The organism is Sphingobium sp. SJ10-10, assembly GCF_036038995.2.
Taxonomy (GTDB): Bacteria; Pseudomonadota; Alphaproteobacteria; order Sphingomonadales; family Sphingomonadaceae; genus Sphingobium.
In genome coordinates this window covers 1,076,785-1,133,071 of record NZ_CP158132.1, presented here as the reverse complement: position 1 = coordinate 1,133,071, position 56,287 = coordinate 1,076,785, and the positions used below count along the sequence as shown (strand labels likewise).

54 protein-coding genes, 2 tRNA genes and 1 other RNA gene (2 of these 57 running past the window's edge) are annotated in these 56,287 nt (G+C 63.3%); 30 read left to right on the top strand and 27 right to left on the bottom strand.

The features are described from left to right. Positions 1–304 carry the end of a glycogen debranching protein GlgX gene (gene glgX, locus VVT58_RS05420; RefSeq protein ID WP_327754622.1) on the top strand. Its footprint begins 1,577 nt before the window's first position, so the window shows 304 of its 1,881 coding nt (coding positions 1,578–1,881); the start codon falls outside the window, past its left edge; the stop codon is at positions 302–304. Here the strand turns inward: glgX and VVT58_RS05415 are convergent. From VVT58_RS05415 to VVT58_RS05405, 3 genes are read right to left on the bottom strand one after another with little or no spacing between them, the layout of a single operon-like run. Beyond that, a complete protein-coding gene (locus tag VVT58_RS05415; protein WP_327754623.1) occupies positions 272–1,459 on the bottom strand; it encodes a thiolase family protein in 1,188 nt (395 codons plus the stop codon). The genes glgX and VVT58_RS05415 overlap by 33 nt on opposite strands. Before the next feature lie 2 nt (positions 1,460–1,461). Further along, positions 1,462–1,890 carry a Zn-ribbon domain-containing OB-fold protein gene (locus tag VVT58_RS05410; protein ID WP_327754624.1) on the bottom strand — a complete coding sequence of 143 codons (429 nt, stop codon included), beginning with the start codon at positions 1,888–1,890 and terminating at the stop codon, positions 1,462–1,464. Positions 1,891–1,896: 6 nt separating this feature from the next. Beyond that, positions 1,897–2,667 carry an enoyl-CoA hydratase/isomerase family protein gene (locus VVT58_RS05405; RefSeq protein ID WP_327754625.1) on the bottom strand — a complete coding sequence of 257 codons (771 nt, stop codon included), beginning with the start codon at positions 2,665–2,667 and terminating at the stop codon, positions 1,897–1,899. Between the two features lie 174 nt (positions 2,668–2,841). On the opposite strand from VVT58_RS05405, the gene VVT58_RS05400 reads away from it, so the two are divergent. The 8 genes from VVT58_RS05400 to VVT58_RS05365 all read left to right on the top strand — a co-directional run bounded on the left by VVT58_RS05400 (position 2,842) and on the right by VVT58_RS05365 (position 12,551). After that, complete coding sequence (locus VVT58_RS05400; RefSeq protein WP_327754626.1) at positions 2,842–4,890, top strand: PQQ-dependent dehydrogenase, methanol/ethanol family; 2,049 nt, start codon at positions 2,842–2,844, stop codon at positions 4,888–4,890. A 138-nt stretch (positions 4,891–5,028) separates the two neighbouring features. Further along, positions 5,029–5,763 carry a TetR/AcrR family transcriptional regulator gene (locus VVT58_RS05395; protein ID WP_327754627.1) on the top strand — a complete coding sequence of 245 codons (735 nt, stop codon included), beginning with the start codon at positions 5,029–5,031 and terminating at the stop codon, positions 5,761–5,763. A 99-nt stretch (positions 5,764–5,862) separates the two neighbouring features. Further along, the gene (locus VVT58_RS05390) at positions 5,863–6,672 is read left to right on the top strand and encodes an enoyl-CoA hydratase/isomerase family protein (RefSeq protein WP_327754628.1); all 810 of its coding nucleotides are present in this window, start codon (positions 5,863–5,865) and stop codon (positions 6,670–6,672) included. 15 nt (positions 6,673–6,687) lie between these two features. Beyond that, positions 6,688–7,341, top strand: a complete 654-nt coding sequence (locus VVT58_RS05385) for a flavin reductase family protein (protein WP_327754629.1) — start codon at positions 6,688–6,690, stop codon at positions 7,339–7,341. A 150-nt stretch (positions 7,342–7,491) separates the two neighbouring features. Beyond that, positions 7,492–9,888: a CoA transferase gene (locus VVT58_RS05380; RefSeq protein ID WP_327754630.1), complete on the top strand. Its 2,397-nt coding sequence runs from the start codon at positions 7,492–7,494 to the stop codon at positions 9,886–9,888. 27 nt (positions 9,889–9,915) lie between these two features. After that, positions 9,916–10,923 carry an LLM class flavin-dependent oxidoreductase gene (locus VVT58_RS05375; protein ID WP_066557376.1) on the top strand — a complete coding sequence of 336 codons (1,008 nt, stop codon included), beginning with the start codon at positions 9,916–9,918 and terminating at the stop codon, positions 10,921–10,923. Positions 10,924–10,925: 2 nt separating this feature from the next. After that, positions 10,926–11,567 (top strand): nuclear transport factor 2 family protein, encoded by a 642-nt coding sequence (locus VVT58_RS05370; protein WP_327754631.1) that lies wholly within the window; start codon positions 10,926–10,928, stop codon positions 11,565–11,567. A 3-nt stretch (positions 11,568–11,570) separates the two neighbouring features. Next, positions 11,571–12,551, top strand: a complete 981-nt coding sequence (locus VVT58_RS05365) for an NADPH:quinone oxidoreductase family protein (RefSeq protein ID WP_327754632.1) — start codon at positions 11,571–11,573, stop codon at positions 12,549–12,551. Here the strand turns inward: VVT58_RS05365 and VVT58_RS05360 are convergent. The 10 genes from VVT58_RS05360 to VVT58_RS05315 are packed head-to-tail and all read right to left on the bottom strand — an operon-like array spanning position 12,502 to position 25,255. After that, positions 12,502–13,584 (bottom strand): SMP-30/gluconolactonase/LRE family protein, encoded by a 1,083-nt coding sequence (locus VVT58_RS05360; RefSeq protein ID WP_327754633.1) that lies wholly within the window; start codon positions 13,582–13,584, stop codon positions 12,502–12,504. The two genes, VVT58_RS05365 and VVT58_RS05360, sit on opposite strands and share 50 nt — an antisense overlap. 10 nt (positions 13,585–13,594) lie before the next feature. Next, positions 13,595–14,011 carry an OB-fold domain-containing protein gene (locus VVT58_RS05355; RefSeq protein WP_327754634.1) on the bottom strand — a complete coding sequence of 139 codons (417 nt, stop codon included), beginning with the start codon at positions 14,009–14,011 and terminating at the stop codon, positions 13,595–13,597. A gap of 3 nt (positions 14,012–14,014) precedes the next feature. Continuing rightward, positions 14,015–15,181 (bottom strand): thiolase family protein, encoded by a 1,167-nt coding sequence (locus tag VVT58_RS05350; RefSeq protein WP_327754635.1) that lies wholly within the window; start codon positions 15,179–15,181, stop codon positions 14,015–14,017. Then, the gene (locus VVT58_RS05345) at positions 15,178–17,253 is read right to left on the bottom strand and encodes a 3-hydroxyacyl-CoA dehydrogenase NAD-binding domain-containing protein (RefSeq protein ID WP_327754636.1); all 2,076 of its coding nucleotides are present in this window, start codon (positions 17,251–17,253) and stop codon (positions 15,178–15,180) included. Before VVT58_RS05345 ends, VVT58_RS05350 begins: the two co-directional genes overlap by 4 nt. Next, positions 17,240–19,318 (bottom strand): PQQ-dependent dehydrogenase, methanol/ethanol family, encoded by a 2,079-nt coding sequence (locus VVT58_RS05340; RefSeq protein ID WP_327754637.1) that lies wholly within the window; start codon positions 19,316–19,318, stop codon positions 17,240–17,242. The genes VVT58_RS05345 and VVT58_RS05340 overlap by 14 nt, the downstream gene beginning before the upstream one ends. A gap of 5 nt (positions 19,319–19,323) precedes the next feature. Then, a complete protein-coding gene (locus VVT58_RS05335) occupies positions 19,324–20,859 on the bottom strand; it encodes an AMP-binding protein (RefSeq protein ID WP_327754638.1) in 1,536 nt (511 codons plus the stop codon). Then, positions 20,859–22,193 carry an MFS transporter gene (locus VVT58_RS05330; protein WP_327754640.1) on the bottom strand — a complete coding sequence of 445 codons (1,335 nt, stop codon included), beginning with the start codon at positions 22,191–22,193 and terminating at the stop codon, positions 20,859–20,861. The genes VVT58_RS05335 and VVT58_RS05330 overlap by 1 nt, the downstream gene beginning before the upstream one ends. Positions 22,194–22,223: 30 nt before the next feature. Beyond that, positions 22,224–23,450 (bottom strand): acyl-CoA dehydrogenase family protein, encoded by a 1,227-nt coding sequence (locus VVT58_RS05325; RefSeq protein WP_327754641.1) that lies wholly within the window; start codon positions 23,448–23,450, stop codon positions 22,224–22,226. Between the two features lie 23 nt (positions 23,451–23,473). Further along, a complete protein-coding gene (locus VVT58_RS05320) occupies positions 23,474–24,214 on the bottom strand; it encodes an SDR family NAD(P)-dependent oxidoreductase (RefSeq protein WP_327754642.1) in 741 nt (246 codons plus the stop codon). 18 nt (positions 24,215–24,232) lie between these two features. Further along, a complete protein-coding gene (locus VVT58_RS05315; protein WP_327754643.1) occupies positions 24,233–25,255 on the bottom strand; it encodes a phosphotransferase family protein in 1,023 nt (340 codons plus the stop codon). A 97-nt stretch (positions 25,256–25,352) separates the two neighbouring features. Between VVT58_RS05315 and VVT58_RS05310 the strand changes: the two genes are divergently transcribed. From VVT58_RS05310 to VVT58_RS05290, 5 genes are read left to right on the top strand one after another with little or no spacing between them, the layout of a single operon-like run. Continuing rightward, complete coding sequence (locus VVT58_RS05310; protein WP_352000029.1) at positions 25,353–26,072, top strand: helix-turn-helix domain-containing protein; 720 nt, start codon at positions 25,353–25,355, stop codon at positions 26,070–26,072. Between the two features lie 33 nt (positions 26,073–26,105). Next, on the top strand, positions 26,106–28,499 hold the full coding sequence (gene cofH, locus VVT58_RS05305; RefSeq protein ID WP_327754697.1) for a 5-amino-6-(D-ribitylamino)uracil--L-tyrosine 4-hydroxyphenyl transferase CofH: 2,394 nt from the start codon (positions 26,106–26,108) through the stop codon (positions 28,497–28,499). Next, positions 28,489–29,154, top strand: coding sequence for an NADPH-dependent F420 reductase (gene npdG, locus VVT58_RS05300; RefSeq protein ID WP_327754645.1), 666 nt, complete (start codon positions 28,489–28,491; stop codon positions 29,152–29,154). Before cofH ends, npdG begins: the two co-directional genes overlap by 11 nt. A gap of 14 nt (positions 29,155–29,168) precedes the next feature. Next, a complete protein-coding gene (locus VVT58_RS05295; RefSeq protein WP_327754646.1) occupies positions 29,169–30,341 on the top strand; it encodes an acetyl-CoA C-acetyltransferase in 1,173 nt (390 codons plus the stop codon). Positions 30,342–30,393: 52 nt separating this feature from the next. After that, positions 30,394–30,849, top strand: a complete 456-nt coding sequence (locus VVT58_RS05290; RefSeq protein ID WP_327754647.1) for a carboxymuconolactone decarboxylase family protein — start codon at positions 30,394–30,396, stop codon at positions 30,847–30,849. A 247-nt stretch (positions 30,850–31,096) separates the two neighbouring features. Here the strand turns inward: VVT58_RS05290 and VVT58_RS05285 are convergent. Continuing rightward, positions 31,097–31,172: transfer RNA gene (locus tag VVT58_RS05285), tRNA-Lys, on the bottom strand. 45 nt (positions 31,173–31,217) lie between these two features. Further along, positions 31,218–31,718 (bottom strand): 2-amino-4-hydroxy-6-hydroxymethyldihydropteridine diphosphokinase, encoded by a 501-nt coding sequence (folK, locus tag VVT58_RS05280; protein ID WP_327754648.1) that lies wholly within the window; start codon positions 31,716–31,718, stop codon positions 31,218–31,220. A gap of 23 nt (positions 31,719–31,741) precedes the next feature. On the opposite strand from folK, the gene VVT58_RS05275 reads away from it, so the two are divergent. Next, a complete protein-coding gene (locus tag VVT58_RS05275) occupies positions 31,742–32,398 on the top strand; it encodes a uracil-DNA glycosylase (protein ID WP_327754698.1) in 657 nt (218 codons plus the stop codon). A gap of 36 nt (positions 32,399–32,434) precedes the next feature. On the opposite strand, the gene aguB is transcribed toward VVT58_RS05275, so the two are convergent. The 4 genes from aguB to VVT58_RS05255 form a co-directional block, all read right to left on the bottom strand. After that, positions 32,435–33,283 (bottom strand): N-carbamoylputrescine amidase, encoded by an 849-nt coding sequence (gene aguB, locus VVT58_RS05270; protein WP_327754650.1) that lies wholly within the window; start codon positions 33,281–33,283, stop codon positions 32,435–32,437. 10 nt (positions 33,284–33,293) lie between these two features. Beyond that, positions 33,294–33,647 carry a DUF3147 family protein gene (locus tag VVT58_RS05265; protein ID WP_327754651.1) on the bottom strand — a complete coding sequence of 118 codons (354 nt, stop codon included), beginning with the start codon at positions 33,645–33,647 and terminating at the stop codon, positions 33,294–33,296. Further along, the gene (locus VVT58_RS05260; RefSeq protein WP_327754652.1) at positions 33,648–34,628 is read right to left on the bottom strand and encodes an agmatine deiminase family protein; all 981 of its coding nucleotides are present in this window, start codon (positions 34,626–34,628) and stop codon (positions 33,648–33,650) included. It abuts the gene before it with no gap. 255 nt (positions 34,629–34,883) lie between these two features. Then, entirely contained in the window at positions 34,884–36,539 is a 1,656-nt protein-coding gene (locus tag VVT58_RS05255; RefSeq protein ID WP_327754653.1) for a M28 family peptidase, read from the bottom strand. A gap of 168 nt (positions 36,540–36,707) precedes the next feature. On the opposite strand from VVT58_RS05255, the gene VVT58_RS05250 reads away from it, so the two are divergent. Next, positions 36,708–38,648 (top strand): S9 family peptidase, encoded by a 1,941-nt coding sequence (locus VVT58_RS05250; protein WP_352000027.1) that lies wholly within the window; start codon positions 36,708–36,710, stop codon positions 38,646–38,648. Between the two features lie 62 nt (positions 38,649–38,710). On the opposite strand, the gene rpsD is transcribed toward VVT58_RS05250, so the two are convergent. Then, positions 38,711–39,325 carry a 30S ribosomal protein S4 gene (gene rpsD / locus VVT58_RS05245; protein WP_066557445.1) on the bottom strand — a complete coding sequence of 205 codons (615 nt, stop codon included), beginning with the start codon at positions 39,323–39,325 and terminating at the stop codon, positions 38,711–38,713. A 191-nt stretch (positions 39,326–39,516) separates the two neighbouring features. Here rpsD and VVT58_RS05240 point away from each other — a divergent pair, with 191 nt between their 5' ends. Beyond that, entirely contained in the window at positions 39,517–39,816 is a 300-nt protein-coding gene (locus VVT58_RS05240) for a chorismate mutase (RefSeq protein WP_327754699.1), read from the top strand. A 35-nt stretch (positions 39,817–39,851) separates the two neighbouring features. Here VVT58_RS05240 and VVT58_RS05235 read toward each other — a convergent pair whose 3' ends face one another. The 4 genes from VVT58_RS05235 to rpiB form a co-directional block, all read right to left on the bottom strand. Then, positions 39,852–40,940: a TrmJ/YjtD family RNA methyltransferase gene (locus VVT58_RS05235; protein ID WP_327754655.1), complete on the bottom strand. Its 1,089-nt coding sequence runs from the start codon at positions 40,938–40,940 to the stop codon at positions 39,852–39,854. Between the two features lie 67 nt (positions 40,941–41,007). Then, positions 41,008–41,469 carry a transcriptional regulator NrdR gene (nrdR, locus tag VVT58_RS05230; protein ID WP_176590970.1) on the bottom strand — a complete coding sequence of 154 codons (462 nt, stop codon included), beginning with the start codon at positions 41,467–41,469 and terminating at the stop codon, positions 41,008–41,010. Between the two features lie 6 nt (positions 41,470–41,475). Continuing rightward, complete coding sequence (glyA, locus tag VVT58_RS05225) at positions 41,476–42,795, bottom strand: serine hydroxymethyltransferase (protein ID WP_327754657.1); 1,320 nt, start codon at positions 42,793–42,795, stop codon at positions 41,476–41,478. A 12-nt stretch (positions 42,796–42,807) separates the two neighbouring features. Continuing rightward, positions 42,808–43,245 (bottom strand): ribose 5-phosphate isomerase B, encoded by a 438-nt coding sequence (gene rpiB, locus VVT58_RS05220; protein ID WP_066557453.1) that lies wholly within the window; start codon positions 43,243–43,245, stop codon positions 42,808–42,810. Between the two features lie 102 nt (positions 43,246–43,347). Here rpiB and VVT58_RS05215 point away from each other — a divergent pair, with 102 nt between their 5' ends. Further along, positions 43,348–43,545, top strand: a complete 198-nt coding sequence (locus VVT58_RS05215; protein WP_327754658.1) for a hypothetical protein — start codon at positions 43,348–43,350, stop codon at positions 43,543–43,545. Here VVT58_RS05215 and VVT58_RS05210 read toward each other — a convergent pair. Together VVT58_RS05210 and VVT58_RS05205 are read right to left on the bottom strand one after the other, a co-directional pair. After that, positions 43,542–44,627: an HPP family protein gene (locus tag VVT58_RS05210; RefSeq protein WP_327754659.1), complete on the bottom strand. Its 1,086-nt coding sequence runs from the start codon at positions 44,625–44,627 to the stop codon at positions 43,542–43,544. The two genes, VVT58_RS05215 and VVT58_RS05210, sit on opposite strands and share 4 nt — an antisense overlap. 184 nt (positions 44,628–44,811) lie before the next feature. Further along, complete coding sequence (locus tag VVT58_RS05205) at positions 44,812–45,468, bottom strand: alpha/beta hydrolase (RefSeq protein WP_046762752.1); 657 nt, start codon at positions 45,466–45,468, stop codon at positions 44,812–44,814. 131 nt (positions 45,469–45,599) lie between these two features. Between VVT58_RS05205 and VVT58_RS05200 the strand changes: the two genes are divergently transcribed. From VVT58_RS05200 to VVT58_RS05145, 12 genes are all read left to right on the top strand, one after another. Beyond that, positions 45,600–46,646, top strand: a complete 1,047-nt coding sequence (locus VVT58_RS05200) for an aminotransferase class V-fold PLP-dependent enzyme (RefSeq protein ID WP_327754660.1) — start codon at positions 45,600–45,602, stop codon at positions 46,644–46,646. Next, the gene (locus VVT58_RS05195) at positions 46,643–47,731 is read left to right on the top strand and encodes a cysteine desulfurase family protein (RefSeq protein WP_327754661.1); all 1,089 of its coding nucleotides are present in this window, start codon (positions 46,643–46,645) and stop codon (positions 47,729–47,731) included. The genes VVT58_RS05200 and VVT58_RS05195 overlap by 4 nt, the downstream gene beginning before the upstream one ends. 23 nt (positions 47,732–47,754) lie before the next feature. Next, on the top strand, positions 47,755–48,090 hold the full coding sequence (locus tag VVT58_RS05190) for a 2Fe-2S iron-sulfur cluster-binding protein (RefSeq protein WP_066561729.1): 336 nt from the start codon (positions 47,755–47,757) through the stop codon (positions 48,088–48,090). 2 nt (positions 48,091–48,092) lie between these two features. Next, positions 48,093–49,022 carry an SGM family class A beta-lactamase gene (blaSGM, locus tag VVT58_RS05185; RefSeq protein ID WP_405053723.1) on the top strand — a complete coding sequence of 310 codons (930 nt, stop codon included), beginning with the start codon at positions 48,093–48,095 and terminating at the stop codon, positions 49,020–49,022. 101 nt (positions 49,023–49,123) lie between these two features. Then, positions 49,124–49,221: signal recognition particle sRNA small type (gene ffs, locus VVT58_RS05180), an RNA gene on the top strand. Positions 49,222–49,324: 103 nt separating this feature from the next. Beyond that, a complete protein-coding gene (locus VVT58_RS05175; protein ID WP_327754662.1) occupies positions 49,325–50,935 on the top strand; it encodes a DNA polymerase III subunit gamma/tau in 1,611 nt (536 codons plus the stop codon). After that, entirely contained in the window at positions 50,932–51,255 is a 324-nt protein-coding gene (locus VVT58_RS05170; RefSeq protein WP_066561731.1) for a YbaB/EbfC family nucleoid-associated protein, read from the top strand. The genes VVT58_RS05175 and VVT58_RS05170 overlap by 4 nt, the downstream gene beginning before the upstream one ends. A 130-nt stretch (positions 51,256–51,385) precedes the next feature. Then, positions 51,386–53,782: an endopeptidase La gene (lon, locus tag VVT58_RS05165; RefSeq protein ID WP_327754663.1), complete on the top strand. Its 2,397-nt coding sequence runs from the start codon at positions 51,386–51,388 to the stop codon at positions 53,780–53,782. Between the two features lie 177 nt (positions 53,783–53,959). Next, positions 53,960–54,232 (top strand): HU family DNA-binding protein, encoded by a 273-nt coding sequence (locus VVT58_RS05160; RefSeq protein WP_313801949.1) that lies wholly within the window; start codon positions 53,960–53,962, stop codon positions 54,230–54,232. A 290-nt stretch (positions 54,233–54,522) separates the two neighbouring features. Further along, positions 54,523–54,599, top strand: a tRNA-His gene (locus VVT58_RS05155). Between the two features lie 65 nt (positions 54,600–54,664). Continuing rightward, positions 54,665–55,048, top strand: a complete 384-nt coding sequence (gene hisI / locus VVT58_RS05150) for a phosphoribosyl-AMP cyclohydrolase (protein WP_327754701.1) — start codon at positions 54,665–54,667, stop codon at positions 55,046–55,048. Next, a complete protein-coding gene (locus VVT58_RS05145; protein ID WP_327754664.1) occupies positions 55,035–55,568 on the top strand; it encodes a hypothetical protein in 534 nt (177 codons plus the stop codon). Before hisI ends, VVT58_RS05145 begins: the two co-directional genes overlap by 14 nt. Positions 55,569–55,596: 28 nt before the next feature. Here VVT58_RS05145 and VVT58_RS05140 read toward each other — a convergent pair whose 3' ends face one another. Then, positions 55,597–56,287, bottom strand: partial view of an MFS transporter gene (locus tag VVT58_RS05140; RefSeq protein ID WP_327754665.1) — the 3' portion only. It continues 506 nt past the right edge of the window; the window shows 691 of its 1,197 coding nt (coding positions 507–1,197); the start codon falls outside the window, past its right edge; the stop codon is at positions 55,597–55,599.

Here is a 56,287-nt window from a genome sequence, read left to right as displayed (position 1 = left end):
GTCGGGGCGTGATCGGGAGATCGAGGCGCATGCCTTTGCCCTTGCCAGACTGCGGTCATCACAGCCGGACTTCAACGCCACCAACTGGCTGTCCGAAGCGGATGTCGAGTGGCTTGATGAGCAGGGCCAGCCCCTGACCGTCGCGCAATGGGAAGATCCCGACCGGCGCTGCCTGGCGATGCGGTTCCGGCAGTCGGGGTTCACCATATTCATCAACGGCGACGATCAAGTCCGTCACTTCGGCACGGTTCAGGTGCCCGCCAGAACGATCCTACCCATCCCTGCTGAACAGGAAGGCGGTTGATTTCGCCAGTCCGTTGGAGATCGTCGCCAATGACCGCACCGCGCCCGGCACCTGCCGCTCGCCTGCACGGTCCGTCACTTGCGCCACCGCTTCGGCAAGCTGCGTCATGCCATGCAGCCGCCCTTCGCCCAGCGCTCCGCCGCCAGTGTTGATCGGCAGCCTGCCCCCCAGATCGCCATGCCCTTCGCGCAGGAACGCCAGTCCCTCGCCGTCCCGGCAAAAGCCCATGCCCTCCAGCCAGGTCAGCACGAGCACGCTGAAGCCGTCATATAGCTGCGCATTGTCCACATCCATCGGGGACAGGCCGGTTGTGTCCCACAGCCGCCGCGCAACATCTTTCGCGCCGTCCCGCATATCCTCAAGATTCATCGGCGTGCCTCCTGCGCCCTGATGGGCGGAGGCCGCAAAGCCGGTGAGCAAAGCAGGCGGCTGGCGCAGATGGCGCGCCCGTTCCGTAGACGTCAGGATCAGCGCGCAACAACCATCGACGGGAATGTCGCAATCGAGGATGGACATGGGATCGGCAATCATGCGGGCGCCGAGATAATCCTCAGCCGTGATGATCTTGCCCCGCCAATAGGCATGGGGGTTAAGCTGCGCATTGGCGCGGTTGTTGGCGATATAATGGGCAAAATCCGCCCGGCTATAACCATAAAGCTCGAAATAGCGGCGCAGCACCACCGCTGCCCAAGCGGGTGGCATGCTGAATCCATAGGGTGCCAGATATTGGTCGATCCCCACCGCCTGCTTCGACTCGAAATTGACGTAGCGGCCGTCGGGCACATGCAGCGCGCGATAGACCAGCACATGGTCGCAAAGTCCGCCGATGATCGCCAGCGCCCCGTCGATCAGGCTCTGCGTCACCATGCCGTTGGTCGATCCGATCCACTGGACGCCCGAAGTCACGCCCAACAGGCCCGCCAGATACCAGGGCGTCACGACGTCGATCCCTTCATCCACGCCCTTCTTGCCGCCATAGCGCGGCATGGACGGCGAAGTCGCGATGCCGTCAAGATCGCTTCGTTGCAGCCCGGCATCGGTCAGCGCTGCGTCACAGGCCTCCAGCGTCAGCGCCGCCAGGGTCCGGTCCGACCGCCGCTCCAGCTTGCTGTAGCCGAGCCCGGCGACCGCTACCTTGTCCCGATAATCCCACATGGTCAGCGCCTCGCCGGGCCGAACTGCACCAGCGTGCAGTCGTTCGTCACATCCTCGAACCGCGCTTCAAGGGGCAGGCCGATGCGCAGATCGTCGGGCGCGATGCCGATGAGGTTGCTGCTCATCAGCAGGCGCGTCTGCTCATCCAGTTCCACCACCGCCAGGATCACCGGCAGCCGGTCGCGAAAGCCGGGAGAGGGTGGATCGTGCAGCACCGTCCAGCTATGCAATGTTGCGTGCCCGGAAACCGGCGTGAAATGCAACTCGCCCCCGCCACAGGCCCGACAGGCGATTTCGGCCGGATAGGCCAGCCGACCGCAGGCGTCGCATCTCTGCATATGCAATTCATGGCGCCGCGCTGCCGCCCAAAAGGGTTCCGACAGCAGATCGGGCAGGGGCAACGGGCGTTGCGGGGAAGTTGTTTCCGGCATCGCAGTTCACAATCCCTGGAAATGGGGCGGGCGCTTTTCCCGCGCGGCGGATATGCCTTCCAGATGGTCCTGGGTCGTGGCCAGCAGCGGCTGCATGGCGAATTCCAGTTCCAGATACTGGTCCAGCGGAAGGGCTTGCGCAGCCTCGAACTGTCGTTTGGCCATGCCGATCGCCAATGTCGGCCCCTGCGCCAGCGATCCCGCCAATTCCAGCGCCCGTGCCATCAGCGCGTCACTCTCGACCAGTTCCAGCACCAGCCCCAGCCGCAGGGCTTCCTGCGCGTCGATCATGCGGGCGGAATAGACGATTTCCTTCGCCCGCATCGGCCCGACCAGCCGGCTGAGCTGCCACACCGCTCCCGCATCGGGCACATAGCCGATCCGCCCGAAGCTCTGGCAGAAGCGGGCTCGCGGGGTGGCGATGGCGATGTCGCAGGCCAGTGCCAGGCTCCAGCCCGCGCCGACGCAGGCGCCATCGATCGCCGCGATCACCGGCTTGCGGATGCCGCCGACCGCTTTCACCATCCGGTGCAGCCAGCGCATCCGGCGCAGGAAAGCCGCCGTGCTCTGATGGCCCATGTCGCCGGTATCCGCGCCCGAGCAGAATTGCCCGTTCGCGCCCGTCAGGATGATGGCGCGAACCGCGTCGTCTTCCGCCAATTCTTCGAAAATGCGCCAGATTTCCTCGCGCATTGCCATGGTGAAGGCATTGGCTCGCCCCGGCTGATCGAGCGTGACGATGCCGACGCGTCCCTGGCTTTCGACCCGGACGGTCATATTGTGGCCCTGCGCTTCACGGCCCTGCTCCCAAAATTTATCTTCGGTGCAATATTAAATCCGCAAAGCGTTGCGCTGTCAATTGAGGAGACGCGTTGACAAGTGCATAATATTGCACGATGGTGCAATAAAAGGCTGCGTCGCGACGCGCCCCGAAGAAAGAGGATGCGATCCATGAAGGCAAGATTTTCGGCGCTCGCGGCGGGGGCCGCGGTTCTGGCGCTCTCCACCGCCGTCATCTCCCGTTCGGCGGAAAGCGCGGGCCCGGCTGCGACGAACTGGTCCAGCTTTGGCGGCGACGACAAGGAACAGCATTACAGCCCGCTCGCGCAAGTCACCGAAGCGAATGTCGGAAAGCTCGGGCTTGCCTGGTCCTATGATGTCGATAGCTATGACAGCTATACTCAGCCATTGGCGGTCAATGGCGTCATTTATTTCGCTGTGGGGCTGAGCGTCGTCCATGCGGTCGATGCGCGCACCGGCAAGCTTCTGTGGCAATATGATCCCGATGTGGCGAGCCAGCCCGAGGCCAAATGGCGGATGCGCGCCGGTTGGGGCACGCGGGGCATCGCGTACAAGGACGGCACCATCTTCACCGCCACGCGCGAAGGCCGCCTGATCGCCGTCGACGCGAAGACCGGCAAGCCGCGCTGGTCGGTCAAGACACTCGACGAGGCCGAGGGCGCCTATATCACCGGCCCGCCATGGGTCGCTGGCGACAAGGTGGTGATCGGCTTTGGCGGCGCGGATTACAGCCCGACGCGCGGCTATGTCACCGCCTATGATATCAAGACGGGCAAGAAGGCCTGGCGCTGGTATGTCGTGCCCGGCGATCCGGCCAAGGGCTTCGAGAACAAGGCGATGGAGGCCGCAGCCAAGACCTGGAACGGCGAATGGTGGAAATGGGGCGGCGGCGGATCGGTATGGCACGCCATGGCCTATGACACCAAATATGACCGGATCTACATCGGCACCGGCAACGGCTTTCCGTGGAACATCAAGATCCGCAGCCCCGGTGGCGGCGACAATCTCTATCTCTCCTCCATCGTCGCGCTGGACGTGAAGACCGGCGAATATGTCTGGCACTATCAGGTGAACCCTGAAAACAGCCATGACTGGAACGACGCGATGGATATCGAGCTGGCCGACATCATGATCGGCGGCAAGATGCGGTCGGTGCTGATGCATGCCCCGAAGAACGGCTTTTTCTACGCGATCGACCGGGAGACCGGCAAATTCATCCAGGCGGGCGAGTTCGGCAAGCAGAATTGGGCGAAGCGGATCGATCCGGTGACGGGACGGCCGGACATTAATCCGGACGCGCAATATCCCGACGGCAAGCCGTTCATGATGTATCCCTTCCCCAATGGCGCGCACGGCATTCAGGCCATGTCGTTCAGCCCGAAGACCGGCTACAGCTACATCCCGGTGATGGAAGGGGGCCGCGTCTTCGTCGATCCGGCAAATATCAAGGACTGGAAATATAAGCCCGGCATGATGGTGAATACGGGCCTGGGCGCGCCGCCGGCCAATATGGTTCCCCCGGTCGCGACCAGCAAGCTCGTCGCCTACGACGTCGCCAACAACAAGATCGCCTGGTCCGTGCCCCAGCCCGGCGTGTTCAATGGCGGCACTTTGGCGACGGCGGGCAATCTGGTGTTCCAGGGCACCAATGACGGCACGTTCAACGCCTTTTCCGCGAAGACGGGGCGCAAGCTCTGGTCCTATCCGGCGCAGAACGGCATTCTTTCCGCGCCGATCAGCTATTCGGTCGGCGGCAAGCAATATGTCTCGGTCATCACCGGGTTCCGCAGCAGTTTCCCCAATAAGCCGAACTGGGATTATCGCCAGCAGCAGCGTCGGCTGCTGACCTTCACCATCGGCGGCGTGAAAAAGCTGCCGAAGGTCGATTCGGTGGACGAACCGATCCAGGATGATCCGGCCTTTGTGGTGGATGCCGACAAGGCGAAGATCGGCGCGGGCATCTATAATAGTAGCTGCGTCATCTGCCATGGCTCGGGCATGATGGCGGGCGGCGCTGCGCCGGATTTGCGCAAATCGGGCGTGCCGCTGGACGCCGAAACCTTCAAGTCGGTGGTGCATGACGGCGCGCTGATGGCGCGGGGCATGGGCTCCTTCGGCCAGTTGACCGACGCGGAGCTGGAAGGGCTGCGTCACTATATCCGCCAGCGCGCGCGGGAAACCGCGCCCAAGGGCAAGTGATGGAAGATCCGCGGCCCGCTATCCTCCCGGTGGGTGGAACGGGGCTTTCTGCGTCAAGGGAAGGATAAATTGGCACGTTCATGCAATCCCGCTATGATCCCGACATATGGGATGAGAGTGAAATGAAGGCGATTGACTTTGGCGAGTAAAGCGAACGAAGAATTGAAGGAGAGCGGCGAGCGGCCCCAGACTTATTCCAGTCCGGCCATCATCGAGCGCCGCCGCCGAATATTGGAGGAAACCCGCAAGGTTATCGCTGAACAGGGTATCGCCGCGCTCAGCATGAACGAGATCGGCCAGCGCGCAGGCGTGGCCAAGCGCACGCTCTATAATGCGTTCCAGACGCGGGAGCGGATGATCGCTTCGGCCATTCAGGAATATTTCGACGAATATGTGAGCCGCATCGCCTATTCCAGCGAGCCCGGCACGATGCAGCATAATCTGGAGCGCATGATCTCCGTCGTGCAGCGCAACCGCAAGATTCGCAACTATATCAAGGCGATCATGGCGCTCTATTTCAGCTCCGACGTCGATCATGACATCTGGGCAGCGATGCACTCGCCTGCGGTTCACCATAACCGCCAGTGGATCGAGGTGCTGGTGGCGAAGAAGCAGCTCCAGCCCTGGGTCGAGGTCGACAAGCTGGTCGAGGATCTGGTGCGCTTCGAATATGCCACGATCAACGACTGGGCGCAGGGGCGCATTCCGGACGACGAAGTCATCGTGCGGCTGGTGAGCAGCTACCTGACCAGCCTGCTCGGCGCGTTGAAGGGCGCGGCGCGCAAGGAAGTGGAGGGGCTGATCAAGGACATTGCCGAACGCGGCATGGACGCCTTGCCCGCTACCCAACGTCCCAAGGCAGTTGAGGTGTGAATTTGCACATGGATGCAAATTTACTTGAAGAGGGACGCCCGGTCGGCTAGTTCAGTTCCCGCACTTGAAGCGAAGGTGCGGGAATGGAGAGCGAGAGAGATGAACGCGGTAAGCGAAGCCCCCGAATTGCTGTTCGATCTGAACGACCGGGGGATCGCGCATATCATCCTCAACCGGCCCCACGCAAAGAACACCGTGTCCTTCGCGATGTGGGAGCAATTTTCCGCCGCGCTCGATGTGCTGGAAAATGGGCCTCCTGCCCGGCTGCTGATCATCAGCGGAGCGGAGGGCTATTTCTCCAATGGCGGCGATGTGAAGCTGCCTCCTGCAAGGGGAGAGGGCGCGCTCGCGCTGGCGGCGCGCCTCGAAATGGGGCAGCGGATCATCAGCCGGGTTCGCGCCTTGCCGATTCCCACGGTTGCGGCGGTGGAGGGAGGCGCCTTTGGCGTGTCGTGGAGCCTCACCATGGCGTGCGACATGATTTTCGCGGCGGACAATGCGCGTTTCGGGGCGCCATTTCTGGAGTTCGGTCTGGTGCCCGATGGCGGCGCGGCCTGGTTCCTGACGAAGCAACTGGGCCGGGCGCGGGCAGCCGAAATCATTTTTTCAGGCCGGACGCTGGATGCCGCGGAGGCGCTGTCGCTCGGCCTTGTAAGCCGGGTGGTGACGCCGGGCACGGCGGTGGATGAGGCCATGGCGCTGGGAGAGGCGATCGGTGACGGCAACCGTCACGCGGTTGAACTGACCAAGCGGCTGCTCCAGCAGGCGGAGAGCGGCGATCTGGCGACGACCCATGCGCTGGAGCTGGTCTATTGCCACACATGCCAGGCGGGTGAGGAAGTGCCCCGCGCACGCGAACGCTTCAAGGCCCGTGCCGCTGCGAAAGCAGCCGCCAAGGCAGCGCAATAAGGGGAGGTCCGGCCCATGCAGTTCGACATGCGCGAGCTTCCGATGGTCACGCGGTACAAGATCGTCAATTCGACGATCACGCCACGCCCCATTGCCTGGATCACCAGCCAGTCGGCGGACGGCATCCTCAACGCCGCGCCCTACAGCTTCTTCAACTGCGTCGGCACGGAACCGCCGCTGGTGGTGCTGGGCCTGCTCAAGGAACCGGCCTCGCGTGGCCTGAAGAACACCGCCTCCAACATCATCGCGACCGGCGAGTTCGTCGTGAACCTCGTCTGCGAGGCGGATGCCGAAAAGATGAACCTGTGCAGCGTCGATGCGCCCGCCGATGTCAGCGAGATAGACTATGCAGGCATCGAAACGGCGCCTTCGGTGGTCGTCGCGCCCCCCCGCATCGCCTCCAGCCCGGTCAGCTTCGAATGTCGCAAGGTCGCCGCGATGGATATCGGCGCGCTCCAGACCGTGGTGATCGGCGAAATATTGATGGCCCATATCCGCGACGAATTCATCAGCGATAGGGAACGGGTCTATTTCGACACGCCCGCCATGAAGCTGATCGGCCGCACCCACGGCAGCGGCTGGTATGTCCGCAACAGCGACAGTTTCCAGATGGAGCGGCCCCGCTACGATCCCTCGCGCCTGACGGGCAAGGACAAGGCGGCTGAATGAATTTGAACCTATGGTGCAAAATTACTTGCACTTGGGGTCAAACTGGTGTTCTTTACACCGAAGAGCATTTTTCGGTCCGCCGAAAGAAGCGGCGCCACAACGATAATTCCCGAAAAGGAAGCGGGCCTCGCCCGTCATAGGAGTGATGAGATGCCCGGTCCCCTGGATCATCTGACCGTCATTGAACTGGCGGATCAAATGCCTGTCGCCATTGCCGCCATGCTGCTTGCCGACCATGGCGCCGACGTGCTGAAGGTGGAGCCCAAGGGCGGCGCCTTCTTCGCCCATGATCTGAGCCGCAAGGCCTGGGACCGCTCGAAGCGCAGCGTCGAACTCGATGTGCGCGAGGCGGAGGGGCTGCAATCGCTGCGAGACCTGCTGGAAGGGGCGGACATCTTCATCCACGCGCTTGAGGAAAAGGACGCCGCAGCGCTTGGCCTGGATGGCGAGAGCCTTGCCCGGGATTTCCCCGAACTGGTCGTCTGCGCGCTGACTGCCTATGGCGCGGACACGCCTTTTGCCGGTCGGCCGCATGGGGAATCGCTGGCCGCCGCGCTGCTGGGGACGATGATCGATCGGTCCAGTAGCTTCCGTCCCGGACCGGTCTATCTCGGCCATCCGGCGCTGCATTATGGGCAGGCCTTTCTGGGCGTGATCGGCGCTCTTTCGGCTGTGCGTGCCCGCCGCCATATCGGCCACGGGCAGCGGGTCGAGGCGTCGCTGCTGGATGCCATGATCGCCCAATCCCCGATGAACAATTGGTGGCAGGAAGAGGGCATCAGCTACATCAAGGCTGGCGATTCCGGCGCTGTGGATCGCTTCGGGAAAACCCGTCTTGCCACTGGCATGTTCGAATGCGGCGACGGCCTTTTCCTTCAGATGCACACCGGCGGGCAGGGCGGCTTCAAAGCAGCGATGGATGTGCTGGGCTTTGGCGACCGCATCCAGACCGTAACCGCGCCGGAGATGTCGGTGCCGCTTACCGACGACGAATATCAAATCGCCCGCGTCGAGATTTTCGACGCCTTTAAGACCAAGCCGCGCGCCGAATGGATTTCGCTCTTCCAGGCGGCGGACGTGGCGGCGTTGCCGGTGCTGGAACCGGCAGAAGTGCTGCTCGACGATCAGGTGGAATTTGTCGGCCAGCGCATTTCGATGCCGGACAAGGATTTCGGCACCATCTATCAGGCCGCGCCTGCCGTGCGCATGACCAATGCCCCTTGCGCCGCACCCCGGCCCGCGCCGGAAGTGGGGGCAGACAATGCCGCGTTGGCTGACCTGATCGCTCGCCGCCGCGCTGCGCTCGCCGCCGATGGAAAGCCGCTCGGCCGACCGCTCGAAGGTATTAAGGTGGTGGACTTCTCCTCCTTCTTCGCGGTCGGTTATGGCGGCCGTCTTTTGTCCGATCTGGGCGCGGACGTCATCAAGGTGGAAACTCCCGGCGGCGACCAGATGCGCCCGCTGCCCGACTGTTTCGACGCGGCGCAGCGCGGCAAGCGCGATATCGTCCTCAATCTTAAAGACCCCGAAGCGCTGGAGGCGGCGCTGAAACTGGTGGCGACGGCGGATGTTGTCACACACAACCTGCGCCCCGGCAAGGCCGACAAGCTCGGCATCGGCTATGAGGCGCTGTCGAAGCTCAACCCGCGCCTCATTTATGTCTATCTGCCCGGCTATGGCTCCAAGGGGCCGAAGTCGCTGCTCAAGAGCTTCGCGCCCTTGGTGTCGGGCTGGACCGGCCTGCTCTATGAAGGCGGCGGCGCAGGCAATCCGCCGACCCGCGCGGTCTTCGGCAATGAGGATTATAATAATGGCTTCCTCGGCGCGGCGGGCATTTTGATGGGCCTCGAACATCGCTCCGTCTCCGGCAAGGGCGACTATATGGAGATTCCGCAGCTCCATTCGAGCCTGTGGACGACCTCCGAACATTTCCTCGATGCCCACAAAAAGGTCGTTTACGGCTTCCGGCTGGACAAGGAACAGGCGGGCTTCAACGCGCTCGACCGGATTTACCGGACCAGCGATGGTTGGCTCTGCATATCCTGCCGGTCGGACGAGCGTTTCGCAGCGCTCGCCAAGGCGGTCGGGCAGGAGCAATGGTTGAGCGATCCCCGCTTCGCCACGGCGCGCGACCGTTCGGCCAACGACGTGGTGCTGCTGGAGGCGCTCAAGCCCTGGTTCGCGGACAAGAGCAGCGCAGATTCCCACGCGCTTCTCGAAGCCGCCGGAGCGCCCAGTGAAATCGCTCGCGAAACGAGCTGGGTGCGCGAGGCGCTGTGGCAGGATTGGGCGACGACAAGCAACCGGGTGATCGAGAATTTCGACTCCATGTACGGCCATGTCCGCCAGTTCGGCAGCTTCATCCATTTCAGCCGCACACCCAGCTTCGCCAAGGGTTCCGCACCGCGCTTGGGCGAGCATACAAGGCAGATATTGGGCGAGATCGGCTATTCGGACAGTGAGATCGACGCCCTGATCGAAAGCCGCAAGGCGATGCAGGCAGCGGACGTCACAGGCCGTATCCAATCCCGCGTTTCGGCCGCCTGACAGAATAGACAAGAGAGGAACGCAAAGGTGCAACTCAACCTTCGCTACGACATGAATCGCCCGGATTTCGGCGCGCCGCATCCCGTGCTGTACCGCACCGCCATCGAGCAGGCGCAATGGGCCGACAGACTGGGCTTCACGCAGGTTTTCCTGGCCGAACATCATGGTGCGGAAGGCGGCTATTGCCCATCCTCCATGATCCAGGCGGCCTCGATTCTGGGCGCGACGGACCGGATCGTCGCGCACCTGTCGGCGCTGGTGGTGACGATGCACGATCCGTTGCGTCTGGCTGAAGACCTGGCTGTCCTCGACAATATCGCGCCGGGCCGCATCTGGCTGACGGCGGGCATGGGCTATCGCCCGCATGAGTTCGAAATGTTCGACCGCGACATCACCAAGCGGCTCGCCATCATGAACGAGGCGATGGCGACGCTCAAAAACGCGTGGACCGGCGAGCCTTTCGAATATCGTGGCCGCACCGTCCGCGTGACGCCCGCGCCAGCAACCCCCGGCGGCCCGAAAATCTACATGGGCGGCTCGACCGACAAATCCGCCATCCGTGCGGCCAAGGGTGGCTATCAATATTTCCCCGGCCATCCCGACCTGTTCACGCTCTACAAGGAAGAGCGCGCAAAGGCCGGTTTCGGGCCACCGGAGGAACTGCGCAAGCCTGCGGCGAGCTTCCTCTATGTCTCGGACGACCCCGACCGCGACTGGCCGCTGGTCGCGCCGCATGTCGCTTATGCGACCAACGCCTATGCCGAATGGGCCAAGGAGCGGGGCACCGGCCAGACCCGCTATCAGCCCGCCGAGACGATCGAAGGCCTCAAGGCCATGCCCAATATCAAGGTGCTGACGCCGGACGAATGTTTCGCTTATCTGAAGGGTTTGGGGCGCGGCACGGCGGTCACGTTCCACGCGCTGCTAGGCGGGCTTGATCCTGAAGTCTCCTGGCGCAGCCTGCGCCTGTTCGAAAAGGAAGTCCTGCCACGCCTCAAGGCTGAGCCGGGCCTACTGGAAATGCCGGGAGAATGAGCATGGAAGAGCAAAATCGTCGCGGAACGCTGGCTGCGATGCTGGCCGTGCCCTTTGGCTTGGCGGCCGTGGGGCAGGCCTCAGCTGCGACCGCGAAAGGGAAGGGTAAGCCGATGAGCATGGCCGATCGTCTGGACGTGATCGAATCCAAGCAGGCGATCACCGAACTGCTCTATGCCTATGCCAGAGCCAATGACCGGGCGGATGAAGCGTTGCTGCGCTCGCTGTTCTGGCCGGAATCGACGCACAAACATGGGAAGTTCGAGGGCAAGTCCTCGGATTTCGTCGGCTTCGCCTTCAAGATCGTTTCTGCCCTCAAATATGCGTGCCATCATATCTCCAATGTCTCGGTCGAGGTGAAGGGCGATAAGGCCTTTTCCGAATGCTATTATTTTGCCCAGCATCGCCGCGACCGGAAAGATGGCAGCGGGGAGGAAGATGTCTTTTTTCAGGGGCGCTATCTTGACGATCTCGAACGACGCAATGGCGAATGGAAGATCATTCGCCGCCGAGGGCTTTCCGACTATACCTCTCCGGCTTTCCCGTCGGAAACCACCTATGGGCAATGGCCTGCAGGCCAGCATAGCGAGAAATATCCGAGCGACGATTATTACAGGATGCGCCAGCAATATTTGGGGAGCTGATCCATGCGCGCGCTGATGTGCGAGCATCATGGGCCGCCCGAGGATCTGGTGTTGCGGGATACGCCCTCACCCGAACCGGGACCGGGCGAGGTGCGACTGCGGGTGAAGGCGGCGAGCGTCAACTTCCCGGACGGCCTCATCATCCAGAATCTCTACCAGACCAAGCCGCCCTTGCCCTTCAGCCCCGGCAGCGAGGCGGCGGGCGTGGTGGATGCGGTGGGTGAGGGCGTGACAGGGCTGCGCGTGGGCGATCGGGTTGCGGCGATGACGACCTGGGGCGCCTTTGCGGAAGAGGTGGTGGTTCCGGCGGCGCGCTGTTTCGCCATACCCGATGCCATGCCGTTCGATGTCGCTTCTGGCTTTACGATGGTTTACGGGACATCGCTTCATGCGCTCAGGCAGCGGGGGAGTTTGCAGGCGGGCGAGACATTGCTGGTGTTGGGCGCAGCGGGTGGCGTTGGCCTAGTGGCCGTGGAAATCGGCAAGCAGATGGGCGCGCGGGTGATCGCCGCCGCTTCCTCCGAGGAAAAGCTGGCCTTGGCGCGGGCGCATGGGGCGGACGAGACGGTCAACTATGCGACCGCCGATCTGAAAGCGGCGGTCAAGGAACTGACCGGCGGCAAGGGCGCGGACGTCATTTATGATCCGGTCGGCGGAGCGCTGGCTGACCCGGCTTTTCGCACCATCGCCTGGGATGGGCGCTATCTGGTGATCGGCTTTGCGGCGGGTGATATTCCGGCCATTCCGCTCAACCTGCCGCTGGTGAAGGGAGCGGCGATCGTCGGCGTGTTCTGGGGCGCCTTTCTTGCCAGGGACAAAGAGGTCAACGCCGCCAATATCGAGCAGCTTTATCAATGGTATGAGGCGGGTGCACTACGACCGGAGATCAGCCGCCATTTCGCCTTCGAGCAGGGCGCCGAGGCGATCCGCTGGATCATGGATCGCAAGGCGCTGGGCAAGGTCGTGATCGAGATGCCGAACTGACCGGCCAGTTGGCTAGCGGAAGGGCGGCAACATCCGTGTGCGCTTTCACCACCATCCCACTGGCCCGCGACACGACATAGAGGTCGCGTAGGTCAGCGCCACCCCAGCAGAGATTGGTGGGGCTGGAGAGCATCTTCCCTTCAGGATCGTGGATGATGTCGACCTTCCGCCCGTCGGGCGTGATCGCGACGATCCGGTTGGCGAAGGGCAGCGTCACCCAGAGATTGCCCGCCTGATCGAAAGCGATGCCGTCGCAATAGCCAAGCTCTGCGCGATCCGAAGCGGGCATGGCGCGAATGTCCTTCGCTTGATGGTCGGGGACCACGACTCCCAAGAGCGGACCATAATCCTGCGGATCGGTAAGCGACCCATCCGCCTGCCGCCGCCAGCGCCTTATGCGCCCTTCGGCGGTCAGCGAGGCATAAACGAAGCGCTCCTCGCGGTCGAGGCAGAGGCCGTTCGCTCCACGAAGATCGCGGGCGACGATCGATGCCTTGCCGTCCGGCGCGACCCTGTAGATGAAACCTGAAGGCGTGGTCGTGCCGATATTGCCAAGCGGTCCCCATGTGCTGTGCGTGCAATAAATGTCGCCATTGCGCGCCGTCGCCGGGCCGTTGGAGGCGACCAGTTGCCGCCCCTCCAGTTCCGACACCAGAGTCTCGACCGTGCCCGTCGCGACATCGATCCGCTGCAACGGCCCCGGCCCCTTGTTGAGCAGGCCCATATTGGCGACGATGACGCGACCTTCCCGGTCGACCGCCACACCATTGGGCGCCAGCGCCTTGCCGATCTGGCGCAGAGTGCCGCCGGGCTCCAGCACGCCGATGGCACCGCCGCCATTGGAGATGAACAGGCGGCCATCGGGACTGCTCGCTATGCCTTCGGGCGCGTCCAGATTGCCCCGAACCAGCGTGAAGTCGGCAAGGCCCAGCGGCTTTGGCGGGTGGGGCTGGCCGATCCCTGCCGATCCCGCGCAACCGGCAAGAGCCATGGCCGCCCCGCCCAACAAGAGTTCGCGGCGGCCCATTTCCATGAGGCGTTCCTCAACCAAGGGGAGCGAAGCCCGCAATCTTGTGATCTCCCGCCTGCACAGCCCGGAAACGCAGCCGCATCCCGCAGCGAGGTTCGATCCCCTCGGCATCAATCAGCAGGCCCGGCACGCGCACGCCGGGCGCATCATCCGGCTCGAACAGGACGACGGTGAAGGGCACTTCCGCCTTATGATCGCCGGGCAGCAGGCTGCGGATGACGGTGGTAAAGGTGTAGGCGCTGCCCTCCGGCGAAACCGGGCGCCATTCCAGCACTGCGTCGGGCTTTCCGGGAATGACCTCGGGCGGATACCATATCCACTCGCCCGTCTCGGCGTCGGCGGTGATGCGCAGCTCGCCCGCTTCCAGCCCGTCATAATAGCCCTGGAACAGCGGATCCTCGATCTTGGGAGGATATATCGGAATGCCCATGGATCAGCTCCGCGCCAATATGGTGGTGGAATGATTATTGCCGCCCAGACCCGCGACGGCGCAGAGCTTCGCATTCGGCACCTGCCGATCGCCTTCCTGCCCGCGCAATTGCCGCACCGCCTCGATCAGCAGGTTCATGCCCGGCACATAGCCGCCCGACATATGCCCGCCGCTGGTGTTGATCGGCATCCGCCCGCCTGGCATCCCATGCCCCGCCGCATAGAAGCGCGGCCCTTCGCCCCGCTCGCACAGACCCAGCATCTCGGTCTGCACCAGTGCGGAGATAGTGAAGCCGTCATAAATCTGCGCGAGGTCCAAATCTTTGGGATCGCAGCCCGCCATGGCATAAGCGAGCTTCGCGGAAACCTCGCCGGGGAAGTCGTAGGTGCAGGGTGTCTGGGTAAACAGCACCCCCTGCGGCCAGTTGTTGAAGCCAAGGCCCAACCCCCGCACGCTCACCACCGGGTGCGGCATGTCCCGCGCTTCCTCGATGGCGCTCACCACATAGGCGCCGCCGCCATCGGTGGTGAGGCAGCAGTCCGCTGCCCTGAGCGGCGTCGAGATCATGGGCGACTGGCGATAGGCGGCGAGGTCCATCGGATCGCGCCGCTGCGCGCTCGGCGTCAGCACCGCCCAAGCCCGATAGGTCATCGGGATGGCGGCCTGCTCCTCCTCCGTCATGCCATATTCATGGGCATAGCGGTTGGCCATGGTCGCGAAATAAGTGGGCTGGCCGAAGAAGCCGACCGGCATCTCGATCCCCGCCTTTTGCGGCTCGCGCGCATGGAAGCCATAGACGCCGCCCGGCTTGGTCGACTGGATCGCATAGGGCACCAGCACATGGCGCGCCAAACCCGCCTCGATCGCCATCTGCGCCAGTTGCAGCGCCTGCCCCGATGTCGCCGTGCCGCCGACGCTGTCGGTCGTGGCGCAAAAGCGCTTCTCCCCCGCGCCGATGGCAAAGGCGACTTCGTCCGACCCATGGCCCGCATATTTGTTGGAGATATAGCCGTCGATGTCCTTCGGCGTCAGGCCCGCATCGGCAATCGCCGCGAGGCTAGCGCGGGTCATCATCTTCATGACCCCTTCCTCGCCTTTACGCAGGAAGGGGGTTTCACCGACCCCTGTGATGGCGATGCGATTGCCCCCAATTCTAGTCTGAAGCGTCATGCGTCCTTGAACCCCTTGCCTTGCGCCACCAGCCGTTCGATCAGCGGGGAGGGCTTGAATGCCTCGCCATGGGCGGCTTCCAGCGCCTTCAGCTTCTCCAGCACCACGGGAAGTCCCTGCAAATCCGCCCAGAACATCGGCCCGCCGCGATATTTCGGCCAGCCGTAACCGGTGATCCAGACGATATCGACGTCCGACGCCCGCGAGGCGATGCCTTCGTCGAGGATGCGCGCACCCTCATTCACCATGGCAAAGAGGATGCGGTCGTGGATTTCCCCTTCACTCACTTCGCGCCGGGCGATGCCCTGCTTCGCGGCGAAATCCTCGATGACCTGCATGGCGATGGGGGAGGGCGTCTGCTTGCGGTTCTCGTCATAGTCATAATAGCCGCCCTTCGTCTTCTGCCCATGGCGGCCCATTTCATTGAGGATTTCCCGCACATTGGCGGAACTGGTCGCGTCCCGGTTCCAGCCGACGTCAAGACCGACCAGATCGCGCATCTGGAAATGCCCCATGGCAAAGCCGAAGTCGTACAGCACCTTGTCCACCGCCCAGGGCGTTGCGCCCTCCAGCACCAAGCGATCCGCCTGACCGTTGCGGGCGTTGAGGATGCGGTTGCCGACAAAGCCGAAACCATTGCCGACCAGCACGCCGATCTTGCCGATGGTCTTGGCGAGTTTCATGGCGGTGACAGTGATTTCGGGCTTGGTGTCCTTGGTGCGAACGACCTCCAGCAGCTTCATCACATTGGCGGGCGAGAAGAAGTGCAGGCCGACGACGCTCTCCGGCCGCTGGGTGGCGGCGGCGATATCGTCAATGTCGAGATAGCTGGTGTTGGTGGCCAGGATCGCGCCGGGCTTGGCGATCTTGTCGAGCTTGGCGAACACCTCGCGCTTAACGTCGAGATTTTCGAACACTGCCTCAATGATCAGGTCGCAGTCGGCCAGATCCTCCATCACTACCGATCCGGTCAGCAGTCCCATGCGGCTGTCGACATCCTCGGGCTTCATCTTGCCCTTCTTCGCGGTGGTTTCATAATTGCCGCGAATGATGCGCAGACCCCGGAACAGCGCTTCTTCGTTCGTCTCCACGAGGGTCACGGGAATGCCGGCATTGGCGAAGTTCATCGCAATGCCGCCGCCCATGGTGCCCGCGCCGATCACACCGACCTTCTGGATTGGCAGGATGGGCGTGTCGGCGGGAATGCCGTCGATCTTGGCCGCCTGCCGTTCTGCGAAGAAGACATGGCGTTGAGCGGCGGACTGGCTGTCCTCCTGAAGCTCATTGAACAGTTCGCGCTCATAGACCATGCCCTCGTCGAAGGGCTTTTCCAGCGCACCCTCGATGCAGCGGATGATATGTTCGGGCGCCTTGAAGCCACGGAATTTCCTGGCATTGGCCTTGCGGAAGTCAGCGAAGATTTCCGGCTTGCCGCGCGCTTCGTCCAGCTTTTCGGTGCGGTCGCGGACCTTGAGCAGCGGGCGCTTCTCGTCCTGCACCCGACTCGCAAAGGCGATGGCGTCGGCGCGCAGATTGCCCTCCGTCGCCAGTTCATCGACGAGGCCCATCTCCATCGCAGCCTTGGCACCTATCGGGGCGCCGGAGGTGATGAGATCCAAAGCCTTCTCCACCCCGACGATGCGAGGCAGACGCTGCGTACCGCCAGCGCCGGGCAGCAGGCCCAGATTGACTTCGGGCAGCCCGCATTTGGCCGAAGGCACGGCAATGCGATAATGCGCCACCAACGCCAGTTCTAGACCGCCGCCCAGCGCCGTGCCATGGATGGCGGCGATCACCGGCTTGGACGCATTTTCGACAACCAACTGGAGATTGCGCAGGGTCGGCTCGACCGGCGGCTTGCCCAGTTCGCTGATCTCGGCCCCTGCGAAGAAGGTTCTTCCTTCGCAGACAAGTACCATCGCGCCGACCTCGCTATCGCCGATGGCCGTCTGCACCGCGCCCGCGACGCCCTGTCTCACGGCATTGGAAAGCGCGTTCACCGGCGGCGAGTTGACCGTGATGACCGCGATTGGGCCTTCCACCTCATAGGTGACGACGTCATTGACCTTCATTCAAGCCTCTATGTGTCTGGGCGCCCGGCTTGGCAGCGGCTTGCGCTGCCAAAACCTCGCGGGCGCGTTGGCGGAAATAATGTTGCAGACTGTTGATTTCGGCGTCGGTCAGTTCCTCGAAGCGCGGCATGCCTCGTTCGCGCAGGATGCCTTTGTGCAGCACTTCTTCGAAACTGGCCTTGTCGAGCGGTACGCCGGACTGGAGCAGGTCCGGCGCCATGCCGCCCGACACCGCATTGGCGCCATGGCAGATGGAGCAGCGCTGGCCGAAAACGGTCGCGCCGAGGGAGGCCTTGGCAGGATCGACGGCGAAATCGGGCATGTCGATGACCGGCGTTTCGACGGGCTGCACCGATGGCAAAGCAGCCTTGCCATCAAGCGAGAAGGTGAGGACGCGCCATTGCTGGGTGCGGTAGTTCCATTCATGTCCCATGCCGGTGGCGCTGGGGAAACGCGATCCCGCAATCACCGTCACATATTGCTTGCCGCGTGCCCGATAGGTGATCGGCTGCGCCATCACGGCTGTCTGCGCATCGAAGGACCAGAGCGGCTTCCCGCTATTCGCGGCATAGGCGACGAACTTGCCCGCCGCATTTCCCTGAAACAGCAGATTGCCCGCAGTGGTTGCCGTGCCGCCGCCACCGCGAATGCCCTGCATCGGCACGCGCCACGCCTCGCTCTGCGTCACCGGGTTCCAGGCGAGCAGGAAGCTGGTCGCGGGCCGATCCGGCACCACGTTCGGAGGCGGCGCGCCCGTGCCGACACTGATCCGCTGGCCGTTCAGATGCTTCCAGCCCTGCAAGGACTCGGCCGGATCGATATAGACCCGCCCCTGATCCATGGTCGGGATATAGACGAGGCCGGTCCCCGGATTGAACGACATCGCCTCGATATTATGCGCGCCGAAGGGGGAGGGGTAGACGATCGCCGCCTTGCCGCCCGGATAGCGCGCCGCCGGATTCTCGATCGGCCGCCCGCTCTTGATATCGATGCCGCTCGCCCAGTTGACGGGCACGATGTTGCGGGCGGAGATCAGCTTCCCCGTCTCCCGGTCGATTACATAGAAGAAGCCGTTTTTCGGCGCGTGCATCAGCACATCGCGCTCTTTCCCGCCAATGGTGAGCCGGGTCAGCTCGATATCCATCGCGCTGTTGAAGTCCCATGTCTCGCCGGGATTGGTCTGATAATGCCAGACATATTCCCCCGTATCGGCGTCCAGCGCGACGATGGAGCAGAGGAACAGATTATCCCCGCCACCCGGCGACCTGATCTTCTGGTTCCACGGAGAACCATTGCCGATGCCGATATAGATACGATTATATTTGGGGTCATAGGCCATGGCGTTCCACGCCGTCCCGCCGCCGCCATATTTCCACCACTGGCCGGTCCACGTCCGGGCGGCCATCGCCATCGCCTTGTTTTCGAACCCCAGCTTCGGATCGCCCGGCACGGTGTAGAAACGCCAGAGCTGCTTCCCCGTCCGCTGGTCATAGGCGGTCACATAGCCCCGGATCGGTGCGAAGTCCGCTCCGCCATGGCCGATGATGACCTTGCCCTTGAACACCCATGGCGCGCCGGTGACATAGCGCTCGTCATCCTTGCCGATGGTCTGCGCGGTCCAGACGGGATGGCCGGACTTGGCGTTGATCGCGATCAGCCGCCCGTCGATGGTCCCGGTAAAGACCATGCCATTGTCATAGGCGATGCCCCTGATGCCCCATGCGGCGCGCATCTTCTGCCCCGCGACCTTCCAGCTTTGCGGGTCATAGGTCCAGAGTTCCCGCCCGGTCGCGGCATCCAGCGCATGGATGACGCTGTAGCCGGATGCATAATAGACGATGCCATCCACCGCGATGGGCGCGGACAGGCTCGCCCCGCCGCCCGTAATGTCATGATACCAGGCGAGCTTCAGCTTCCCTACATTGCGGTCGTTGATCTGCGTGAGCGGGCTGTAATGGTTCTCATCGATCCCGCCATAGCCCGGCCAGTCGCTCCCATCGCGCTTCGCCACGTCCGAAGGCGCGCAGGCGGCGAGCAACAGCAGCAAGGGCAAGACAAAACGCATGAAGCTCAACCCCCGATGGTGCGATCGGAAGGCCAGAAGCGCTGGCGCAGCGCCTTCTTGTTGACCTTGCCCATGACGGTGCGGCCGATATCATCCACCATCTCGTAACCGCGCGGGCATTTGTAACCGGCGAGGTTGGCGCGGCAGAAGGCGTTGAGTTCCTCAGCCGTCGGCGGATCGCCCGCATCCTTGGGAATGACCAGCGCCCGCGCTTCCTCGCCCATTTCCGCATTGGGCGCGGCAACCACGGCCACATCCGCCACCTTGGGATGGCGCAGCAGCACATGCTCGGACTCGGCGGGATAGATGTTCACCCCGCCGCTTACGATCATGTCGGACACGCGGTCGGTGATGAAGAGATAGCCCTCCTCATCGACATAGCCCATCTCGCCCAGCGTAAAGACGCCCGGCGCGATATGGGCAGCGGCGGTCTTTTCCGGGTCGCCGCGATAGACGATGCCATGGCCGCTGGTGTCGCGGAAATAGACCTGCCCGACCTCATTCGGCCCCAGAACCTTTCCGTCCTCACCGTAAATCTCCGTCTCGAAAGGCGGGAGCGCCTTGCCGACAGACCCCGGCCGCTCCAGCCATTCCTGTGAGGTGATGTAGGTGGTCGATCCCGCCTCGGTCCCGCCATAGGCCTCCACCAGCACCGGCCCGAACCAGTCGATCATCGCCTGCTTCACCGCACGCGGGCAGGCTGCGCCGGTATGGGCGAGCCGCTGGATGCTCGACACATCATATTTGGCGCGCACCTCCTCGGGCAGCGCCAGCATCCGCTGGAAATGGGTCGGCACCATCACGGAGCCTGCGACCTTATATTTTTCGATCAGCGCCAGCGTCTTTTCGGCGTCGAAATGCTCCACCGTGATGAGGCTCATGCCGCCAAAGACATTGCGCGCCATGCCGAGCGGCCCGGTATGATAAAGCGGCCCCACGGCAATGCCGGGCGAAGGCGTGATCTTCGATCGGATCGCTTCGGCCAGAGCCTTCACCGTGGCAGCGCGCGGGAAATATTGCGGCGGCGTCTCGGTGGCCTTGGGTCGTCCCGTGGTGCCGGACGTATAGTGGAGATGCGGCAAAGGTGGCACCTCAGGATCGGGTTCAGCGGTCGAAGCCGCCGCGATCCAGTCCTCCCAATGGATGACATCTTCACGATCAGGGCAGCGCCAGCCGATCACCGTCTTGACGCCAGCCTCAGCGGCTGCGGCAAGCCCGGCCTCCATCGTCTCCGGCCCGACCAGCAGCGCCACCGCGCCGCTGTCCTTCAGGATATAGGCGGCCTCCGAAGGCGTCAGGTGAAAGCTCACCGGCACGCTGGAAATGCCCGCTTCCAGACAGGCGACATAGGCGATCACCGTCTCGGCGCTGTTGGGCGCGAACACCGCCACTCGCCGCTCCGTCAGGTCGAGGCCATTCAGCGCATTGGCTGCCCGGTTGAGCAGCTCATCCAACTGATGCCAGTCATACGTCACCCGCTCATCGGCAAGGGCGAGCTGGTCGCGACGCGCGGGATCAACCCCGCCTAAAGTCAAAGACATCAAACGTCCTTTCGGGAAGCAATGGCGGGCGCCAGATAGCGCAGCGCCATGCGGAAGGAGATCAAGGCGATTACCGAACAGACCGTCACCACCACAGCGAGCGACTGCCCCAGCGCGCCTTCGTCATGGAACACATATTCGGTCAGCGCCGCGACGATCGCCGGCCCCGCACCGAGGCCAAGGATGGTGAAGACGAACAGGAAAAAGGCCAGCATCCGCGCCCGGATCGTCGCGGGCGCGATCAGCCCCATGACCGACGACACATAGACCATGAACGGCACGGTGATGAACTGCGCCACGCAATAGCAGGCCAGGAACACATAGACGTTGGTGGCGAAGAACATATAGCCGACGACCGGCAGGAAACCGACGATCAGCCAGCTATAGAAGCGCAGATGCGCATCCTTCATGCCGCCGGAAAAAAGCCGGTCGACGATCCAGCCGTTCACCACCAGCGACACGGCCGATACGATGTTCATCATGCTGAGCGCGAGGCCATATTGCACCGGCTTCCAGCCGAAATGCCGCTCGATATAGGCGGGCACCCAGTTGGTCATCGAATAGCCGCACATGGCGAGGCAGGAGGTGCCGACAAGCATCAGCGCCAGCAGCTTCCAGTTGCGCGAAACGAAGGTCCGGATTTCCCCCGAAGCCGCCACGGAAGCCGCGCCCGGCAGCTTCCTGCGGCCCGGATCGGGAAAGGTGAACAGCAACAGCGCGAAGATGATCCCCGGCAAGCCCACCATCATCATGACGAGTTGCCAAGGCTGCACGGGGCCATGAAAGGGAATATGAATGCCGGTATGCGCCGTCGCAAAGGCAATCGCGACGCCCCCCAGGGCAAAGGCCGTCGCCGACCCCACCTTGCCCGCCATCTGAAAGGTCGAGGTCGCCCGCGTCAACAGGCGCGGCGGAAAGGCGTCGGCAATCAGCGAATAGGCGGCGGGCAGCAGCGCCGCTTCGCCCACACCCACGAAAATCCGCCCGATCAGCAGCGCCTCATAGGTCTGCGCGAAACCGCAGGCCGTGGTCGCGATCCCCCAGATCACCACGCCGCCAAAGATGATCCAGCGACGGGAAAAACGATCCGAAGCCCAACCGAGTGGCAGCCCGAAAACCGCATAGAAGATGGCGAAGGAGGTCGAAGTGATCATGCTGATCTGCACGTCGGACAGCAGCAGATGCGCCTTGATCGGCGTCACCAGCATCGACACGATCAGCCGGTCGACCCAGCTCAGCACGTACAGCCCGAACAGAACCGCCACCATCCACCAGGCACTGCCGAGGCCGGGGTTGGCCCGGCTGTCGGCTTGGTTCTGCGGGGTCATCAGCATGATCCTTCCTCGCCTTTCCGGTTAAAAAGTTCAGCGCACCGGCAATTGGTTGAGTTCAGCGATCTTGAGCTTGCCAAGCTGCGCCATGTGGACCTCGTCCGGGCCATCCGCGAAGCGCAGATAGCGCGCGTTCATGAAGGCGGCGGCGGGTGGGAAATCGCTCGAAATGCCGATACCGCCGAACACCTGCATGGCGCGATCCGCGACGGTCTGGGTCATGCGCGGTGCGACGATCTTGATGGCGGCGATCAGGTCCTTGGCGATCTTGTTGCCATAGCGGTCCATCGCATCGGCGGCCTTCAGCGTCAGCAACCGCGCCTGCTCGATCTCACAGAAGGAGAGGGCGATGTCCTGCCTGATGCTCCCCTGATCCGCGAGCTTGCGGCCGAAAGCGACCCGGCTTTCCACCCGCCGCGCCATATATTCCAGCGCCCGCTGCGCCTGCCCGATGAGCCGCATGCAGTGATGGATACGGCCCGGCCCAAGCCGTCCCTGCGCGATTTCGAACCCGCGCCCTTCGCCCAGGATGAGGTTGGACTTGGGCACGCGCACATCCTTGAACAGCATCTCGGCATGGCCGCTGGGCGAATGCACCGCGTTCAACACGTCGAGGGGGCGAATGATCTCAATACCCGGCGTACCGGCGGGGATCAGGATCTGCGAATGCTGCTGATGGCGTGGGCTGTCATTGGGGGTCTTCCCCAGCAGGATGAAGATCTTCGTATTGGGATCGAGCGCGCCCGAAATCCACCATTTGCGCCCGTTGATGACGTAATCGTCGCCGTCCGCAATGATGGTGGTGGCGACATTGGTCGCATCCGAAGAGGCGACCTCCGGCTCCGTCATCACATAGCAGGAGCGGATCGTGCCATCGAGAAGGGGTTTCAGCCACTTCTCCTGCTGCTCCGGCGTGCCGTAACGGGCCAGCACTTCCATATTGCCGGTATCGGGCGCGGAGCAGTTGAAATATTCCGACGACCCGATCACGCGCCCCATGATCTCGGCCAGCGGCGCATATTCCAGATTGGTTAGGCCGGGACTCCATTCGCCATATTCATGCGGCAGGAACAGATTCCATAGACCGGCTTCCTTGGCCTTGGCCTTGATCTCCTCCGTGCCCGGCCAGCGCTTCCACAGGTTCGCCGGATTATGATGGAAATGGTCGCGCTCCTTCTCGATCGGATAGACATGGGCGTCCATGAAATCGATGAGTCGCGCTTGCAGCGCCTTCACCTTGTCGGAATATTCGAAGTCCATCGGATGATCCTTTTCGGAGAAAATCAGGTGAGCGTGAGGCCGCCGTCGACGACCAGAGTCTGCCCGCAAATATAACCGGAGAGGGGAGAGGCGAGGAAAAGCGCCACGCCCGCCATCTCCTCGACCGACCCGAAGCGGCCCAGGGGAATTTTCGCCAGCGCTCGGGTCCGCCGCTCGTCATTTTCCATCGTCACCTTGGTCATTTTGGTATCGACCAGGCTCGGCGCGATGCCGTTGACGCGGATGCCTTCGCCCGCCCAGGCAATCGCCAGCGCCCGCACCAGATTGACCGCGCCCGCCTTGGACGCCGCATAGGCGGGGTTGCCGAAGGTCGCCTTGAACGCGCCGATGGAACTGACGACGATGATCGCCCCCTTGGCGGCGGCCAGCGCTTCCCGGCACAGATTGGAAATATGCAGGATGGAGTCGAGATTGACCGCCATCACCTTGTTCCAGCCCTCGGCCTCGAACTCCTGCCGCCGGTAGAGCACGGCCCCCTGCGAATGGATCAGCACGTCGAGCCTGTCGAAAGGCACCGGCGCCGCTGCAATCGCCGCCGCATCGCTGACATCGACTTGGCTGTAGCCGACGCCTTCGAGGTCGGAGCCTTCCTCGCCCGCATAGTCGGCCGCGTTCGGCCGCGTGCCCCAGACATGCACCTGCGCGCCACGCTGGCGAAAGGCCTGCGCCATGCCGTTGCCGATGCCGCTCGATCCACCGACCACCAGCACCGTCTTTCCGGTGAAGTCGAGTTCGTTGGTCAAAGGGAATTCCTCTTCATGTCAGCGGATCAGCGCTTCGGCGCGCTCGAAAAGATGGATGGCGCGGCCGTGAAGCTTGTCGCCGGTCTCGCGCGGCGCCTTGCCAGCGCAGGCGCGGGCGTAGGTGCCCTCCAGCAGGATGCCGAGCTTGTAGCAGGCCAGCACATGATACCAGTCGACCGCTGACAGATCACGGACCGACCCTTCCGCATAGCGCGCCACCAGTTCGCCCGCGGCCGGGAACCCATTCCAGGGCTTCACCGATACGGTGCTTTCCGATCTTCCATCAGGCCAGGTCGCCAGCACCCATCCCAGGTCCAGCAGCGGATCACCGATCGTCGCCAGTTCCCAATCGATGATCGCCGCCAGTTCCGGCCCATCATTGCGATACATCACATTGGCCAGATGATAGTCGCCATGCATGATGCCGGGCATGAAACGGTCGGGCCGATGCCGCTCCAGCCAATCCCCTACCGCGCCGACGGAGGGTAACGCCTTCGGCCCCGTCCACCCGTCAAACTCGCCATAGCCCGCAAGCTGCGACCGCCAGCGATCGACCTGCCGCCCGAGGAAATTTTCCGGCTTCCCGAAATCGGCCAAGCCCAACGCCTGATGATCCTGCGCGCCCAGGGCCGCGATCCCGTCCACCAGAGCCAGCCCCATGGCATGGCGCATCGCCGGCGAACTGGCATGGGGTTCGGGCAATTGTCCCACCGGATTGAAGCCGTCCACCGGCTCCATCAGATAGAAAGCGACGCCCAGCACGCTTTCATCGCCGCAATCGGCAATCAGCCCCGGATGCGGCACGTTCGTCCCGGCCAAAGCGCGCAGCACGCGTGCCTCCCGCCGCATCGTCTCATTGCTGTTGGGACGGGGATGCGCGGGCGGGCGACGGAACACATAATCGCGCCCATCACGGCTGAAACGCAGCAGGATATTCTGCGTCCCTCCCGCCAGCGGCGTCACATTGGTCAGCGGACCGGAGCCAAGCCCCTGATCCGTCATCCACGCCGCCAGCGACTCGATGTCGACCGCTGATTCCACTTAGGCATCCCTCAATTTTATCGACTGTTCACTCGTCGATTAGATCAATTGGATAATGCACTTGACGAACGCGCTTGGCAATGAGAAAAATGCACGCATGGTCAGACTTCAACTTGCCAAGGCCGATGACGTCACGCGCAGCGCCGCTGCCGAGCAGCTCAAGAAGGTCGCCCTGCGCCTGTTCGCGGAACGGGGCGTGGATGGCGTCACCGTGCGGGAGATCGCGGCGGCGGCGGGGCAGAAGAATCACGGCGCTGTCGGCTATTATTTCGGGTCGAAGGAAGCGCTGGTGCGTGCCATCGTCATGGACGGCGCGGTGGCGCTGGACCGGGAACGCAACGCCGCGCTCGACTCGCTGGAGCAGGAGGGCGGACCCCGCACGATCCGGGAGGTTGTGGATATCCTTGTCCAGCCGGTTCTTGGCCTGCCCGATGAGCATTATGTCCAGTTCATCGTGATCTTCGCAATGACCCACAGGGACATGATGTTGGACGCGATCGATCCGGCGTGGAACATCGCCTATGGCCGCTGCCTCGATCATTTGCGCCGCCTGATGCCCCATCTGTCACCCGCGCTTCAGAACCAGCGTTTCGTCTTCATGGGCGCCTATATCAGCGCGGTTCTCTCGGCGCGGCAGCGCGCCCTGGTCGACCATAGCCGTGCGCATCCGATGTGGGGCAGCGACTCCAGCCTCGAACATTTCATGCAGTCGCTGGTCGCGCTGCTGGACGCGCCCGCCAATCTCCCGCAGGAAATGCTCGACGGTATCGGTGGAGGCGCGGGCGCAATCCCCGAGCAGCCGGGGCCGGTCGGCTGAAACGGGTACAAAGATAAGATGATGGAGCGGATGATGACGGGCAGGGACGGGATGAGCGAACAGGCGGCGGCATTGCTGGAAACGCCCTTGGCCGATCTGCTGGCCACCGCTTCGGCGCTGCGCGAGGCAGGCCATGGCCGTGTGCAAAGCTGGTCGCGCAAGATATTCATCCCGCTGACCCAGCTTTGCCGGAATCTTTGCCATTATTGCACATTCTCCCAGCCGCCCCGGCCGGGCGAGAACGCCTATATGACCCGCGAGGAGGTGCTGGCCGTCGCCCGCGCAGGCAAGGCGGCGGGTTGCACCGAGGCGCTGTTCACTTTGGGCGACAAGCCCGAACTGCGCTTCACCGCCGCCCGCGAGGAACTGGCGCGGCTCGGCCATGCCACGAGCATCTCCTATCTCATCGAAATGGCCGCGTTGGTGCGTGACGAAACCGGACTGCTGCCGCACATCAACGCCGGCGTCATGACCCGCGAGGAAATGGCCGCGCTCCGCCGGGTTTCCGTAAGCCAAGGCCTGATGCTGGAGTCCGTTGCAGATCGGCTCTGCCGGAAGGGTGGCGCGCATTATCGCTCGCCTGACAAGGAACCGGCGGCACGGCTGGAAACGATCCGCCTGGCGGGCGAGCTGCAAATCCCCTTCACCACCGGCATATTGATCGGCATCGGTGAGACCCGCGAGGAGCGGGTCGAAGCGATCGAAGCCATTCGAGACCTGCATGAAGGCTATGGCCATATTCAGGAAGTGATCGTCCAGAACTTCCGCGCCAAGGAGCGCACGGTGATGGCGAATGCGCCCGAACCGGACATGGAGGAGCTGCTCTGGACCATCGCCGCCGCGCGCCTGATTTTGGGGCCGGAAATGAATATTCAGGCGCCGCCGAACCTGTCGGCCGCGGACTTCCCGCGCCTTCTCTCGGCGGGGATCAACGACTGGGGCGGCGTCTCGCCGGTCACGCCCGACCATGTGAACCCCGAAGCGCCCTGGCCCGAAGTCGAGCGCCTGCGCATGGCGACCGAAGGGGAGGGGCGGATGCTGGTCGCGCGCTTGCCGGTCTATCCCGCCTATGCGCAGGATAATGATCGCTGGCAGGATGCGGCCATGGTGCGCCACATCCTCGCCCATGCCGATGCGGACGGCTTTGCCCGCGAGGATAGCTGGTCGCCGGGCATAGCGCTGGAGCCCCGCGTCACGCGCCCCTCGACCCTGCCGGTCGATCCGAAGATCGCCGCCATCGTCGAGCGCGCCATGACGGGCACTTTGCTGGAAGAAGAGGAGATCGCCGCGCTCTTTTCCGCCCGCGAAACCGACCTCGAACATATTTGCGACAGCGCCGACGCCTTGCGCGAACAGGTGATGGGCGACGAGATCAGCTATGTCGTCAACCGCAACATCAACTATACCAATATTTGCGCCTATAAATGCAGCTTCTGCGCCTTTTCGAAGGGGGACAAGGCCGAGGAATTGCGGGGCAAACCCTATGACCTCGACCTGCAAGAAGTCATCCGCCGTAGCCGCGAGGCATGGGAACGCGGCGGCACCGAGGTTTGCCTGCAAGGCGGCATCCACCCGCATTATACCGGCGAAACCTACATCAACCTAGCCAAAGCGGTCCGCGCCGCCGTGCCGGAGATGCATATCCATGCCTTCTCCCCGCTGGAAGTCTCGCAAGGCGCTGCGACGCTGGGCCTGACGGTCGAGCAATTCCTTCTCCGCCTGAAGGAGGCCGGCCTCGATACGCTTCCCGGCACGGCGGCGGAAATTCTCGACGATGAAGTCCGCGCCCGGATTTGCCCGGACAAGCTCAGCACCGAGCAATGGCTGGAGGTGGTCGAAACCGCGCATAGAGTCGGCTTCACCACCACTGCCACGATCATGTTCGGCCATGTCGACACGCCCCGCCATTGGGCACGCCATCTGATCCGCATCCGCGACCTCCAGCGCCGCACCGGCGGCTTCACCGAGTTCGTGCCGCTGCCCTTCGTCCATATGGAAGCGCCTATGGGCCTGCGCGGGGAGGCGCGCCACGGCCCGACCTTCCGCGAAGTCCGGCTGATGCACGCCGTGGCGCGGCTTGCGCTGCACCCGCATATCCGTTCGATCCAGACCAGTTGGGTCAAGCTGGGCGAGGAGGGGGTGAAGGCCTGCCTCACCTCGGGCGCCAACGACCTTGGCGGCACGCTGATGAACGAGAGCATCTCGCGTGCCGCCGGCACGCAGCATGGCCAGGAAATGCCGCCCGCCGCTATGGAGTCGCTGATCCGCTCGCTCGGCCGCACCTCGCGCCAGCGCAGCACAGCCTATGGCGCCATCGCCCAGGACATACATGAGCGCGGCATGGCCGCTGAGGAACTTACCCCGATGATCCTCACGCCCCCGCGCAAACGCCGAAAAGAACAGGAGAGGTTTGAATATGCAGAATGAAGCTCTGGCGAGTATCGCCGTCCTCGGCGGCACCGGCAAGGAAGGCGGCGGCCTGGCACTCCGCTGGGCGCATAAGGGCCACAAGGTCATCATCGGCAGCCGCACCGCCGAGCGCGCGCAGGAAGCCGCCGCCCAGATGAACGAAGTGTTGGGGAGCGGCACCATCACCGGCGCCGCCAACCCGCAAGCCGCCGCGCAGGCCGATATCGTCGTCCTCGCCGTGCCCTATGCTGCGCAGCAATCGACGGTGAGGGATGTCGAACCGGCGCTCGCGGGCAAGATATTGATCGACGTGACCGTTCCCCTGGTTCCGCCCAAGGTCAGCCGCGTCCAGCTTCCCGAAGGCGGTTCTGCCGTTGAAGCCGTGCAGAAGATGCTGGGCGAGGGTGTACGCGTCGTCTCCGCCTTCCAGAATATCAGCGCTCATCACCTCACCAAGCTGGACGAAGAGGTCGAGTGCGACGTTCTGGTCTGCGCCGACGACAGCGAAGCCGCCGATACGGTGGTCGCGCTGGCGCAGGAAATCGGCCTGCGCGCCTGGAATGCCGGGCCGCTGTGCAACTCGGTCGTGGCGGAAGGCCTCACCTCCGTCCTGATCGCCCTTAACCGCAAATATAAAGTCCCCGGCTCCGGAATCCGCATCACCGGCGTCTGACAGGAGAAAAAGACATGGCTGAAGCCTATATCGCCGCCGTCGCGCGCAGCGCAGGCGGCAAGCGCGGCGGTCGCCTCGCTGGCGTCCACCCCGCCGATCTCGCGGGCAAAGTCCTTGCGGGGCTGGTCGAACGCTCCGGCATAGATCCCGCCGCTGTCGAGGATGTCATCATGGGCTGCGCCTGCCCCGGCGGCGAGCAGGGCGCCAATATCGCCCGCAACGCCGTGCTGGCTTCCGGCCTCCCCGAATCCGTCCCCGGCACTCATGTCGATCGCCAATGCGGCTCGTCGCAACAGGCGCTGCACTTCGCTGCCGCGACTGTCCTGTCCGGCGTGCAGGATGTGGTGATCGCGGCAGGGGTCGAAAGCATGACCCGCGTCCCCATGGGCCTCCCCTGGACGTTGCCCGCCAAACATGGCTTCGGCACCTATCGCAGCCCCGGCATCGAAGCCCGCTATCCGAACCAGCCCTTCAGCCAGTTCGGCGGCGCCGAAATGCTGGCGAGAAAATATGGCCTGACCCGCGACGTTCTCGATGCCTATGCCCTCGAAAGCCACCGCCGCGCCGCCGCCGCGACGCAGGCGGGCAAGTTCGACGCTGAAATCATCCCCCTCGAAATCGTCACCCCGGAAGGCGAAACCGTCCTCCACAAGATCGACGAGGGTATCCGTTTCGACGCGACCCTGGAAAGGATCGCCAGCGTCAAGCTGCTGACCGAGGATGGCGTGATCTCAGCCGCCAACGCCAGCCAGATTTGCGACGGCGCCGCCGCGCTGCTGGTGGTCAACGAACGCGGCCTCAAGGCGCATGGCCTGACCCCGCTCGCGCGCGTGCATGAGATGACCGTGCTGGGCCACGACCCCGTCATCATGCTCGAAGCCCCGATTCCGGCGACGGAAAGGGCGCTCGCCAGAGCGGGAATGAAGCTTTCCGACATTGACCTTTATGAAGTCAACGAAGCCTTCGCCCCGGTCCCGCTGGCATGGGCGCAGGCGCTCGGTGCCGACCCGGCGAAGCTCAATGTCCATGGCGGCGCGATCTCGCTCGGCCACCCGCTCGGCGGCTCAGGCGCGAAACTCATGGCGACGCTGGTGAGCGCGCTCCGCGACCGGGGCGTCCGCTATGGCCTGCAAACCATGTGCGAAGCGGGCGGCATGGCTAACGTCACTATCGTCGAAAGGCTCTGAGATCATGGCGCGGCTCGCCCTCCCACCCGGCGATGGAGAGGAGGGTGCCCGCATGTGGTCCCTCCGCCCGGATCTTGGCGCTGCGGCGCATGCCTTTGGCGACGCGTTGCAGGAGGGGGCGCGGCTTCCGGTCCGCATTCGCGAAGCCGCCCGCATCCGTATTGCCCATATCAACGGCTGCATTCCCTGCTCGGAAACGCGGCTGGAGGATATGGAACGCCACGGCCTTACCGAAGATTTCTACGCAGGGGTCGACGATCCCGACCAGCGCACCGATTATGCGCCACGCGAAGCGCTGGCCATCGCTTTTGCCGAACGCTTCGCGACAGGCCCGGCCGCCTTTGACGACCTGTTCTGGGCGGAACTCCATGCCCAATTCAGCGCCGCAGAATTGCTGGAACTCGCCAGCCATTGCGCGAAATGGCTGGGCCTCGGCCGCCTCAATGCGGTGATGGAGATCGCCACATCCTGCCCGATCCGCATCAGCGCCGGGCCGGATGTTCCCTGACAACCGGCTACATCTCTCCACTATTTTGCCGGAAATGCGGTGAACCGATGCTCTGCGCCAAAGCGCGCCGGGAACCAGACGCATGGTTAAGCCGTTCATCTTGCAGAAAGAATTGGAGAGGGCAGATGGACGACGCGCTGAAGCCTCATGCCATGTTCGGCATCCTGTTCGGCCTGCTGGTGTCGATCGAACTATGGTGCTGCGCCGCGCTGGTACTGACAGCCCTGACCTGATGATCGGAAGGGGATGGTGAGCCCTGCTGGATTCGAACCAGCGACCTACTGATTAAAAGTCAGTTGCTCTACCGACTGAGCTAAGGGCCCTCATGTCCTGAGGTCCGCACGCACTAGAGGCGGCGGTGCGGCTGGTCAACCTCCAGAAATCGCTTTTCGTAAGCGGAAACGCAAATGGCGCATGGAAAGTCCTGAAACCGGGTCGCGCCAATCCGGGGCAATCGCGCAAAGCGGCGTCAGCACGAAGTCCCGCTCCCGAAAAGCCGGATGCGGGATGCGCAGCGAGCGGCTGTTCCACCGCCCGCCGGACCAGAGAATGATGTCGATATCCAGACGACGTGCTCCCCAATGCATGAATCGCTGGCGCCCCAGGCGGCGCTCGATCGCCTGCAAGTGCAACAGCATCGCCTCGGGCGGCAAGTAGCTTTCCACCAAGGTCGCGCTATTGGCGAAAATCCGCCGCGATGGTCCCAGAGGCGGTGTTTTTATGACAGGAGCCACGGCCAGAACCGTGCCCAACTGGCCAATCAGGCGAACCGCTTCCTTCAGCAAGCGCGCAGGAGCGAGCCGGGCCGACAGCGGGCGGTTCGATCCCAATGCGAGCGCGTAAACATGACGAGTGCTTGTCTTTGTCATCCGACAGCGCCTATCCCGTCGCCATGACGCTGCAAAGCCCTATCCCGCATAGCGAACCGCCGCATGATTGCCCGCTTTGCCCGCGCCTCGTGGCATTCCGCGACGAAAACCGGGCAGAACATGCCGACTGGTGGAATGCTCCGGTTCCCGTTTTCGGTGATCCTCTCGGCAAGATCGCGATCATCGGGCTGGCGCCCGGCAAATCGGGCGCCAACCGCACCGGCCGGCCCTTTACCGGAGATTATGCCGGCGATCTTCTCTTCGCGACGCTCCACAAATTCGGGCTTGCCAAAGGCGTCTATGAAGCGCGCGCGGATGACAGCCTGAAGCTGCGGAACATCATCATCCTCAATGCGGTCAAATGCCTGCCGCCGCAGAACAAGCCGCTGCCGGAGGAAATCCGCAATTGCCGGGCCTTCCTGAAACCCTCGGTGGCGGCATTGCCCAATGCGCAGGTCTTCATCGCGCTCGGCCAGATCGCGCACCAGTCAGCCGTGAAGGTGCTGGGCGGCAAGCTCCCCAAGGCGCGCTTCGCCCATTTGGCGGAGCATCGCATGCCCAACGGCAAGATCGTGATCGATAGCTATCATTGCTCGCGTTACAACCAGAATATAGGGCGGCTGACCGCCGAGATGTTCGAGGCCGTGTTCGAGCGGGCCGTGAAACTGGCGGCAATATAGCTGCCCCGCGTCGGCCTGCCACCCGCCCTGCAGAATTCAGATATCCTGAGCGATACGCGCATAAAGCTCCGGCCGCCGGTCGCGGAAGAAGCCCATGCCGGCCCGATGCTTGCGCGCTTGCGCTAGGTCGAGTGTCGCCACCAGCGCGCCATTGTCCCTGGCATCGGCTTCGGCGGCGAAATCGCCCCATTCGTCGGTGATGAAGCTGTGGCCGTAGAATTTCTGGCCTTCTTCCTCTCCGATGCGGTTGGCGGCGATCACCGGCATGCAGTTGCTGACCGCATGGCCGATCATTGCGCGGCGCCACATGCGGCTGGTGTCGAGGTCGGCGTCATAGGGCTCCGATCCGATGGCGGTCGGGTAGAACAGCATTTCCGCGCCCATCAGCGCCATCACCCGCGCGGTTTCGGGATACCATTGGTCCCAGCATATGCCGACGCCGATGGTGCCGAACTTGGTTTTCCACACCTTGAAGCCGCTATTGCCGGGGCGGAAATAATATTTTTCCTCATAGCCCGGCCCGTCGGGAATGTGGCTCTTGCGATAGACGCCCATGATCTCACCCTCATCGTCGATCATGGCGAGCGAGTTGTAATAATGCTGCCCATCGCGCTCGAAGAAGCTGGCCGGGATATAGACGCCCACGGCCTTCGCCACTTTGCGCATTTCCTGCACGGCGGGATGCTCGTCGAGCGGCAGCGCATTGGCGAACAGCGCTTCTTCCTCGACCTTGCAGAAATAGGGACCTTCGAACAGTTCCGGCGGCAGGACGATCTTCGCGCCCCGCGCGGCGGCCTTCACGACATGGCCGGCGACCATTTCGATATTGTTCGCCCGGTCGTCGGAAAAGGCGAGCTGGAGCGCGGCAACGGTGACTTTGGTCATGAACGATACCCTAGAGTCGAATGCCCATCCGGGCGGCAATGGCAACGGTCAGGAGATAGAGCAGGATCGTCAGCGCGCAACCCGCTATCAGCGCTGGCCCAAAGCCAACCCCACGCCGCAGCAGCATCGGGATCAGCAGAAACATCGGCAGTGAGGGGATGACATAATAGAATGTCGCCTCCGCATGGCGCGCCATATTCTCGACATCGGGCTTGTCGTTCCACAGCCAGATCATCCCCATCACCGAAATCAGCGGCAGGGACGCGATCAGGGCGCCAAGACCTGGATAGCGCCGTGATACCACGGACACGATAGCGATGATGATCCCGGAAATCAGCGCTCGCAACGCCAGCATCGCGCTCATCTAAGCGGACGGCATTTGCTGGCTGCAACAGTGGAAGCTGCCGCCGCCCGAAAGAATGGCGTCGCTGCGCAGCCCGACAATCTCCCGGTCGGGGAAGAAGGGTCTGAACGCTTCCAGTGCCGCCTGATCATTGGGCTGGCCATAGATGGGCACGATGACGACCGCATTGCCGATAGCGAAATTCATGTAGCTTGCCGGAATGATTTCGCCGTCTACGACGACGCGGCCGGGGGAGGGGACCGACGCCACCTCTATGCCGAAGGCCTTGGCCCGTGCCCGCGCATCGGCATAGATCGCCGCATTGGGATCATCCTCCGTGCTCGCTTCGGGCAGGGCCAGCACGCCCGGCGCCACGAAGCGAGCCAGATTGTCGACATGCCCGTCCGTATGGTCATTGAGCAGCCCATCGCCCAGCCACAGCATATCCGACAGACCCAGCGATCCGGCCAGCAGGGTTTCGATCTTGCCCCGGTCCAGTTCCGGATTGCGATTGGGGTTAAGCAGGCATTGCTCGGTCGTCACGAACAGACCCGTGCCGTCTGTATCGACCGCCCCTCCCTCGAACACCCAATGCTGGGTCGAGGTCGGCAGGCCGGTCATCGCCGCCAGCCGCGCGCCGATATCCTCATCGCCGGGCATCCGATATTTGCCGCCCCAGCCGTTGAAGCCGAAATCCACCAGCGCACGTTCGGACTCGCGCAACACTGCAATGGGGGCCGTGTCGCGCAACCATATATCGCCCAGCTTTTGAACGACGATGCTGACGTTCGGCGCCAGTCTGCGCCCGACCTCCGCATCGCCTTCATTGGCGCAGACCAGCCTTACTTCCTCACCCCTGCCATCGGCGTGAAGCGCGCTCGCAAAATCCGCGATCTGCTGCCGCGCCTGATCAAACGCGCCCGGCCATTCCTCGGGAGAGGTGGGAAAGCCGATCCAGGTCCATTCATGCGGCGCCCATTCGGCGGGCATACGGAAAGTCATGGGCTTGGCTCCTGTCTGCGGGTGTTCTTCGCGCCTCTACAGGATCGCGGCGCGCATTCCAGAGGCATTATAAGGAATGGCCAATTCGGGTGGAAGGCGGACGGTCTGCTTCGTACGGCTTTTCTTGAAGCGCATCGTGCTCCTGCGAAGGCAGGAGCCCAGTTCCTGCGGTGCGATGATCCGCAAACGGCGGGACTGGGTTCCTGCCTTCGCAGGAACACGTATCACTTAATGGCTTGCATTGGCCGAAACCCGCTATTTCCCGGCGCGGCTCTTGTCGCGGATCGCCCGGAATTCGTCCCCCGGCATCCAATTGGGCCAGTCGGTCGTATTCGCCAGCGCCCGCCCGACATCATAATAAAGCTTCAGATCCGCCTTCACGCCGCTCCAGTCCCATTTGGAATCATATTCATCCTTGGGACCGTGATAATGATGTTCCTCATATTCCTTTGCGGCCTTGGCGCCTGCTGGCGATCCGCCCTTCACCAGGTTCTGCCCACCCTCGAAATAGAGCATCGGCACGCCGTGCTTGGCGAAGCTGAAATGGTCGGAACGATAATAAAAGCCCTTTTCCGGCGTCGGCTCCAGGCTGGCGACCCGCTTCTGCGTCGCCAGCGCCCGGTCCAGATAGGCGTCGAGCTGGGATTTGCCCTTGCCGATCACCACGACATTCTTTGCCAGCCCCGCCATGCTGAGCGCATCCATATTCACGCCGCCCACCGTCCGGCCCAGCGGGAAGACCGGATGATTGCCATAATAGGCTGATCCCAGCAGCCCCGATTCCTCCGCCGTCACCGCCAGGAAGACCTGGCTGCGATCCGTCGGTCCGGCCTTCACATTGGCTTCGGCCAACGCCACCAGCGCAGCGGTTCCCGTCGCATTGTCGATAGCGCCGTTGCAGATGTCATCGCCGTCGGGTGCCGCTTCGCAATGACCCAGATGGTCCCAATGCGCGGCATAAAGCACATATTCGTCGGGCCGCGCCTTGCCGGGCAGCAGGGCGACGACATTCTTCGAACTATGCTTGCGGATCGCATTGTCGAAACTGAGGTTCGCCTTCACGCCCTTCAACGGCACGGCCTTGAACCCGCGCTTCTTCGCCGCCGCCATCAACGTGTCCAGATTAAGCCCCGCGCTCGCCATCAGCGCGGCAGCCTTGTCCTTCTGCATCCAGCCGATCGCGGCGGACTGGTCGGCATTGCCGTTGGCGCTGTCCGCGACATGTTGCGCGCCGGTCCAGCTGGACTGCACGACATTCCAGCCATAGGCGGCGGGCACCGTGTCATGCACGATAATCGCCGCCGCCGCGCCCCGCCGCGCCGCTTCCTCGAACTTGTAGGTCCAGCGGCCATAATAGGTCATCGCTCGCCCATTGAACGGCCCGCGCAGGGTCGGGGTCTGGTAATCGGGATCGTTCACCAGGATGACGACCGTCTTTCCCTTCACATTGACGCCGGTATAGTCGTTCCACTTCTTCTCCGGCGCGTTGATGCCATAGCCGACGAAGACGACCGGACTGTCCTTCACCTCGACATGCGGCCGTCCAGTGCGATAGGTGGCGATCACCATTTCCGGCCCGTAATTGGCGGAAACCGTGCTCTTGCCGCCGGTGAAGCGGAGCGGGGACACATTTTTCGCGTCGATCTCCACCAGCGGCACATCCTGGAACCAGCTACCCTTGTTGCCGGGCTTCAGCCCCAGCGCCTCGAACCGCTGGACCAGATAGGCAAGGGTCTTTTCCTCCCCCACAGTCCCCGGCGCGCGGCCTTCATAAGCGTCGGAAGAAATCTCCTTCACCACCTCTTTCATCGTGTCGATGGAAGGGCCGTCGTTCGAGGACGCGGCGGAGGCTGGCAGCGCGCAGGACAGGGCGATGAGCGGCAGCGTGATCTTGGCGAAAGAGGGGCGCATCAGGGGGGAACCTCGACAGATGGATTGGTGCGATGATGGCACCGCGCACCGGAACCGGCAAGCGTCAGGCGTTGACAGTTTTAAGGCTGTATATATTTCTGGACCCCGCAAGGGGGTAGTTTCATGCGATTGAAGTTTCTGAATTTTTTACCATGGGTTGCGTTCGCCGTGCCGGCCCATGCACAAAGCGATGCGGCCAAGGCCTTCGGCGCCCGGCCCGCCGTTTCCGATGTCAGCATTTCGCCCGATGGCCAGTCGCTGGCGATGATCGAGGCGACAGCAGGGCGGGGATCGGTCGTGTCGGTGCTCAAGATCGGCGGCAATGCCGACCGCAAGTTGATCCTCGCCTCGAACGGCAATCCGGACCAACTGACATCCTGTGGCTGGTCGACCAATGACCGCATTCTCTGCAACGTCTATATGATCAGCACCGTGTTCGGACAGAGAACCGGCCAGACGCGCATGTTGGGCGTCAATGCCGATGGGACGAACGTCAAGATGGTGAGCGCCCGGCAAAGCACGACGCAGTTGGGGATCGCTCTTGGCGGCGGCAGCATTCTCGACTGGATGGGGGAGCGTGAGGACGGCACCGTCCTTATGGACCATTATTATATTCCCGAACGGACGACCGGACACTTGACGGCGCAAAGCAGGCAGGGGCTGGGGGTGGACCGCGTGAACACGCGCAGCCTTGCGCGTTCTATGGTCGAAATCCCGCGTGGCGATGCGGTGTCCTACATCACGGACGGTCATGGCGTGGTGAGGATCATGGTGACGCGACCGACGACCAGCATGGGCTATGGCGGGCATCGTTACGAATATTTCTATCGGAAGAAGGGAAGCCGCGATTGGCTTCCGCTCTCGACCCAGTCGGTTTCGGGCGTCGTTGCACAGGGTTTTGAGGCGCAGGCGGTCGATTCCAACCTGGACGTCGTTTACGGCACCGACGCGGAAAATGAGCGTGCGGGCCTTTACCGCATCAGCCTGGACGGCAGCATGAAGAAGGAGCTGGTGTACGACCGCAGCGATGTCGATGTGACCGACTTGATTCAGATCGGCCGCCAACAGCGTGTCGTGGGCGTCAGTTGGGCCACCGATCGGCGCCATTCGGCCTTTTTCGATCCGGAGCTCAAGAAATTTGCGGCGGCGCTGGGCAAGGCGCTGCCCAATGCGCCGCTGGTCAGCTTCGTCGATGCCAGCGCGGACGAGCAGAAGCTGGTCCTTTATGCAGGCAGCGATATCGATGCGGGCCGCTATTATCTGTTCGACAAGGCGACCAAGCAATTGGGCGAGATCATGGCGATCCAGCCGGCGCTGGATAAATACAGGCTCTCGCCGGTCAAGCCGGTCGGCTTCATCGCTTCGGACGGCAAGACGATCCCCGGCTATCTGACCTTGCCGCCCGGCAGCGACGGCAAGGGGCTGCCCGCCATCGTCATGCCTCATGGCGGGCCGTGGGCGCGCGATGAATGGGGCTTCGATTGGCTCGCGCAATTCTTCGCGCATCAGGGTTATGCCGTGTTCCAGCCCAATTTTCGCGGTTCGACCGGGTTTGGCGCTGACTGGCTGGGGGGCAGCGGCTTCAAGTCCTGGCAAAGGTCGATCGGTGACATCAACGATGCCGGCAAATGGCTGGTCAGCCAAGGGATAGCCGATCCCGCCAAGCTGGCGATCGTCGGCTGGTCCTATGGCGGTTATGCCGCTCTTCAGTCCGCGGTGGTCGATCCGCGGCTCTACAAGGCCATCGTCGCCATCGCGCCGGTCACGGATATAGGCGACTTGCAGCAAGAATGGAAAAGCGACCTCAGCCCCGCCTCACTCGAAGCGATGTTCGGTGACAGCGCCGTCGCGCAGGCCGGGTCGCCTGCCCGTCATGCCGATGCCTTCGTCGCGCCGGTGCTGCTGTTCCATGGCGATATCGATCAGAATGTTTCGATAGCGGAATCGCGCACCATGGCCTCCCGCCTCAGGGGCAAGGGCAAGTCGGTCGAACTGGTGGAGTTCAAAAATCTGGACCATCAGTTGAACGACAGCGATGTGCGCGCGCAGATGCTTGATCGCGCAGATAATTTCCTGAGGTCTGCCCTGAAACTCGAACCAGCCAAATAGGCAAAAGAAAAGGGGCGGCCCGATCGGACCGCCCCTTTCTTGTTTCGAATATTCGCCGCCGATTAGCGCGAATAGAATTCGACGACCAGATTGGGCTCCATCTTCACCGGATAGGGCACTTCGTCCAGCGAGGGCACGCGGACATAGGTGACCTTGGCGGCGCCGTCGGGCGACACATAGTCGGGGATGTCACGCTCGGGCAGACCCTGCGCTTCCAGAACCAGCGCCATTTCCTGCGCCTTCTTGCCCAGGGTGATTTCGTCGCCCGGCTTCACCAGGCGGCTGGCGATGTTGCACTTCACGCCGTTCACATAGATGTGGCCGTGCGAAACGATCTGACGGGCCGAGAAGATGGTGGGCGCGAACTTGGCGCGGTAGACGACGGCGTCCAGGCGGCGCTCCAGCAGGCCGATCAGGTTCTGACCGGTGTCACCCTTCATGCGGGCGGCTTCGATATAGCTCTTCTTGAACTGCTTTTCGGTGATGTCGCCGTAATAGCCCTTCAGCTTCTGCTTGGCGCGGAGCTGGATGCCATAGTCGGACATCTTGCCCTTGCGGCGCTGACCGTGCTGGCCGGGGCCATATTCACGCTTGTTGACCGGGCTCTTGGGGCGGCCCCAGATATTCTCGCCCATGCGGCGGTCGAGTTTATACTTGGCGCTGGAACGCTTCGACATGATATTTCCTTACAACTGCTAACAACGTTATGCCCGGTATCGCCTACGATCCATATTTCAGGGGCAGGGCCACCGCTTCACCGGGATGCGGGACCAATCGCGAAGCGGCGCCTATGGAGAAGGGATGGGAGCCTGTCAACCCCGAACGTCAACCCTCGACAGGCCCGGTTTCCGGCCTTAGTTCACCACCCATGAATCCTGAAAGCTACACGACCATGGCCGAAGTCCGCGCAGGCGTGGACGAAATCGACCGTCAGCTTGTCGCGCTGCTCGACCAGCGCTTCGCCCATATGCGCGCCGCCGCCCGGATCAAGCCGGAGCGGGGGGCTGTTCGCGATGAACCTCGCAAAGCTGAAGTCATCGCAAATGTGTGCGCTGAAGCGGAGCGCCTGGGCGTCCCCTCCGATGTGGTCGGGGAGTTGTGGGACAAGTTGGTCGAAGCCTCGATCGCCTATGAGATGAACGAGTTTGATCGCCTCCGGACATTTTAGTCCGTCATTTCCGCGCAGGCGGGGATGACGGAGGTTCAGCGCGCCCGCGGATTGCCCAACGCCGACAGCACGCCGCGAAGGGTCCGCACTTCCAGATGGTTCCAACCCGGCTTGGTCAGCAGGTTCCGCAAAGTCCGCTTGGTTGCGGGCGCCCGATCCGGCGGAAAGAAATAGCCCGCGCCTTCGAGGAGCGCCTCGAACTGGTCGATCATTCCCTCCAGCTCCTCCTGCGGAGCCGGTTCGCCCAGATCGACCACGGTCGGCTGCTCCAACCCAGCCTGCTTCGACCATTCATAGGCGCACAGGATGACCGCCTGCGCCAGATTGAGCGACCCGAACTCCGGATTGATCGGCACGGTCAGGATTTTCCGCGCCAGCGCCACATCTTCGGTCTCCAGCCCCGACCGCTCTGGCCCGAACACATAGGCAGAGCGCCCCGCTGCCTCATGGATTTCCCGTGCAGCCTCTTCCGGCGTCACAACCGGCTTGGTCACGCCCCGCTTGCGCACGGTGGTCGCATAGACATGGGCGCAGTCGGACACTGCATCAGCCAGGGTCTCGAAAATCTTGGCCTTGTCCAGCACCACATCCGCGCCAGCCGCAGACGGCCCGGCATCCGGATTGGGCCAGCCATCACGTGGGCTGACCAGCCGCATCTCGGTCAGCCCGAAATTGAGCATGGCCCGCGCTGCCTTGCCGATATTCTCGCCAAGCTGCGGCCGAACCAGAACGATGACGGGAGGAGATTTTGCCTGTTCCATAGTTCCGTTCGTCGGGGCCGGGAGATCGGCCTCATCCTCCGTTCGCCCTGAGCGAAGTCGAAGGGCATTGCTGAGCGAAGGCGAAGAATGAGATGCCGAAGCCTTCTTCAGCTTCTCCCAATTCTCCGCGATCAGCGCTTCCTTCTTCTTGCGTGACCAACCCTTGATTTGAAATTCTGCGGTTAGTGCTTCTGCGCGGCTTGCGAACTCCGCCGACCACATCAGTTCGATTGGCCGACGGTCGAACGTGTATCCTTGTATGGATCCGGACCTATGCTGCGCGATCCGTGTTTCGAGATCGTCAGTATGTCCCGTATAATAGGAACCGTCCGAGCATCGCAGAATATATGTGTAGAAGGCCATCTTCGTTCAGCGTCTCGCTACGCTCGACATGGCCCATCGACTTCGCTCAGCGCGAACGGAGGCGGGTTCAATCACTCCCGACTTCCTTCACGGTCGAGGCGAAATCCTCAAAATCCCGTGCGTCGGTGAAGTCCTTATACACGCTGGCGAAGCGGATATAAGAAACGCTGTCGAGGCGTTTCAGCCCCTCCATCACCATCTCGCCTATCGCCCGAGCGGGGACTTCGCCGTCGCCGGACGTTTCCAACTGCCGCTGGATGCCGGAAATCAGCTTTTCCAGGCGGCTCGGATCGATCGGCCGCTTGCGGCAGGCGATCCCGATGGAGCGGGCCAGCTTGTCGCGATCAAAGGCTTCCTTGCGCCCCTCGCTCTTCACCACCCAGATGTCGCGGAGCTGAATCCGCTCGAAGGTGGTGAAGCGCGCGCCACAGGCTTCGCACTGACGCCGACGGCGAATGGCGGCGCCATCCTCCGTCGGGCGGCTGTCCTTTACCTGACTGTCGTCATGGGCACAGAAAGGGCAACGCAAGGGCGATCAGCCTTCGTAGATCGGGAAACGGGCGCAGAGGGCCGAGACGCGCTCGCGCACATTGGCTTCCACGGCGGCGTCGCCATGCTCGCCATTGTCGCGCAGCCCTTCCAGAACGTCCGCGATCATGTCTCCGATGTCCCCGAACTCGGCCACGCCGAACCCACGCGTCGTTCCCGCAGGCGAGCCGACGCGGATGCCGCTGGTCTTGGTCGGCGGCAGCGGGTCGCCCGGCACGCCATTCTTGTTGCAGGTGATGAAGCTGCGCTCCAGCGCCTCATCCGCATCCTTGCCCGAAATGCCGTAGGGACGCAGGTCGATCAGCGCCAGATGCGTGTCGGTGCCGCCGGACACCACGGCCAGGCCGCGCTGCTCCAGCTTTCCGGCAAGCGCCTTGGCATTGGTGACGATTGCCTGAGCATAGGTCTTGAACTCGGGACGCAGCGCCTCGCCAAAGGCAACCGCCTTCGCCGCGATCACATGCATCAGCGGACCCCCCTGAAGGCCGGGGAACACCGCCGAATTGATCTTCTTCGCTATGGCTTCGTCATCGGTCAGGATCATGCCGCCACGGGGACCGCGCAGGGTCTTGTGCGTGGTGGTGGTCACGACATCGGCAAAGCCGAAAGGCGTCGGATGCGCGCCACCCGCGACCAGGCCGGCGAAATGCGCCATGTCGACCATCAGCAGCGCGCCGACCTTGTCCGCAATGGCGCGGAAGCGGGCGAAGTCGAGGTGACGCGGATAGGCCGAACCGCCCGCGATGATGAGGGTCGGCTTGGCCTCGATCGCCTGCGCTTCCAGAGCGTCATAATCGATGACATGCGTATCCTCGCGCACGCCATATTGTACGGCATTGTACCACTTGCCCGACAGCGCCGGCTTGGCGCCGTGCGTCAGGTGGCCGCCGGCATCCAGCGACAGGCCCATGATGGTGTCGCCTGGCTTGGTCAGCGCAAGCATGACCGCGCCGTTCGCCTGCGCGCCCGAATGGGGCTGTACGTTCACGAAGCCGCAGTTGAAGATCTGCTTGGCGCGATCGATGGCGAGTTGCTCAACCTCATCCGAAGGCGCGCAGCCCTGATAATAGCGCTTGCCCGGATAACCTTCGGCATATTTGTTCGTGAAGACCGAACCCTGCGCCTCCAGCACCGCCTTCGAAACGATATTTTCCGAAGCGATCAGTTCGATCTGGTTCTGCTCGCGCTTCAGTTCGTTGGTGACGCCCGCGAAGACCGCCGGATCGGCATCGGCTAGGCTGCGCGTGAAATAGCCTTCCGAACGGATGTCGGACAGGCCGGGCTGGGTGAGGGTGGCGGTGCTCATAGGGCAGGCTCCTTAAAGCGCGGGCTGGGAGAGTTTCTCGACGCGGCCAGCATGGCGGCCACCGCCGAAATCTGTGGAAAGAAAGGTGGCGACGCAGGCCTTGGCCATGTCCACGCCGGTCAGGCGCGCGCCCAGGGCAAGGACGTTGGCGTCATTATGCTCACGCGAGAGCGCGGCGGAGAGAGGTTCGGACACTAGCGCGCAGCGGCAGGCGGGGTTGCGGTTGACGGCGATGGAAATGCCGATGCCCGACCCGCAGAGCGCAATGCCGCGCTCGGCCGCGCCTGAAGCAATTGCCGTCGCCAGCTTGTAACCGAAATCGGGATAATCCACCCGATCGGCGGTCGCCGGACCCAGATCGTCGACCTCATGGCCTTCGGCGCGCAGCCAGTCTGCGAGTTCCGCCTTCAGATCAACGGCGGCATGATCGGAAGCGAGTGCGATTTTCACGGTAAAGCTGTCCTGTCACGCAAAAGGTGATTCGTTCCCGCGCCTCATAGGGGCTGAACCACGATATTGCCACAGTCCACCCGCCCACCTATGGCCTGCTTCATGGCTGGCACGATTTTATCCATATTGATGCTCGCGGGGATGGCTCTGACGGGCGGCGGCATTTATGCGATCGTCAAGAAGAGGGACCGCAAGCGCGGCACGCTGATGATCGTGGCCGGGCTGGTGATGTTCGTCAACGTCGCCATCACCGCCATTCCGGGGTCCGACCTGCCCGTGGTGGAAAACAGCAGCCGTTAAGCGCGAAGCGCCACCGCCGCCAGCAGATCGGTCTGCGTGATGAGGCCGCGCAGCATCCGGTCGTCATCCACCACGATCGCCTCGCGCCGCCCTCCGCCGGTCAGGGGACGCAGCAGCGCCGCCACCGGCGTATCCGCGTGCACGATATAGGGTTCCGAAGCGATGTCGCCCACGCGCTCACCCAGGCGCGCCAGGTCCAGTGGGCCGACCACGCCATGCACGCGTCCGGCATTGTCCAGCACTGGCAAGGACAGTAGCCGCCGGAGGTGGAGCAGTGCCCGCGCCTCGGCTACCGGCTGGCCTTCCCGCACCGAAATCACGTCGCGAGACATGATCTCGCCGCAGGTCAGCCGGCCATGCGCCCGCTCGGCTGCGCGCATCTCCGCATCGTGCAGGACGATCTGCAAGTCGGCCGCATCCACGTCCAGCGTCTCGCCATAGGCATGCAATGCCTCTTCGACATCCTGCTCCGACGGCGTGCGCAACAGGGGGGCGGGATCGCTGGTGCCATGGGTGCCGGGTGCCTTGGGCACGATATGGGGATAATTATGCCCGGCCAGCCGATGGAAGATGATCGCGACGGTCACGAGCAACGCCGTATTCACCGCCACCGGAACGAAGGCGAACATATAGCTCGGTGCGCCCTGCGTGGCTCCCAGGACCGCGGACAGCGCCACAGCCCCGCCGGGTGGGTGCAGACAACGCAAAAGCGACATGACCCCGATTGCGCTGCCCACCGCCAGCGCGGCGGCAATGGTCGGATCGGGGATCAGCTTTGCCACGCTGATGCCCACCAGGGCCGACACCACATTGCCGCCCAAGACCGGCCAGGGCTGGGCCAGCGGACTGGCCGGCACGGCAAAAAGCAGCACCGCCGACGCCCCCATGGGCGCGACCAGCAGCGGATGGGCGATCCCGTTTCCCAGCATTAGTCCGCACAGCAGGCCGGTAATGGCGATCCCGCCGATCGCTCCGCTTGCGGCCTTCAGCCGGTCCAGAAAGCCCGGTCCCGCCGGCGCGGGGATGAAAGCACTATAATAGCGGCTCCAGATCAGGCGGACGTCATTCTTGGGTTCACTCATCACGCGTCGCCGCTAAAGCCCGCTCCCCTCCACGCCAAGCGCAAATTTCCTCGTCCGCCGCAATCGCAGCTTCGCGCTAATGCTCTCACAAGCTTGGAGAGGGGATAGGAGGAGCCCAGTTCGCCACCCAAAAGAAAAGGGGCCGCTTTCGCAGCCCCCCAATCTTGCAAATCCGCACCTCAACTCACCGTATCGGAGAATCCGGCGACAGCCGCATGTCGAGATAATTATCCACCGACTTCATCAACTGCTCCAGCTCATGTTCGAAAAAGTGGTTCGCGCCACGGATCTCGTCATGATGGATGGTGATGCCCTTCTGGGTGCGCAGCTTGTCGACCAGCTTCTGCACGGCGCTAGCGGTGACGACCTCGTCCGCCGTTCCCTGGACGATGATGCCCGAGGAAGGGCAGGGCGCCAGGAAGGAGAAGTCGTACATGTTCGCCGGCGGCGCGACCGAGATGAAGCCCCGTATTTCCGGGCGCCGCATCAGCAACTGCATGCCGATCCAGGCGCCGAAGGAGAAACCGGCGATCCATGTCGTCTGCGCCTCCGGATGGAAGCTCTGCACCCAGTCGAGCGCCGCAGCGGCGTCGCTCAACTCGCCAATGCCATTGTCGAACGTGCCCTGGCTGCGCCCCACGCCACGGAAATTGAACCGCAGCACGGCAAAGCCGCGCCGCACGAAGGTCTTGTAAAGCGCCTGGGTGATACGGTCGTTCATCGTGCCGCCGCCCTGGGGGTGCGGATGGAGGATCATCGCGACCGGCGCGCGGGGGCGGGGGGGAGGGCTGAAGCGGCCTTCGAGGCGGCCTTCGGGTCCGGGGAAAATTACGTCGGGCATGGCACCTGTTATGGTTCTGGGCCGTCGATACGGCGAATGGAGACGGCGCAGCAGCCAATGCTGGCGCTGCGCGACAGACCGCCTATATAGAAGTCGCCACCATTTCCGCAATCAATGAGTGTCTTCCGTCCGTGGCTTCCCACCGTCTCTATCTGGATCATGCCGCCACCACGCCGATATTGCCGCAGGCGCAAGCGGCGATGATGGAGGCGCTGGAAAGCTGGTCCAATCCCTCCAGCCCGCATGGCGACGGCCGCGCAGCCCGCGCCGCGCTGGAGGACGCTCGCCGTCGGATCGGTTCTGCGCTGGGTTGGGACGGGCATGTCATCTTCACCTCCGGCGCCAGCGAAGCCATTGCGATCGCGCTGACCCGCAGCAAGGCGGGACGCATCCTGACATCGCCGGTCGAGCATGATTCGGTCTTGCGCGTGACACCGGAGGCTGAGCGGCTGGAGGTGGATATCAACGGCCTCCTTATTCATCATTCCTGTTTGCACGTTAATGACGGCGGAAAAAGCCTCCTCGCCATCCAGCACGTCAATAATGAAACCGGCGTGATCCAGTCCCTGGAAGAGATCGACCGCGAGGGCGTCATCCTTTTCGCGGACTGCGCCCAGAGCGCCGCCAAACTCCCTCTCCCCAACGCCGACATGATCGCCATCAGCGCGCATAAATTCGGCGGCCCTCCTGGGATTGGTGCGTTGCTCATCAAGGATCTAACCCTGATCCACCCCAGCGGCGGCCAGGAACAGGGCTACCGCGCAGGCACGGAAAACCTCCCCGCCATCCTCGCCATGGCGGCAGCGCTGGAAGCCCGCACCGACTGGCTTCCCAAGGCGGCCACCCTGCGCGCCAAACTGGATGACGCCATCGAAGCATCCGGCGGCGAGATCGTCGCGCGCAATGCCCCGCGCATCCCGAATATCGCCAGCTACCGCATGCCCGGCCTTTCGGCCCGCGCCCAGCTTATCCAGTTCGACCTTGCGGGCATTTCCGTCTCGGCGGGCAGCGCCTGTTCCTCCGGCTCGCTCAAGACCAGCCATGTCCTCCACGCCATGGGTTGGGACGAAGCGCAGGCAGGCGAAGTCATCCGCGTCAGCTTTGGCCCCGCCACCAGCGAAGCCGACATAGACCGCTTCATCGAATCCTGGACCAGCATGGCGGCGCGCCCCCGATGACCATCTATCTCGACTATCAAGCGACCACGCCGCTCGCGCCCGAAGCCTTTGACGCCATGGTCCCGCTGCTCCGCGACCAGTTCGCCAATCCCCATAGCGCCCACCGCCTGGGCCGAGTCGCCGCCGCACAGGTCGAGGTCGCGCGCGCCGAAATCCTGAAGCTGCTTCCGGAGGGCGGCCGCCTCCTCTTCACTTCGGGCGCTACCGAAGCGCTGAACATGGCGATCCAGGGTGCGCCTTCGGGCGGAATCGTCACTGTCGCCACCGAACATGCCGCCGTTCTCGACACTGTCGAAGCGCAGGGCAGGGCGGGGCGCGACGTCGCCATCCTTCCTGTGGGCTCCGACGGCCTAGTGGATCTCGACCAGGCCGCCAAAGCCATCCGCCCCGGCGTGGCCTTGGTCGCGGTCATGCTGGTCAACAATGAAATCGGCGTCATTCAGCCGGTTGCGGAACTGGCCGAGCTTGCCCACCGTGCGGGCGCCCTCTTTCTCTGCGACGCCGTGCAAGGCTATGGCCGCGTTCCCATTCCGCCCTTATGCGACATGGTCGCGATCAGCGCCCACAAAATCCACGGCCCCAAAGGCGTCGGCGCTCTCTGGCTTCGCGAGGGTGTCGATCTCACCCCCGTCATCCATGGCGGCGGGCAGGAAGGCGGCCTGCGTTCGGGCACCCTTTCGCCCGCTCTCTGCGCGGGTTTCGGTGCCGCCGCCCGCTTGATGCGGGAGCGCGCCGAAACCGACCGCGCCCATGTCGAATCGCTTTGGACAGCCGCCCGCGACCTCTTCTCCCAATGGACGCTCAACGGCAGCGAAACCTGTCGCTATCCCGGCAATCTCAACCTTCGCCGGGCTGGAGTGGACGGCGCGCGGCTGTTGTCGGAATGCCGCGATGTCGCTTTTTCGCTCGGCAGCGCTTGCGCAAGTGGGTCCGGGCGGCCTAGCCATGTGCTGCGCGCACTTGGCCTTTCAGACGCGGAGGCGCGTGGATCGGTGCGGATCGGCTTTGGCCGGTACACGACGCTGGCCGAACTGGAGGATGCCGCGAGGATATTGAATGAGGCAGCCCAAATATGGGCGCCTTGAAGAAAAGCGGGGAACGTCGCACCATGACTAGGGTAATCTTCATCAGCGCCGATGGAGAGCATAAGCAGGAGGTTGAAGCACCGGCCGGATCGGTCCTGCTGGACGTCGCCCAAGCCGCGGGACAACCGCTAGAGGGCACTTGCGAAGGCCAGATGGCCTGCTCCACCTGTCATGTCATCGTCGACGCCGCCGACTTCGCCAAGCTCAAAAAGGCGAGCGAGGATGAGGAGGACATGCTGGACCTCGCCGCCGCGGCGACCCGCACCAGCCGCCTGTCCTGCCAGATCATACTGGACGAGAAGCTCGAAAGCCTGACCGTGCGCATCCCCGGCGAATCATACAATATGCAGGGAATGTAAGCTTGCCCAAGCGCCTGATCTTTGCGGCCCTGCTGCTTGCCGCCCCGGCTTGGGCGCAGGATGAAGCCCCCCGCCAGTCGCTCCTCCCGCCGCCGCCCCGCTATATGGTGAGCGAATCGGCCATGAAATCGGTCCGCAATCCTAAGGAGATCGAAACCGAAACCGGCGGCCGGTTGGGCGTCGCGCTGGTCGACAGCAAGGGCGCGCTGATCCTGGGTTTCAACCGCGACGAACGTTTCGCCATGTGCTCGACCTTCAAGGCGCCGCTCGCGGCAGCCATCCTGACGGGCGCGGAAGGCGGCAAATTCGGCCTCGAAGGCCAGATCAGCTTCACCAAGGCGGACATTCTGGACTATGCCCCGGTCGTCAAGAAGAACGCCAAGCGTGGGCGCATGTCGATGGAGGAACTGGCCGCCGCTGCCGTAGAGGTCAGCGACAACAGCGCCGCCAACCTGTTGCTTCCGATGATCGGCGGCCCGGAAGGCCTTACGAAGTTCATCCGCGCTCATGGCGACACCGTGACCCGCCTCGACCGGACGGAACCCACGCTCAATGAGAATGTCGAGGGTGACGAGCGCGACACCACCAGCCCAGCCGCCATGGCCGGGCTGATGGGACGCCTGATCTTTCGCGACCTCAAAACCGAGAGCGCCGGCAAGTTGCGCGGCTGGCTGAACGCCAGCACCACCGGCACCAACCGCATCAAGGCAGGCCTTCCCAAGGACTGGACTTCCGGCAGCAAGACCGGAAGCTGCGGCACCGCCTATAATGATGTGGCGCTGGTGAAGTCGCCCGCCGGAGAGGAATATATCCTCGCCATTTATCTCGATCGCCCCACGGTAGACGCCAAGGCTGCCGAAGCCGCCATAGCCGAAACTGCCCGAGCCGCGCTGGATTTCGTTGGAAAAGCGCAGAAGACAGGCCTCGAATGACGATCTGCTTCCTCCCCCCGCGGACGGGCGGGGCGAGGATGTTTGCAACGTCGGCAATAATAGCGCCCTTGCCATCCCCGCCGCCTTTCGCCATATGCCGCGCCGGGAGTCGGGCGGACGTAGTCGTCGCGAACCTGGTCAGATCCTGACGGAAGCAGCCACAGTGATTTCGCTGCGGGTCGTTCCGGCTCCCACCTCCATTCATCGCAGCGTCGATGTCCTCATCCGGCAGCGAAACAAAACCCGCCCCTCAAAGGCTTTCCGGCTTCGACAGCCTCGCCCCAAGCCGCTAGACTGACCGAATGTCCGATTCCCCTCAGCCCTATCGCGTGCTTGCGCGCAAATATCGCCCGCGCAATTTCCGGGAACTGATCGGACAGGACGCCATGGTCCAGACGCTGGGCAACGCGATCCGGCGCGGCCGACTGGCTCATGCCTTTCTGATGACCGGCGTGCGCGGGGTGGGTAAGACCTCCACTGCCCGCCTGATCGCCAAGGCGCTCAACTGCATCGGCCCGGACGGGCAGGGCGGCCCGACCATCGACCCCTGCGGCGTCTGTGAGCCCTGCCGGGCGATTGCCGAAGGCCGTCATATCGACGTGGTCGAAATGGACGCCGCCAGCCATACCGGCGTCGACGATGTGCGCGAGATCATCGAGGCGGTGCGCTACGCCGCTGTCTCCGCCCGCTACAAGATTTACATCATCGACGAAGTTCACATGCTCTCGAAGAACGCGTTCAACGCGCTCCTCAAGACGCTGGAGGAACCCCCTGCGCATGTGAAATTCCTCTTCGCGACGACCGAAGTGAACAAGGTGCCGGTGACGGTCTTGTCCCGCTGTCAGCGCTTCGACCTGCGTCGCATCCCTGCGGAGCTGCTCGCGGCCCACTTCGCCCATGTGGTCGAATCCGAGTCGGTCGCCGCCGAACCCGACGCACTGTCGCTCATCGCCCAGGCGGCCGAAGGGTCTGCCCGCGACGGCCTTTCCATCCTGGACCAAGCCATTGCCCATGCCGAAATGGGCGAAGGGGCACCACTCGTTACCGCCACCCAGGTCCGCGACATGCTGGGCCTGTCGGATCGCGGTTCAACCCGGCGCTTGCTTGGGCTTTTGCTCGAAGGCGACACAGGCGCGCTGCTCGGCGCGGTGCGCGACCAATATGCGCTGGGCGTCGAGCCGCTGTCGCTAATGCGCGGCTTGCTCGAACTGGTTCACGCCGTGACGCTGGTGAAGGCTGGGCGCGACATCGCCAATCCCGGCCAGTCCGCCGAAGAACGCGAAGCGCTGGCCGACTGGGCCTCGCAATTGGGCTTCGCGCCGCTCCACCGCCTCTGGCAGCTTCTGCTCAAGGGCCATGACGAGGTCGCCAGCGCCGCTCTGCCCATCGAGTCGTGCGAAATGGCGCTGCTGCGCGTAATGCAGGCCGCGACCATGCCCGATCCGGGCGAGATCGCCCGCCTGCTTCGCGAAGGCGCGCCCGCCGCTGCTGCCCCCGGTCAAGCATCCGCTGCGCCATCCTCCGGCGCGCCTGCGGCCAACCTTCCCGCCAGCTTTGAAGATCTCATCGAAGCTTTCTGGCAAAAGGGCAAAGGCCAGCTCGCGCAGGAAATGCACGATTGCATCGGCGTGACCCGCTACGCCCCGCCGGAACTGGACTTTACCGGAGCACCCTCGCTGCTGCCTGGCTTCGTGGGCCGCATCACCCCGGCGCTGCGTGAAGTCACTGGCGTGGCCTGGCGCGTCACGCAAAGCGACGGCGCCGCGGTGCCGACCCTGCTCGAACAGGAAATGCGCAAGGCGGCGGACGCCCGCGCGGAAATCATGGAAACCCCGGTGGTCAAGGCGGCGTTGGCCGCTTTCCCCGATGCCGAGCTTAGCGATGAGCTTGAACAATGGAGCGCAGAGCGATGAAAGATTTGAATGAAATTCTAGGCATGGCGAGCCGCGTGCAGGAAGAATTGCAACGCGCCCAGGAAAATCTCGACAAGCTGGAGGTCGAAGGTTCGGCCGGCGGCGGTCTTGTGAAGGTTCGCGCCTCCGCCAAGGGCCGCATATTGGGCGTCGCCATCGATGACAGCCTGCTTTCCCCTACGGAAAAGCAGATGCTGGAGGATCTTGTCACCGCCGCGTTCAACGATGCGCGCAAGAAGGCCGACGAAGTCTCCAACGCCGAAATGGGCAAGATGACCGCCGGCCTGCCGCTGCCCCCCGGCTTTAAATTGCCTTTCTGATTGAACTTATGACAGGATCAGCCCTTATTCATCATTCGGGATCTATAAGGCATGATTGAACCATGCGGTGACTCTCCCCATAAAGGCGATGAACCGCATGACTGGGTGGAATAAGCGCCCCGGAGAGTGAATGACTACGCAATATCCCCTTCTTCCGCTGCGCGACATCGTCGTCTTCCCGCAGATGATCGTGCCGCTCTTCGTAGGCCGCGACAAAAGCGTTTCCGCGCTCGAATCAGCGATGGAAGGCGACAAGGAAATCTTCCTCGTTTCCCAGCTCGACCCCGCAGAGGATGATCCGGGTCAGGATTCGCTCTACGATACCGGCGTCATTGCCGTGGTCCTGCAATTGCTGAAGCTGCCCGACGGCACGGTCCGCGTGCTGGTGGAGGGCAAGCAGCGCGCCCGGCTTGGCGGCATCGCCAATGCCGATGGCCATATGGTTGCCGATGTGACCGAGGTCGAGGAACTGGCCGCCGATGGCCCCGAAGCCGCCGCGCTGATGCGCTCTGTGGCCGAACAGTTCGAAAATTACGCGAAGCTCAACAAGAAACTGCCAGCCGAAACGCCGGTGCAGTTGCGCGAGATTGAGGATGCGGGGCGTCTGGCCGATGCCATCGCCGCCAATATCAACGTCAAGGTTGCCGACAAGCAGTCGCTGCTGGTCGAGGCTGATCCGGTCAAGCGGCTGGAGATGGTCTTCGCCTTCATGGAAGGCGAGCTGGGCGTGCTCCAGGTCGAGAAGAAGATCCGTGGCCGCGTGAAGCGGCAAATGGAAAAGACCCAGCGCGAATATTATCTGAACGAGCAGTTGAAGGCGATCCAGCGCGAGCTGGGCAATGGCGAAGGCGAGGAAGGCGACGAGCTTGCCGAACTCACCGAAAAGATCGCCAAGGCCAAGCTCAGCAAGGAAGCCCGCGCCAAGGCGACAGCGGAGCTCAAGAAGCTCAAGGGCATGCAGCCCATGTCGGCCGAAGCGACGGTCGTGCGCAACTATCTCGATGTGCTGCTCGGCCTGCCCTGGGGCAAGAAGGGCAAGGTCAAGACCGACCTCAAGAAAGCGCAGGCGATCCTGGACGAGGATCATTTCGCGCTGGAGAAGGTCAAGGACCGGATCATCGAATATCTGGCGGTTCAAGCGCGCACCAACAAGCTGAAGGGGCCGATCCTGTGCCTTGTCGGCCCTCCGGGCGTCGGCAAGACCTCGCTTGGCCGTTCGATCGCCAAGGCGACGGGCCGCGAATTCGTGCGCCAGTCGCTGGGCGGCGTGCGCGACGAAGCGGAAATCCGCGGCCACCGCCGCACCTATATCGGCTCGCTGCCGGGCAAGATCGTGACCAATCTCAAGAAGGCCGGGACGATGAACCCGCTCTTCCTGCTGGATGAGATCGACAAGCTGGGTCAGGATTTCCGCGGCGATCCGGCCTCGGCTCTGCTGGAGGTGCTGGACCCCGAACAGAACAGCAAGTTCCAGGATCATTATCTGGAGATCGACGTCGATCTGTCCGACATCATGTTCGTGACGACGGCCAACTCGCTCAATCTGCCGCAGCCGCTGCTCGACCGCATGGAGATCATCCGGCTCGAAGGCTATACCGAGGATGAGAAGGTCGAAATCGCCCAGCGTCACCTGCTCGCCAAGCAGATCGATGCCCACGGCCTTAAGGAAGGCGAGTTCGAGGTCACCGAGCAGGCGGTCCGCGACCTGATCCGCTATTACACGCGGGAAGCGGGCGTCCGCACGCTGGAACGCGAAATAGCGCGTCTTGCCCGCAAGGCGCTGCGCAAGATTCTCGAAGGCGCTTATGACAAGGTCGTCATCACGCCGGAAAATCTGGCCGACTATGCCGGCGTGCGGAAATTCCGCCATGGCGTGGGTGAGGAAGAGCATCAGATCGGCGCGGTGACGGGCTTGGCCTGGACCGAGGTGGGCGGCGAATTGCTGACCATCGAGGCAGTGACGGTGCCCGGCAAGGGCGCAATCCGGACGACCGGCAAGCTGGGCGAGGTCATGAACGAGTCGGTTCAGGCCGCCTTCTCCTATGTGAAAGCGCGCTCGCCCGGCTATGGAATCAAGCCCAGCATCTTCACCCGCAAGGACATCCACATCCACCTTCCCGAAGGCGCGGTGCCGAAGGACGGTCCGTCGGCGGGCATCGGCATGGTCACGACCATCGTATCGACGCTGACGGGCATCCCGGTCCACAAGGATGTGGCGATGACCGGCGAAGTCACGCTGCGTGGCCGGGTACTGCCGATCGGCGGCCTTAAGGAAAAGCTGCTCGCGGCCCTGCGCGGGGGCATTAAGACGGTGCTGATCCCTGCCGAAAATGAGAAGGATCTGGCGGAGATTCCGGCCAATATCCGGGAAGGGCTGGAAATCGTTCCCGTATCCCATGTGGACGAGGTGCTGGCCCGTGCGCTGATGTCGAAGCCGGAAGCAATCGCCTGGACCGAGGAAGACGATCTGGCCGCCCAGCCGAATCCGGCGCAGGGACGGGACGGGGAAGCCTCCATCCGGCACTGAACCGGATCAGAAAACATAGGGTTTGACGGCTATTCAACAAGGTTTTGACATAAAATCTTGTCTGAGTAGCCGTCGATGCAGCTTTCCCTTTGACAAGGCCCGAAAGCTGCGCCTTATTGCGCCGCCTACGCCGCGATTCCTAAGTTATCCAAACAGCTAGAAGGGGGTTCCCAAGGCATGAACAAGCAGGATCTTATCAGCGCAGTGGCTGAGAGCAGCGGCCTTTCCAAGAGCGACGCCAGCAAGGCCGTCGAGGGCGTTTTTGATGCCATCACCGGCTCGCTGAAGAAGGGCGACGAAGTTCGCCTGGTCGGTTTCGGCACTTTTTCCGTTTCGCAGCGCAAGGCTTCGACCGGCCGCAACCCGCGCACCGGCGAAACGATGACGATCAAGGCTTCGGCTCAGCCGAAGTTCAAGGCCGGCAAGGGTCTGAAGGATTCGGTCAACTAAAAGGTCCAGGGGCGCTCTTTCAAGGAGCGCCTTTGTCTGTTTTTTTAGAGCCGGCGTCGCGGTTGGCGAAAGTTTTACGGAGAGAAGTTTCAGGATTTGGGCGCAGCGGCACGGAGCCAGTCTCCCATGCGCGTGCCCATTTCCGAAAGGCATGAAAAGGGGTGAGGGCGTCAGGCTCGTCACCCCTTTTCTTTTTTATTTTGGCCTCATGCTCTTTTCGGCATCAGGCCGCTTGACGGCGCGGGATGGGCCGCATATGTCGCCCTTCTCTCAGGGGCACGGCCCTTGTGGCGATCGTAGCTCAGTTGGTTAGAGCGCCGGTTTGTGGTACCGGAGGTCGCGGGTTCGGATCCCGTCGATCGCCCCATTTTCTCCCTTATCCCTTGATAATCGGGGCTTCGCATGAGGCTCCGTGCGCTCTATAGCCCGCTGATGGACGAAGCGCGCGACAGAGGCCTGACCCTCAACCCCAAATATGACCGAGACGGCCTGATCACCGCCGTCGTCACCGATGTGGACAGCGGCGACGTGCTGATGGTCGCGCATATGAATGCAGAGGCGCTCAAGCTCACGATCGACACCGGCTTCGCTCATTTCTGGTCGCGCAGCCGCCAGTCGCTCTGGAAAAAGGGCGAAACCTCCGGCCATATGCTGGAAGTCCGCGACCTTCGCATCGATTGCGATCAGGACGCCGTCTGGGTGAAGGCCGTCCCCGCCGGTCCCACCTGCCATACGGGCGCCCGCTCCTGCTTCTTCCGCCGTATCGGCCCGGAAGGCCTTGCGCCGGTCACGCCGGACGCCGATGCGGCTGATTAGCCTGGGCGCGCTGGTCCTGCTCGCTGCGTGCCAGCGTGAAGCTGCGCCAGCGCCGGGCCGACATGAGACCGGCGTCCAGACAGGTTCGGGCCTCGAACGCGCAGCCATTGAAACCGGCGTGATTGAGGATGCGGCGCAAATTCCGGCCATCGGCCTCTACCAGCGCACCCATGAGGCGGGCCGCGATGCGCTTTGCGTGATCCCGGCGAAGAATGGCGATTACCGCTTCGGCCTGGAAGCGACCTTCGGGGAAGATCAAAGCTGCACGGGTGGAGGTTCGGCGCGCCGCGCAGGTGACAAGCTGATCCTCAGCTTCTCCCACAGCGATCATTGCATTGTCGTCGCGCAATATGACGGCGATCAGATAGCGTTTCCCGGCGTGGTCGACATGAAGTGCGCCGATGTCTGCAAAGGGCGGGGTTCGCTCGAAGGCGTCAGTTTTCCGCGCATCGCGAGCGACGCCGCTGCCGCGCTCCAGGCGCGCGACAGCGCTGGTTACCCTCTCTGCAAGCCGGATTAGAGCGGTTTGTGAACCAGCGGCAGCCCGCTCATTCGCAAGCAATGGGCGCCAGCCGCATCGAGCGCTGACGCTGGTTCAGTGCGAATAGAAAGATTGCGAGACCTGCCAGCGCCAGCGCCGCGCCGATCCACCCGGTCGAAGTAAAGCCATAGCCCGCCGCAATCGCCATGCCGCCCAACCACGGCCCCAGCGCATTGGCGAGATTGAAGGCGGCGTGATGCGCCGCCGCCGCCAGCGTCTGCGCATCGCCCGCCACGTCCATCAACCGGGTCTGAAGCACGCTGCCCAGACCCCCGCCACAGCCGATCAGGAAGATCACCAGCGACAGGCTCCAGATATTCCCCGCCATCAACGGGAACAGCGCCAGCGACGCAGCGCTCCACAGCAGCACGATGACCGCCGTTCGGCTCTGCGCCCGATCCGCCGCCCAGGCCGCGACGAGATTGCCGATGGTCAGACCGATGCCGAAGATCGCCAGCACCACCGGCACCAGCCGCTCCGACACATGGGTCACCGAAATCATGGTCGACGCGACATAGGTATAGACGGCGAACATCCCGCCGAAACCGATCGCTCCGGTCAGCAGCGTCAGCAGCACCTGTGGTTCCCGCAACGCGCCCAGTTCCCGCATCGGGCTGGCCTCCGGATCGCCCGCGTCGCGTGGCGCATACAGCGCTACCAGCGTCATCGTGATCATCGCCAGCAGCGCGACAATGCCA

What these genes read in the sequence shown, in the direction of transcription:
- VVT58_RS05415 (WP_327754623.1), bottom strand. Translation starts at nt 1,459, where the DNA reads ATGTGGGATTATCGGGACAAGGTAGCGGTCGCCGGGCTCGGCTACAGC.
- VVT58_RS05410 (WP_327754624.1), bottom strand. Translation starts at nt 1,890, where the DNA reads ATGCCGGAAACAACTTCCCCGCAACGCCCGTTGCCCCTGCCCGATCTG.
- VVT58_RS05405 (WP_327754625.1), bottom strand. Translation starts at nt 2,667, where the DNA reads ATGACCGTCCGGGTCGAAAGCCAGGGACGCGTCGGCATCGTCACGCTC.
- VVT58_RS05400 (WP_327754626.1), top strand. Translation starts at nt 2,842, where the DNA reads ATGAAGGCAAGATTTTCGGCGCTCGCGGCGGGGGCCGCGGTTCTGGCG.
- VVT58_RS05390 (WP_327754628.1), top strand. Translation starts at nt 5,863, where the DNA reads ATGAACGCGGTAAGCGAAGCCCCCGAATTGCTGTTCGATCTGAACGAC.
- VVT58_RS05385 (WP_327754629.1), top strand. Translation starts at nt 6,688, where the DNA reads ATGCAGTTCGACATGCGCGAGCTTCCGATGGTCACGCGGTACAAGATC.
- VVT58_RS05380 (WP_327754630.1), top strand. Translation starts at nt 7,492, where the DNA reads ATGCCCGGTCCCCTGGATCATCTGACCGTCATTGAACTGGCGGATCAA.
- VVT58_RS05370 (WP_327754631.1), top strand. Translation starts at nt 10,926, where the DNA reads ATGGAAGAGCAAAATCGTCGCGGAACGCTGGCTGCGATGCTGGCCGTG.
- VVT58_RS05365 (WP_327754632.1), top strand. Translation starts at nt 11,571, where the DNA reads ATGCGCGCGCTGATGTGCGAGCATCATGGGCCGCCCGAGGATCTGGTG.
- VVT58_RS05360 (WP_327754633.1), bottom strand. Translation starts at nt 13,584, where the DNA reads ATGGAAATGGGCCGCCGCGAACTCTTGTTGGGCGGGGCGGCCATGGCT.
- VVT58_RS05355 (WP_327754634.1), bottom strand. Translation starts at nt 14,011, where the DNA reads ATGGGCATTCCGATATATCCTCCCAAGATCGAGGATCCGCTGTTCCAG.
- VVT58_RS05350 (WP_327754635.1), bottom strand. Translation starts at nt 15,181, where the DNA reads ATGACGCTTCAGACTAGAATTGGGGGCAATCGCATCGCCATCACAGGG.
- VVT58_RS05345 (WP_327754636.1), bottom strand. Translation starts at nt 17,253, where the DNA reads ATGAAGGTCAATGACGTCGTCACCTATGAGGTGGAAGGCCCAATCGCG.
- VVT58_RS05340 (WP_327754637.1), bottom strand. Translation starts at nt 19,318, where the DNA reads ATGCGTTTTGTCTTGCCCTTGCTGCTGTTGCTCGCCGCCTGCGCGCCT.
- VVT58_RS05335 (WP_327754638.1), bottom strand. Translation starts at nt 20,859, where the DNA reads ATGTCTTTGACTTTAGGCGGGGTTGATCCCGCGCGTCGCGACCAGCTC.
- VVT58_RS05330 (WP_327754640.1), bottom strand. Translation starts at nt 22,193, where the DNA reads ATGCTGATGACCCCGCAGAACCAAGCCGACAGCCGGGCCAACCCCGGC.
- VVT58_RS05325 (WP_327754641.1), bottom strand. Translation starts at nt 23,450, where the DNA reads ATGGACTTCGAATATTCCGACAAGGTGAAGGCGCTGCAAGCGCGACTC.
- VVT58_RS05310 (WP_352000029.1), top strand. Translation starts at nt 25,353, where the DNA reads ATGGTCAGACTTCAACTTGCCAAGGCCGATGACGTCACGCGCAGCGCC.
- cofH (WP_327754697.1), top strand. Translation starts at nt 26,106, where the DNA reads ATGACGGGCAGGGACGGGATGAGCGAACAGGCGGCGGCATTGCTGGAA.
- npdG (WP_327754645.1), top strand. Translation starts at nt 28,489, where the DNA reads ATGCAGAATGAAGCTCTGGCGAGTATCGCCGTCCTCGGCGGCACCGGC.
- VVT58_RS05295 (WP_327754646.1), top strand. Translation starts at nt 29,169, where the DNA reads ATGGCTGAAGCCTATATCGCCGCCGTCGCGCGCAGCGCAGGCGGCAAG.
- VVT58_RS05290 (WP_327754647.1), top strand. Translation starts at nt 30,394, where the DNA reads ATGTGGTCCCTCCGCCCGGATCTTGGCGCTGCGGCGCATGCCTTTGGC.
- folK (WP_327754648.1), bottom strand. Translation starts at nt 31,718, where the DNA reads ATGACAAAGACAAGCACTCGTCATGTTTACGCGCTCGCATTGGGATCG.
- VVT58_RS05275 (WP_327754698.1), top strand. Translation starts at nt 31,742, where the DNA reads ATGACGCTGCAAAGCCCTATCCCGCATAGCGAACCGCCGCATGATTGC.
- aguB (WP_327754650.1), bottom strand. Translation starts at nt 33,283, where the DNA reads ATGACCAAAGTCACCGTTGCCGCGCTCCAGCTCGCCTTTTCCGACGAC.
- VVT58_RS05265 (WP_327754651.1), bottom strand. Translation starts at nt 33,647, where the DNA reads ATGAGCGCGATGCTGGCGTTGCGAGCGCTGATTTCCGGGATCATCATC.
- VVT58_RS05260 (WP_327754652.1), bottom strand. Translation starts at nt 34,628, where the DNA reads ATGACTTTCCGTATGCCCGCCGAATGGGCGCCGCATGAATGGACCTGG.
- VVT58_RS05255 (WP_327754653.1), bottom strand. Translation starts at nt 36,539, where the DNA reads ATGCGCCCCTCTTTCGCCAAGATCACGCTGCCGCTCATCGCCCTGTCC.
- rpsD (WP_066557445.1), bottom strand. Translation starts at nt 39,325, where the DNA reads ATGTCGAAGCGTTCCAGCGCCAAGTATAAACTCGACCGCCGCATGGGC.
- VVT58_RS05240 (WP_327754699.1), top strand. Translation starts at nt 39,517, where the DNA reads ATGAATCCTGAAAGCTACACGACCATGGCCGAAGTCCGCGCAGGCGTG.
- VVT58_RS05235 (WP_327754655.1), bottom strand. Translation starts at nt 40,940, where the DNA reads ATGGCCTTCTACACATATATTCTGCGATGCTCGGACGGTTCCTATTAT.
- glyA (WP_327754657.1), bottom strand. Translation starts at nt 42,795, where the DNA reads ATGAGCACCGCCACCCTCACCCAGCCCGGCCTGTCCGACATCCGTTCG.
- VVT58_RS05215 (WP_327754658.1), top strand. Translation starts at nt 43,348, where the DNA reads ATGGCTGGCACGATTTTATCCATATTGATGCTCGCGGGGATGGCTCTG.
- VVT58_RS05210 (WP_327754659.1), bottom strand. Translation starts at nt 44,627, where the DNA reads ATGAGTGAACCCAAGAATGACGTCCGCCTGATCTGGAGCCGCTATTAT.
- VVT58_RS05205 (WP_046762752.1), bottom strand. Translation starts at nt 45,468, where the DNA reads ATGCCCGACGTAATTTTCCCCGGACCCGAAGGCCGCCTCGAAGGCCGC.
- VVT58_RS05195 (WP_327754661.1), top strand. Translation starts at nt 46,643, where the DNA reads ATGACCATCTATCTCGACTATCAAGCGACCACGCCGCTCGCGCCCGAA.
- VVT58_RS05190 (WP_066561729.1), top strand. Translation starts at nt 47,755, where the DNA reads ATGACTAGGGTAATCTTCATCAGCGCCGATGGAGAGCATAAGCAGGAG.
- VVT58_RS05175 (WP_327754662.1), top strand. Translation starts at nt 49,325, where the DNA reads ATGTCCGATTCCCCTCAGCCCTATCGCGTGCTTGCGCGCAAATATCGC.
- VVT58_RS05170 (WP_066561731.1), top strand. Translation starts at nt 50,932, where the DNA reads ATGAAAGATTTGAATGAAATTCTAGGCATGGCGAGCCGCGTGCAGGAA.
- lon (WP_327754663.1), top strand. Translation starts at nt 51,386, where the DNA reads ATGACTACGCAATATCCCCTTCTTCCGCTGCGCGACATCGTCGTCTTC.
- VVT58_RS05160 (WP_313801949.1), top strand. Translation starts at nt 53,960, where the DNA reads ATGAACAAGCAGGATCTTATCAGCGCAGTGGCTGAGAGCAGCGGCCTT.
- hisI (WP_327754701.1), top strand. Translation starts at nt 54,665, where the DNA reads ATGGACGAAGCGCGCGACAGAGGCCTGACCCTCAACCCCAAATATGAC.
- VVT58_RS05145 (WP_327754664.1), top strand. Translation starts at nt 55,035, where the DNA reads ATGCGGCTGATTAGCCTGGGCGCGCTGGTCCTGCTCGCTGCGTGCCAG.